This window comes from Kitasatospora sp. NPDC101447 (assembly GCF_044767225.1).
Lineage (GTDB): Bacteria > Actinomycetota > Actinomycetes > Streptomycetales > Streptomycetaceae > Kitasatospora.
Genome location: NZ_JBIWNL010000042.1, coordinates 1 through 55,721 on the forward strand (window position 1 = coordinate 1; position 55,721 = coordinate 55,721).

53 protein-coding genes and 2 pseudogenes (1 of these 55 running past the window's edge) are annotated in these 55,721 nt (G+C 73.2%); 27 read left to right on the forward strand and 28 right to left on the reverse strand.

Annotated features, from left to right (window positions below):
* Positions 1-188 precede the first annotated feature (188 nt).
* Entirely contained in the window at positions 189-395 is a 207-nt protein-coding gene (bldC, locus tag ACIRST_RS36190; RefSeq protein WP_014137253.1) for a developmental transcriptional regulator BldC, read from the reverse strand.
* 487 nt (positions 396-882) lie between these two features.
* Complete coding sequence (locus ACIRST_RS36195; RefSeq protein ID WP_402807905.1) at positions 883-1,827, reverse strand: hypothetical protein; 945 nt, start codon at positions 1,825-1,827, stop codon at positions 883-885.
* A 200-nt stretch (positions 1,828-2,027) separates the two neighbouring features.
* Here ACIRST_RS36195 and ACIRST_RS36200 point away from each other — a divergent pair, with 200 nt between their 5' ends.
* Together ACIRST_RS36200 and ACIRST_RS36205 are read left to right on the forward strand one after the other, a co-directional pair.
* Complete coding sequence (locus ACIRST_RS36200) at positions 2,028-3,185, forward strand: Glu/Leu/Phe/Val dehydrogenase dimerization domain-containing protein (RefSeq protein WP_396551191.1); 1,158 nt, start codon at positions 2,028-2,030, stop codon at positions 3,183-3,185.
* A gap of 384 nt (positions 3,186-3,569) precedes the next feature.
* On the forward strand, positions 3,570-3,827 hold the full coding sequence (locus ACIRST_RS36205; protein WP_350523757.1) for a DUF3073 domain-containing protein: 258 nt from the start codon (positions 3,570-3,572) through the stop codon (positions 3,825-3,827).
* 158 nt (positions 3,828-3,985) lie between these two features.
* Here ACIRST_RS36205 and purM read toward each other — a convergent pair whose 3' ends face one another.
* The 3 genes from purM to ACIRST_RS36220 all read right to left on the reverse strand — a co-directional run bounded on the left by purM (position 3,986) and on the right by ACIRST_RS36220 (position 7,842).
* Positions 3,986-5,074, reverse strand: a complete 1,089-nt coding sequence (purM, locus tag ACIRST_RS36210) for a phosphoribosylformylglycinamidine cyclo-ligase (RefSeq protein WP_402807908.1) — start codon at positions 5,072-5,074, stop codon at positions 3,986-3,988.
* 96 nt (positions 5,075-5,170) lie between these two features.
* Positions 5,171-6,754, reverse strand: coding sequence for an amidophosphoribosyltransferase (gene purF, locus ACIRST_RS36215; RefSeq protein WP_402807911.1), 1,584 nt, complete (start codon positions 6,752-6,754; stop codon positions 5,171-5,173).
* Between the two features lie 242 nt (positions 6,755-6,996).
* Complete coding sequence (locus ACIRST_RS36220) at positions 6,997-7,842, reverse strand: diacylglycerol kinase (protein WP_402807914.1); 846 nt, start codon at positions 7,840-7,842, stop codon at positions 6,997-6,999.
* A 126-nt stretch (positions 7,843-7,968) separates the two neighbouring features.
* Between ACIRST_RS36220 and ACIRST_RS36225 the strand changes: the two genes are divergently transcribed.
* Both ACIRST_RS36225 and ACIRST_RS36230 read left to right on the forward strand, forming a co-directional pair.
* Positions 7,969-9,252, forward strand: a complete 1,284-nt coding sequence (locus ACIRST_RS36225) for an adenylosuccinate synthase (protein WP_350523753.1) — start codon at positions 7,969-7,971, stop codon at positions 9,250-9,252.
* A gap of 149 nt (positions 9,253-9,401) precedes the next feature.
* Complete coding sequence (locus tag ACIRST_RS36230) at positions 9,402-10,004, forward strand: GNAT family protein (protein WP_350523752.1); 603 nt, start codon at positions 9,402-9,404, stop codon at positions 10,002-10,004.
* A gap of 107 nt (positions 10,005-10,111) precedes the next feature.
* Here the strand turns inward: ACIRST_RS36230 and ACIRST_RS36235 are convergent, their stop codons facing one another.
* Complete coding sequence (locus ACIRST_RS36235; protein WP_350523751.1) at positions 10,112-10,267, reverse strand: hypothetical protein; 156 nt, start codon at positions 10,265-10,267, stop codon at positions 10,112-10,114.
* Positions 10,268-10,592: 325 nt separating this feature from the next.
* On the opposite strand from ACIRST_RS36235, the gene ACIRST_RS36240 reads away from it, so the two are divergent.
* From ACIRST_RS36240 to metG, 3 genes are all read left to right on the forward strand, one after another.
* Entirely contained in the window at positions 10,593-11,441 is an 849-nt protein-coding gene (locus tag ACIRST_RS36240; protein WP_350523750.1) for a helix-turn-helix transcriptional regulator, read from the forward strand.
* Positions 11,438-11,638: a DUF397 domain-containing protein gene (locus ACIRST_RS36245; protein ID WP_350523749.1), complete on the forward strand. Its 201-nt coding sequence runs from the start codon at positions 11,438-11,440 to the stop codon at positions 11,636-11,638. The genes ACIRST_RS36240 and ACIRST_RS36245 overlap by 4 nt, the downstream gene beginning before the upstream one ends.
* A 139-nt stretch (positions 11,639-11,777) precedes the next feature.
* Positions 11,778-13,511: a methionine--tRNA ligase gene (gene metG / locus ACIRST_RS36250; protein WP_402807918.1), complete on the forward strand. Its 1,734-nt coding sequence runs from the start codon at positions 11,778-11,780 to the stop codon at positions 13,509-13,511.
* A 103-nt stretch (positions 13,512-13,614) separates the two neighbouring features.
* Here the strand turns inward: metG and ACIRST_RS36255 are convergent, their stop codons facing one another.
* Positions 13,615-15,666, reverse strand: a complete 2,052-nt coding sequence (locus ACIRST_RS36255; RefSeq protein ID WP_402807921.1) for a serine hydrolase domain-containing protein — start codon at positions 15,664-15,666, stop codon at positions 13,615-13,617.
* A 253-nt stretch (positions 15,667-15,919) separates the two neighbouring features.
* Here ACIRST_RS36255 and ACIRST_RS36260 point away from each other — a divergent pair, with 253 nt between their 5' ends.
* Both ACIRST_RS36260 and ACIRST_RS36265 read left to right on the forward strand, forming a co-directional pair.
* Entirely contained in the window at positions 15,920-17,263 is a 1,344-nt protein-coding gene (locus ACIRST_RS36260; protein WP_402807924.1) for a sensor histidine kinase, read from the forward strand.
* Positions 17,227-17,877 carry a response regulator transcription factor gene (locus ACIRST_RS36265; RefSeq protein ID WP_350523745.1) on the forward strand — a complete coding sequence of 217 codons (651 nt, stop codon included), beginning with the start codon at positions 17,227-17,229 and terminating at the stop codon, positions 17,875-17,877. The genes ACIRST_RS36260 and ACIRST_RS36265 overlap by 37 nt, the downstream gene beginning before the upstream one ends.
* Before the next feature lie 18 nt (positions 17,878-17,895).
* Here ACIRST_RS36265 and cutA read toward each other — a convergent pair whose 3' ends face one another.
* From cutA to ACIRST_RS36285, 4 genes and pseudogenes are all read right to left on the reverse strand, one after another.
* A complete protein-coding gene (gene cutA, locus ACIRST_RS36270) occupies positions 17,896-18,225 on the reverse strand; it encodes a divalent-cation tolerance protein CutA (RefSeq protein WP_350523744.1) in 330 nt (109 codons plus the stop codon).
* 114 nt (positions 18,226-18,339) lie between these two features.
* Positions 18,340-19,239 (reverse strand): class I SAM-dependent methyltransferase, encoded by a 900-nt coding sequence (locus ACIRST_RS36275; protein WP_350523743.1) that lies wholly within the window; start codon positions 19,237-19,239, stop codon positions 18,340-18,342.
* 275 nt (positions 19,240-19,514) lie between these two features.
* Positions 19,515-20,084: a GNAT family N-acetyltransferase gene (locus ACIRST_RS36280; RefSeq protein ID WP_402807927.1), complete on the reverse strand. Its 570-nt coding sequence runs from the start codon at positions 20,082-20,084 to the stop codon at positions 19,515-19,517.
* A gap of 23 nt (positions 20,085-20,107) precedes the next feature.
* Positions 20,108-20,518 (reverse strand): annotated as a pseudogene (locus ACIRST_RS36285) (NAD(P)-dependent oxidoreductase); the annotation flags it as partial.
* Between ACIRST_RS36285 and ACIRST_RS36290 the strand changes: the two are divergent.
* Positions 20,439-20,798 (forward strand): winged helix-turn-helix transcriptional regulator, encoded by a 360-nt coding sequence (locus ACIRST_RS36290; RefSeq protein WP_402807930.1) that lies wholly within the window; start codon positions 20,439-20,441, stop codon positions 20,796-20,798. The pseudogene ACIRST_RS36285 and the gene ACIRST_RS36290 overlap by 80 nt on opposite strands.
* Positions 20,799-20,849: 51 nt before the next feature.
* On the opposite strand, the gene ACIRST_RS36295 is transcribed toward ACIRST_RS36290, so the two are convergent.
* On the reverse strand, positions 20,850-21,272 hold the full coding sequence (locus ACIRST_RS36295) for a DUF350 domain-containing protein (RefSeq protein ID WP_350523740.1): 423 nt from the start codon (positions 21,270-21,272) through the stop codon (positions 20,850-20,852).
* A 139-nt stretch (positions 21,273-21,411) separates the two neighbouring features.
* Entirely contained in the window at positions 21,412-21,900 is a 489-nt protein-coding gene (locus ACIRST_RS36300; RefSeq protein ID WP_350523739.1) for an LURP-one-related family protein, read from the reverse strand.
* Positions 21,901-22,029: 129 nt separating this feature from the next.
* On the opposite strand from ACIRST_RS36300, the pseudogene ACIRST_RS36305 reads away from it, so the two are divergent.
* A pseudogene (locus ACIRST_RS36305) lies at positions 22,030-22,530 on the forward strand (GNAT family N-acetyltransferase); the annotation flags it as partial.
* Between the two features lie 307 nt (positions 22,531-22,837).
* Positions 22,838-24,658 (forward strand): NHL domain-containing thioredoxin family protein, encoded by a 1,821-nt coding sequence (locus ACIRST_RS36310; RefSeq protein WP_402807934.1) that lies wholly within the window; start codon positions 22,838-22,840, stop codon positions 24,656-24,658.
* Positions 24,659-24,733: 75 nt separating this feature from the next.
* On the opposite strand, the gene ACIRST_RS36315 is transcribed toward ACIRST_RS36310, so the two are convergent.
* Positions 24,734-26,041, reverse strand: a complete 1,308-nt coding sequence (locus tag ACIRST_RS36315) for a M18 family aminopeptidase (protein WP_350523737.1) — start codon at positions 26,039-26,041, stop codon at positions 24,734-24,736.
* A gap of 405 nt (positions 26,042-26,446) precedes the next feature.
* Complete coding sequence (locus ACIRST_RS36320; protein WP_350523736.1) at positions 26,447-28,276, reverse strand: acyl-CoA dehydrogenase; 1,830 nt, start codon at positions 28,274-28,276, stop codon at positions 26,447-26,449.
* A gap of 213 nt (positions 28,277-28,489) precedes the next feature.
* On the opposite strand from ACIRST_RS36320, the gene ACIRST_RS36325 reads away from it, so the two are divergent.
* Both ACIRST_RS36325 and ACIRST_RS36330 read left to right on the forward strand, forming a co-directional pair.
* The gene (locus ACIRST_RS36325; RefSeq protein ID WP_396551162.1) at positions 28,490-28,993 is read left to right on the forward strand and encodes an SseB family protein; all 504 of its coding nucleotides are present in this window, start codon (positions 28,490-28,492) and stop codon (positions 28,991-28,993) included.
* A gap of 213 nt (positions 28,994-29,206) precedes the next feature.
* Positions 29,207-30,166 carry a pirin family protein gene (locus ACIRST_RS36330; protein ID WP_396551161.1) on the forward strand — a complete coding sequence of 320 codons (960 nt, stop codon included), beginning with the start codon at positions 29,207-29,209 and terminating at the stop codon, positions 30,164-30,166.
* Positions 30,167-30,294: 128 nt separating this feature from the next.
* Here the strand turns inward: ACIRST_RS36330 and ACIRST_RS36335 are convergent, their stop codons facing one another.
* The 3 genes from ACIRST_RS36335 to ACIRST_RS36345 all read right to left on the reverse strand — a co-directional run bounded on the left by ACIRST_RS36335 (position 30,295) and on the right by ACIRST_RS36345 (position 32,956).
* Positions 30,295-31,116, reverse strand: a complete 822-nt coding sequence (locus ACIRST_RS36335) for an integrase (RefSeq protein WP_350523734.1) — start codon at positions 31,114-31,116, stop codon at positions 30,295-30,297.
* Between the two features lie 323 nt (positions 31,117-31,439).
* Complete coding sequence (locus ACIRST_RS36340; protein WP_350523733.1) at positions 31,440-32,057, reverse strand: TIGR03086 family metal-binding protein; 618 nt, start codon at positions 32,055-32,057, stop codon at positions 31,440-31,442.
* 14 nt (positions 32,058-32,071) lie between these two features.
* Positions 32,072-32,956, reverse strand: coding sequence for an alpha/beta hydrolase (locus tag ACIRST_RS36345; RefSeq protein ID WP_402807938.1), 885 nt, complete (start codon positions 32,954-32,956; stop codon positions 32,072-32,074).
* A gap of 175 nt (positions 32,957-33,131) precedes the next feature.
* On the opposite strand from ACIRST_RS36345, the gene ACIRST_RS36350 reads away from it, so the two are divergent.
* The gene (locus tag ACIRST_RS36350; protein WP_402807941.1) at positions 33,132-33,773 is read left to right on the forward strand and encodes a TetR/AcrR family transcriptional regulator; all 642 of its coding nucleotides are present in this window, start codon (positions 33,132-33,134) and stop codon (positions 33,771-33,773) included.
* Here the strand turns inward: ACIRST_RS36350 and ACIRST_RS36355 are convergent.
* From ACIRST_RS36355 to ACIRST_RS36365, 3 genes are all read right to left on the reverse strand, one after another.
* Positions 33,770-35,077, reverse strand: a complete 1,308-nt coding sequence (locus ACIRST_RS36355) for an amidase (RefSeq protein WP_402807944.1) — start codon at positions 35,075-35,077, stop codon at positions 33,770-33,772. The two genes, ACIRST_RS36350 and ACIRST_RS36355, sit on opposite strands and share 4 nt — an antisense overlap.
* Before the next feature lie 23 nt (positions 35,078-35,100).
* Entirely contained in the window at positions 35,101-35,331 is a 231-nt protein-coding gene (locus ACIRST_RS36360) for a hypothetical protein (RefSeq protein ID WP_350523729.1), read from the reverse strand.
* Between the two features lie 85 nt (positions 35,332-35,416).
* Positions 35,417-36,052 carry an ATP-binding protein gene (locus ACIRST_RS36365; RefSeq protein WP_396551150.1) on the reverse strand — a complete coding sequence of 212 codons (636 nt, stop codon included), beginning with the start codon at positions 36,050-36,052 and terminating at the stop codon, positions 35,417-35,419.
* Positions 36,053-36,282: 230 nt separating this feature from the next.
* Here ACIRST_RS36365 and ACIRST_RS36370 point away from each other — a divergent pair, with 230 nt between their 5' ends.
* From ACIRST_RS36370 to ACIRST_RS36420, 11 genes are all read left to right on the forward strand, one after another.
* The gene (locus ACIRST_RS36370; RefSeq protein ID WP_402807947.1) at positions 36,283-37,122 is read left to right on the forward strand and encodes a hypothetical protein; all 840 of its coding nucleotides are present in this window, start codon (positions 36,283-36,285) and stop codon (positions 37,120-37,122) included.
* A 200-nt stretch (positions 37,123-37,322) separates the two neighbouring features.
* Positions 37,323-38,078 (forward strand): YcnI family protein, encoded by a 756-nt coding sequence (locus tag ACIRST_RS36375; protein ID WP_350523726.1) that lies wholly within the window; start codon positions 37,323-37,325, stop codon positions 38,076-38,078.
* 77 nt (positions 38,079-38,155) lie between these two features.
* Positions 38,156-38,833 (forward strand): SCO family protein, encoded by a 678-nt coding sequence (locus ACIRST_RS36380; protein WP_396551147.1) that lies wholly within the window; start codon positions 38,156-38,158, stop codon positions 38,831-38,833.
* On the forward strand, positions 38,833-39,366 hold the full coding sequence (locus ACIRST_RS36385) for a copper chaperone PCu(A)C (RefSeq protein ID WP_402807950.1): 534 nt from the start codon (positions 38,833-38,835) through the stop codon (positions 39,364-39,366). Before ACIRST_RS36380 ends, ACIRST_RS36385 begins: the two co-directional genes overlap by 1 nt.
* 12 nt (positions 39,367-39,378) lie before the next feature.
* A complete protein-coding gene (locus ACIRST_RS36390; protein ID WP_402807952.1) occupies positions 39,379-41,403 on the forward strand; it encodes a FixH family protein in 2,025 nt (674 codons plus the stop codon).
* A gap of 14 nt (positions 41,404-41,417) precedes the next feature.
* The gene (gene efeB, locus ACIRST_RS36395) at positions 41,418-42,719 is read left to right on the forward strand and encodes an iron uptake transporter deferrochelatase/peroxidase subunit (RefSeq protein ID WP_402807955.1); all 1,302 of its coding nucleotides are present in this window, start codon (positions 41,418-41,420) and stop codon (positions 42,717-42,719) included.
* 135 nt (positions 42,720-42,854) lie between these two features.
* Positions 42,855-43,790: a prephenate dehydratase gene (gene pheA / locus ACIRST_RS36400; protein ID WP_350523721.1), complete on the forward strand. Its 936-nt coding sequence runs from the start codon at positions 42,855-42,857 to the stop codon at positions 43,788-43,790.
* A 517-nt stretch (positions 43,791-44,307) separates the two neighbouring features.
* Complete coding sequence (gene serS, locus ACIRST_RS36405; RefSeq protein WP_350627353.1) at positions 44,308-45,582, forward strand: serine--tRNA ligase; 1,275 nt, start codon at positions 44,308-44,310, stop codon at positions 45,580-45,582.
* 86 nt (positions 45,583-45,668) lie between these two features.
* Positions 45,669-46,526 (forward strand): HAD family hydrolase, encoded by an 858-nt coding sequence (locus tag ACIRST_RS36410; RefSeq protein ID WP_402807957.1) that lies wholly within the window; start codon positions 45,669-45,671, stop codon positions 46,524-46,526.
* A 313-nt stretch (positions 46,527-46,839) separates the two neighbouring features.
* Positions 46,840-47,571 (forward strand): FadR/GntR family transcriptional regulator, encoded by a 732-nt coding sequence (locus ACIRST_RS36415; protein WP_350523718.1) that lies wholly within the window; start codon positions 46,840-46,842, stop codon positions 47,569-47,571.
* 63 nt (positions 47,572-47,634) lie between these two features.
* A complete protein-coding gene (locus tag ACIRST_RS36420; RefSeq protein WP_350523717.1) occupies positions 47,635-48,873 on the forward strand; it encodes an MFS transporter in 1,239 nt (412 codons plus the stop codon).
* A gap of 167 nt (positions 48,874-49,040) precedes the next feature.
* Here the strand turns inward: ACIRST_RS36420 and ACIRST_RS36425 are convergent, their stop codons facing one another.
* The 7 genes from ACIRST_RS36425 to ACIRST_RS36455 form a co-directional block, all read right to left on the reverse strand.
* Positions 49,041-49,757 carry an ABC transporter permease subunit gene (locus tag ACIRST_RS36425; protein WP_350523716.1) on the reverse strand — a complete coding sequence of 239 codons (717 nt, stop codon included), beginning with the start codon at positions 49,755-49,757 and terminating at the stop codon, positions 49,041-49,043.
* Between the two features lie 43 nt (positions 49,758-49,800).
* Complete coding sequence (locus ACIRST_RS36430; protein WP_402807962.1) at positions 49,801-50,718, reverse strand: ABC transporter ATP-binding protein; 918 nt, start codon at positions 50,716-50,718, stop codon at positions 49,801-49,803.
* Positions 50,719-50,729: 11 nt separating this feature from the next.
* Complete coding sequence (locus ACIRST_RS36435) at positions 50,730-51,629, reverse strand: ABC transporter permease (protein ID WP_402807965.1); 900 nt, start codon at positions 51,627-51,629, stop codon at positions 50,730-50,732.
* Positions 51,613-52,659, reverse strand: coding sequence for an ABC transporter ATP-binding protein (locus ACIRST_RS36440; protein ID WP_402807968.1), 1,047 nt, complete (start codon positions 52,657-52,659; stop codon positions 51,613-51,615). The genes ACIRST_RS36435 and ACIRST_RS36440 overlap by 17 nt, the downstream gene beginning before the upstream one ends.
* 237 nt (positions 52,660-52,896) lie before the next feature.
* The gene (locus ACIRST_RS36445) at positions 52,897-53,538 is read right to left on the reverse strand and encodes a hypothetical protein (RefSeq protein WP_402807971.1); all 642 of its coding nucleotides are present in this window, start codon (positions 53,536-53,538) and stop codon (positions 52,897-52,899) included.
* A gap of 113 nt (positions 53,539-53,651) precedes the next feature.
* On the reverse strand, positions 53,652-54,539 hold the full coding sequence (locus ACIRST_RS36450) for an LLM class flavin-dependent oxidoreductase (protein WP_402807973.1): 888 nt from the start codon (positions 54,537-54,539) through the stop codon (positions 53,652-53,654).
* 90 nt (positions 54,540-54,629) lie between these two features.
* Entirely contained in the window at positions 54,630-55,541 is a 912-nt protein-coding gene (locus ACIRST_RS36455) for a serine/threonine-protein kinase (RefSeq protein WP_350523709.1), read from the reverse strand.
* Between the two features lie 116 nt (positions 55,542-55,657).
* Here ACIRST_RS36455 and ACIRST_RS36460 point away from each other — a divergent pair, with 116 nt between their 5' ends.
* Positions 55,658-55,721: the beginning of an RNA polymerase sigma factor gene (locus ACIRST_RS36460; RefSeq protein ID WP_350523708.1), read on the forward strand. It continues 452 nt past the right edge of the window; only the first 64 of its 516 coding nucleotides appear in the window; its start codon is at positions 55,658-55,660; its stop codon lies off the right edge, out of view.

A 55,721-nucleotide genomic window follows, 5' to 3' on the forward strand; every position in this document is an offset into this window, starting at 1 on the left:
CCCTTAATTTAATATGTAAAATTGCACTTCTATTCACTGTAAATCCCCCCCGCCCCTCATGCATCAAATCGTTATCCGGAGTTCAGCATTCCGACAGACCGGCGGGCACGCGTGGGTACGACAAAAGGGGCCGCTTACCGGACCCGGCGGAGTCCGGTAAGCGGCCCCTTTAAAGAGCCTTTGGCCTATCAGGCCTCAGTGCGCTGAGCCGGAATCCCGGCCAGCAGAGCGCGCACCTCCGCCTCACGGTAACGGCGGTGACCGCCGAGCGTGCGAATCGACGTCAGCTTGCCGGCCTTGGCCCAGCGGGTGACCGTCTTCGGGTCCACGCGGAACATGGTGGCAACCTCTGCCGGCGTCAGCAGCGGCTCAGCATCAGGGGTACGAGCGGTCATGAGCGGCCTCCTCGGGAGAACCGAACCAGGGCGGTTCTATCCTTCAAATTCTGCACCTTGGCCCGCGATGCCCGAAATGGCATAGACGGGCCGAGTCGGTTATAGGACGAACGGCTTGTCCTGGTGTCTACAACTACACCATCCGTCCAGCCCTATCGACCAAACCGCCAAAATTGACCCCTCACGGGTTCAAGGCCGACGGATGGCGATGGACCACCCCATAACGGACAGTCACGCGACGATGACGTCAGGTTACGAAGGGACCAGACCCTCCGTTTCCCCGCAAAGCACGCATCGACTCCAGAACCACCCAAAAGTGGGCACGCTCACGTGAAGTTGGGCTGGTTGTCCCATTTTTGCACATAGGGGTAAGTTCGCGTCAACGGTGAGTAGTGTCACGTTCGGCAGCTATTGACCCGAACCGGGACCTTGGTCATCGGCGCTGCGGTCCCTAGGACTCTTACAGTCATACACGGGCGGTCGGACGTCAGTTCGCGTACCGCAACGCCAGCACCCGCCGCCACCGCACCGTCAGTTCCTCGTGGACCCGCAGCGCCTCCGCGGTGTCCCCCGCCCGCAGTGCGCGCAGCCCCTCCTCCAGCTCCCCCGCCGAACGGTCCGCCAACAACCGCTCCGGCCCCAGCAGATGCACCAGCCCCCCGTAGTCCAGTTCCACCAGCGAGCGCGGATGGAACTCCTCCAGCCACCGCCCGACCCGCTCCGCCCCCCGTGCCAGCTCCCCCTCCGGCACCGCCTCGCGCAGCGCCCGGTAGGCCCGCGCCACCCGTCGGCGCGCCTGGGCCATCGGCACCAAGTAGAACAGTGCGGCCGGCCGGCCGCCCCGCTCCCCCTCCCCTCCCGGCACCTCACCACCCGGCACCCCACCGCCCGGCGCCGCCGCGCCGCCGGGAACGAAGCAGCGGTCCTCGTCCCCGAACGGCAGGAACCAGCGCACCGGCACCTCCCAGCGGCTGGTGAGGATCCACGGCCGGGCGTCCGGGTGCTCCGCCCGCCAGCGCTCCCGGTCCGCCTCCGCGGCCGCCCGGGTCGCGGGCGGCAGCGCGGTGTCCAGCAGCGCCACCGGCGCCCCGGCCCGCAGCTCCTCCAGCGCCTGCCAGCTGCGCAGCCTGGTCGCCCACGGGCAGACGTACAGCACGCCGTCCACCACCCGCAGGTACGCCCGCCCGCTCTCCCGCTCCGGCAGCGCCCGGGGCGTCCGCGCGACCAGCTCCGCGAGCGCCTCCCGCTGCTCCTCCAGCACCGCCGCCGCGACCGGCTGCGCCGCCTCCCCGGCGTCCGGCCCGCGCTCCGCCGCGTAGGCCTGCCAGCGCGCCCGCTCGGGCTCCGGGTAGGCGGCCAGCGGCTCGTAGACCCGCAGGTGGGCGGCGTAGGGCGGCTGTACGGCAGTACGCACGACGGTCACGTCCTGCATGGTCGCACGGGCCGCGCGGGCCCGGGAGGGCGCGACCCCGAACCGTTCGCACCCCGACCGTGCACCCCCCCTTTCGTCTCACCCCTCGGACAACCGGCACAAGCTCGGACAAGAGGGCGGATCCGAGACGCCCACCCGACTACGCTTCGCCTTAGGCGCCCGCACCACAGCAGCGGGCCTTCGATACTGGAGTCACCACAGTGACCGACGTACAGACCCCCGCCTCGCACCCCGCACCCGGCGTGCTCAGCAGGATCTTCCGTACCGAACAGGACGGCGCCCCCGGCGACGGCCACGAGCAGGTCGTCCTGTGCCACGACCGCAGCTCGGGCCTGAAGGCCATCATCGCCATCCACTCCACCGCCCTGGGCCCGGCCCTCGGCGGCACCCGCTTCTTCCCGTACGCCTCCGAGGAGGCGGCGCTGGAGGACGCGCTGAACCTCTCCCGCGGCATGTCCTACAAGAACGCGCTGGCCGGGCTGGACCTCGGCGGCGGCAAGGCCGTCATCATCGGCGACCCGAACAAGGACAAGAACGAGGCGATGCTCCGGGCCTACGGCCGCTTCGTCGAGTCCCTGCGCGGCCGCTACATCACCGCCTGCGACGTGGGCACCTACGTCCAGGACATGGACGTCATCGCGCGCGAGACCGAGTTCGTGACCGGCCGCTCGCCCGAGCACGGCGGCGCCGGCGACTCGTCCATCCTGACCGCCTTCGGCGTCTTCCAGGGCATGCGCGCCACCGCCCAGGCGCGCTGGGGCCAGCCGACGCTGCGCGGCAAGCGGGTCGGCGTCGCGGGCGTCGGCAAGGTCGGCCACTACCTGGTCGGCCACCTGGTCGCGGACGGCGCCACCGTCGTCGTCACCGACCCCTTCGAGGCCGCCGTCAACCGCGTGCGCGCGGCCCACCCGGACGTGGAGGTCGTCGCCGACACCGACGCCCTGCTCCAGGCCAAGCTGGACGTCTACGCCCCCTGCGCCCTCGGCGGTGCGCTGACCGACTCCGTCGTCGCCGCGCTGGGCGAGTTCGGCACCTCGATCGTCTGCGGCGCGGCCAACAACCAGCTGGCCCACCCCGGCGTCGAGAAGGACCTCGCCGACCGCGGCATCCTCTACGCCCCCGACTACCTGGTGAACTCGGGCGGCGTCATCCAGGTCGCCGACGAGATCGACGGCTTCAACTTCGAGCGCGCCAAGAACAAGGCCACCAAGATCTTCGACACCACCCTGGAGATCTTCACCCGGGCCGCCACCGACGGCATCCCGCCGGCGGTCGCCGCCGACCGCCTGGCCGAGAAGCGGATGCGCGAGATCAGCGCGCTGCGCACCGTCCTGCTCCCGGGTGCCCGCCGCGGCTGATCCCGCCGCCGCGACCGACCCCGGATGCGCGGGGGGCTGCCACCGCGGCCCCCCGCGCATCACGATGTGGAACCGGATTCTCACTTCTGCGCCCGATCGGGTGATCCGACGCCCCCTAAGGGGGGATAATCGGTCCTGGAACGACGGACCCAAGACACCTCTGGACAGCGCGCAAATCGCCGCAAAACCTCCCCTGACCTGGGAAGACCTGGTCTCGGGTGCGGTCGGTGCGCGCCACGTCACACCGACGACGTACCGTCCAGCGGCGGAAACAGGTACCGTTAATGCTCCAAGGGACGGTCCTCCCATTCGGGCAGGCCGGTCCTGATCATGAACACGTGTCAGACTCGGGGCCGTGAGCCCCATCGTTGAGGGGGTCGACCCATGGGGCGCGGCCGGGCCAAGGCCAAGCAGACGAAGGTCGCCCGCGAGCTGAAGTACAACAGCGGCGGGTTCGACGCTAACCGTCTGTCCAACGAGCTGGGCGTATCGCCGTCCACCGCTTCGATCGACCCTGAGCCGATCGAGGAGGAGGAGGACGACGACCCGTACGCGGAGTACGCCGCCCGCTACGCCGACCTCGACGACGAGGACGACAACGAGCCGGGCACCGGGGCCTCGCAGGCCTCCCGCCGCTCGTAACAACAGCTTCGCCGGACCGGTCCGGGCGCCTGGGCGCCGGGCCGGTCTTCGGCGTTCCCGCTGACGGGAGGGGCTCGCGCCGGCCGTCGGACGACCTCCACGGGATGCGAGAGGGCCCCTCCGGCGACCGGAGGGGCCCTCTCGTCGTCCGGTCCGGATCAGACCGTCCGGAAGCCCTCGTAGGCGTTGTAGAGGGCCGCGCCGCCCTCGTGCCCGTCGGTGCGCTCGACGATGTCGCCGAGCAGCCAGGCCTCGACGCCGCGGTCCTCCAGGATCGACAGCACGGCGTCCACCGAGTGCGGCGGGACGACCGCGACCATGCCGACGCCCATGTTGAGCGTCTTCTCGATCTCCAGGGTGGCCACGTTGCCGACCTCGGCGACGGTCCGGAAGACCGGCAGCGGGGTCCAGGTGCCGCGGTCCAGGCGGGCGTGCAGGCCGTCGGGGACGACCCGGGCCAGGTTGGCCGCCAGGCCGCCGCCGGTGACGTGCGAGAACGCGTGGACCTCGGTGGCGCGGGTGAGCGCCAGGCAGTCCAGCGAGTAGATCCGGGTCGGCTCCAGCAGCTCCTCGCCGAGGGTGCGGCCGAACTCCTCGACCTTGCGGTCCAGCTTCCAGCCGGCCTCGTTCAGCAGCACGTGGCGCACCAGCGAGTAGCCGTTGGAGTGCAGGCCGGAGGCCGCCATCGCGATGACCACGTCGCCGGCCCGGACCCGGTCCGCACCGAGCAGCGCGTCGGCCTCGACGACACCGGTGCCGGCGCCCGCCACGTCGTACTCGTCCGGGCCCAGCAGGCCGGGGTGCTCGGCGGTCTCGCCGCCGACCAGGGCGCAGCCGGCCAGCGCGCAGCCCTCGGCGATGCCCTTGACGATCGAGGCGACCCGCTCCGGGACGACCTTGCCGACGCAGATGTAGTCGGTCATGAACAGCGGCTCGGCGCCGCACACCACCAGGTCGTCGACGACCATGCCGACCAGGTCGTGGCCGATGGTGTCGTGCTTGTCCATGGCGGCCGCGATGGCCACCTTGGTCCCCACGCCGTCGGTGGCCGAGGCCAGCAGCGGGCGCTCGTAGTTCTTGAAGGCGGAGACGTCGAACAGGCCGGCGAAGCCGCCGAGACCGCCGACCACCTCGGGGCGGTTGGCCTTCTTCACCCACTGCTTCATGAGCTCGACGGCGCGGTCGCCCGCCTCGATGTCGACACCGGCGGCGGCGTAGGTGGCGCCGTTCTGGTTGGAGCTGGTCACTGCGGTGCGGCCCTTCCGGGTCAGGTGGGGGTGGTTCGGATCAGCGGGGGCTGGAACGACGGTGGGGCCCCGGGTTCCGGGACCCCACCTGAGGCACTACGGGCGGCGCAGCGCGTCGGCCGCGCCCGCCCCGCCGAGCAGCGACTGGACGCCGTCCAGGTCGCTGCCGCTGGTCGGCTTGCCGCGGACGGCCGGCTGCTGCTGGCCGCCCTTGATCTCGGCCTCCAGCAGGAGCTTGCCGAGCAGCGCCGGGTCCGGCAGCTCCATCGGGTACTCGCCGTCGAAGCAGGCCCGGCAGAGCCTGTCCTTGGGCTGCTTGGTGGCCTCGATCATGCCGTCGATCGAGATGTAGGAGAGCGAGTCGGCACCGAGGGTGCGACCGATCTCCTCGATGGTCATGCCGTTGGCGATCAGCTCCGCGCGGGTGGCGAAGTCGATGCCGAAGAAGCAGGGCCACTTCACCGGCGGCGAGGAGATCCGGATGTGCACCTCGGCGGCGCCGGCCTCGCGCAGCATCTTCACCAGCGCGCGCTGGGTGTTGCCGCGGACGATCGAGTCGTCCACGACCACCAGGCGCTTGCCCTGGATGACCTCGCGCAGCGGGTTGAGCTTGAGGCGGATGCCGAGCTGACGGATGGTCTGGCTGGGCTGGATGAAGGTGCGGCCCACGTAGGCGTTCTTCACCAGGCCGGAGCCGTACGGGATGCCGCTGGCCTCGGCGTAGCCGATCGCGGCGGGGGTGCCGGACTCGGGCGTCGCTATCACCAGGTCGGCCTCGACCGGGGCCTCCTTCGCCAGGCGGCGGCCCATCTCCACGCGGGAGAGGTGCACGTTGCGGCCGGCGATGGAGGTGTCGGGGCGGGCCAGGTAGACGTACTCGAACACGCAGCCCTTGGGCTTGGCCTCCGCGAAGCGGGAGGTGCGCATGCCGTTCTCGTCGATGGCGATGAGCTCGCCGGGCTCGACCTCGCGGATGAAGGAGGCGCCGCAGATGTCGAGCGCCGCCGTCTCGGAGGCGACCACCCAGCCGCGCTCCAGCCGGCCGAGCACCAGCGGGCGGATGCCCTGCGGGTCGCGGGCGGCGTAGAGGGTGTGCTCGTCCATGAAGACGAGCGAGAACGCGCCCTTGACCTTGGGCAGCACGACCTTGGCCGTCTCCTCGATGGAGAGGTCCGGGTGGCCGGCGAGCAGCGCCGTCACCAGGTCGGTGTCGTTGGTCGCCGCGGTCCGGCCGGAGCGCGAGACGTGCTCCTCGCCGGGCAGGTCGGCGACCATGGCCGCCAGTTCGGCGGTGTTCACCAGGTTTCCGTTGTGCCCGAGGGCCAGCGAACCGTGCACGGTCGCCCGGAAAGTCGGCTGGGCGTTCTCCCAGACCGAGGAACCGGTGGTCGAGTAGCGGGCGTGTCCGACGGCGATATGCCCGTGCAACGACCCCAGTGAGGCCTCGTCGAAGACCTGGGAGACGAGTCCCATGTCCTTGAAGACGAGAATCTGGGAGCCGTTGCTCACTGCGATGCCCGCGGATTCCTGACCGCGGTGCTGCAGGGCGTAAAGGCCGAAGAACGTGAGCTTGGCGACCTCCTCGCCGGGAGCCCAGACACCGAAGACGCCGCAAGCGTCCTGGGGGCCTTTCTCGCCGGGAAGAAGATCGTGGTTGAGTCTTCCGTCACCACGTGGCACGTCTTCGAGTCTAGGGCAGTCGGCACGGGCTTCCGGAACCCGGGATGCCGGGATTGTCGGGCGGTCGACGAGTAACGCGCGTAGACAAAACCCCTTACGGGGTGGGGATTTCGGCCCGGTGGAATTCCCGCGGGTGGCGGTTGGCCTTGTGGTTCGCGCCTGTTGGGGAGTTCCGTGTGCGGAGCGGCGGGTATCGGGGTGCAGCCGAACGTGAGCCTGCTCACCCGGCGTTCACCGCAGCTTCACGCGGCCGGGAGCAGCAGTCCCCAGGCGCCCGGGTGCACCGTCCAGGTCCGGGCGCGGACCGGGCCGACCGGGTGGCCGTCCGCCTCGTAGCCGAATCCGCGGCCGGCCACCGAGACGCTCGCCGCCCGGGCGCGCACCAGGGCACCGGAGACCCGGACCACGACCTCCATCTCGCCCGTGCCGTCCGAGGCGCCGGACGGCAGGGTGACCTGGACCAGTCGGACCGGGCGGTGGACGTCGGCGAGCAGCCGGCCGTCGGCCTCGACCCGGACCCGCGGGCTGCGGTCGGCGCTCTCCGGAGTGAGTGCGTTCGCCTGCTCGGCCGCAGCCAGTTTCGCCCATAGCGAACGCCAGCCACCCGTACGGCTCACCAGCCGGCGCGCGCCGCCGCCGGTGATCCGCACCCCGCCCAGCGCCACCCCGCCGCCGTCGTCCACCAGCAGGTCCAGCCGACGCGGCGCACCCGACAGCACCGCCCGCGCGGCCCGCACCGGCTCCCCCGGCACGCCGAGCGCGCGGGCCGCCGCCAGCTCCTCCGTGCGACCGACCGGAACCATCCCCACCGGTTCCGCGCCCAGCTCACGCTGCCGATGCAGCGCCTGCAGCACCCGCTGCAAGGCGAGGTCGGAACCGATCACCACCGGTCGCCGCCGACCCCGGTGCGAAAGCACCCGGTCGAGTTCGGAAGGGTTCTCCGGGTAGACCACCTTGACGTCCGCGCCCCCGCAGAGCACGTCCCTCGCGATCCGCACCGACTCGCCGTCGGTCTGCCGGGCCACCGGGTCGAGGAGCAGCAGGAGCGGCTCGGAGCCGCCGGTAGCAGGCGTGGACAGGGACGACACGACCGGTCCTTCCTCAGGTAATCTCTCGGTGCAAGAGCCCCTTGCGCCATTGCGCCAGGGGCTTCGTCTATCTCGGGGCAGACTGCGGCCTACGCAGGATGCCCCAACCGGAAGGGGTGTACGCCTGTGCCGGCACTCGTGCTCGTTGGCGCTCAGTGGGGGGACGAGGGCAAGGGGAAGGCCACCGACCTCCTCGGCGGCTCCGTCGACTACGTCGTCCGCTACCAGGGCGGCAACAACGCCGGACACACGGTGGTCATCGGCGACCAGAAGTACGCCCTGCACCTGCTCCCCTCCGGAATCCTCAGCCCGAACGTCACGCCGGTGATCGGCAACGGCGTCGTGATCGACCCGGCCGTGCTGCTCTCCGAGCTGGCCGGCCTCAACGAGCGCGGCATCGACACCTCCAAGCTGCTGGTCTCGGGCAACGCCCACCTGATCACGCCGTACCACCGGACCCTGGACAAGGTCACCGAGCGCTTCCTCGGCAAGCGCCGGATCGGCACCACCGGCCGCGGCATCGGCCCGACCTACGCGGACAAGATCAACCGCGTCGGCATCCGGGTCCAGGACCTGTTCGACGAGTCGATCCTGCGCCAGAAGATCGAGGCGGCGCTGCACGACAAGAACCAGATCCTGGTCAAGCTGTACAACCGCCGCACCATCCCGGCCGACCTGGTGGTCGAGGAGTACCTGGGCTACGCGGAGAAGATCAAGCCGTTCCTCGCCGACACCACCCTCGTCCTGGACGAGGCGCTGAAGGCGAACAAGGTCGTCCTGCTGGAGGGCGGCCAGGGCACCCTGCTCGACGTCGACCACGGCACGTACCCCTTCGTGACCTCGTCGAACCCGACCGCGGGCGGCGCCTGCACCGGCGCCGGCATCGGCCCCACCAAGATCGACCGGGTCATCGGCATCCTGAAGGCCTACACCACCCGCGTCGGCTCCGGCCCGTTCCCGACCGAGCTGTTCGACGCGGACGGCGAGGCGCTGCGCCGGATCGGCGGCGAGCGCGGTGTCACCACCGGCCGCGACCGCCGCTGCGGCTGGTTCGACGCCGTCATCGCGCGCTACGCGACCCGGGTCAACGGCCTCACCGACTTCTTCCTCACCAAGCTCGACGTGCTGACCGGCTGGGAGCAGATCCCGGTCTGCGTCGCGTACGAGATCGACGGCAAGCGGGTCGAGGAGCTCCCCTACAACCAGTCGGACTTCCACCACGCCAAGCCGATCTACGAGACGCTGCCGGGCTGGAGCGAGGACATCAGCAAGGCCAAGTCCTTCGCCGAGCTGCCGAAGAACGCCCAGGCGTACGTGAAGGCGCTGGAGGAGATGTCGGGCGCGCCGATCTCCGCCATCGGCGTCGGCCCGGGCCGGGACGAGACGATCCAGATCAACTCGTTCATCTGAGCCTGATCGCCCGAGCCTGATCGCCGCTCGACCACCGGAGGGCCCCGCGGGATTCGTCCCGCGGGGCCCTCTGTTTCGCCCACGCGCGGGCATTTGCACTAGTGCAGAAACCTATTGCATCTAGTGCAGAGCGGCGCTACGTTCGGATCATGACCGCGAAGCTGCCCACGCCCGTCACCCTCACCGGCCGCCACATCCGCCTGGAGCCGCTGGAGCGCCGCCACCTCGCCGACCTCTGGGCCACCGTCGGCTCCGACCCCGAGGTCTGGCGCTGGACCATGACCCTCCCGCCCGCCTCCGAGGAGGAGCTCGGCAGGATCCTCGACGCCCGCATCGCGGAAGCCGCCGCCGGCACGTCGGTGCACTTCACCGCCGTCGACCTCGCGAGCGGCACCGCCGTCGGCATCACCGGCTACCACGACTTCAGCGCCGCGGACGAGTCCGTCGAGATCGGCGGCACCCTCTACGCCCGCTCGGTGTGGCGCACCGCGGTCAACACCGAGGCCAAGCTGCTGCTGCTCACCCACGCCTTCGAGGACCTGGGCATGGGGCGCGTCTTCTGGAAGACCGACGCCCTCAACGAGCGCTCCCGCACGGCGATCCTGCGCCTCGGCGCACAGTTCGAGGGCGTCCTCCGCCGCCACCGCCTGCGCCCCACCGGCACCTGGCGGGACAGCGCCTACTTCTCGATGCTCGCCGACGAGTGGCCGCCCGCCAAGTCCCGCCTGGAGGACCGGCTTTCGCGGGGCTGACCGCTGGGCCGACGACGGGACCGACGGCAGGGCCGACGGCGGCTCAGGCCGCCGGCAGGCCGGTCGAGGTGCCGTCGTCGGCGGGGAACAGGGCGGCGGACCGGCCGCTATTTCCGCTCGCCGCCGACGGAATGGCCGGCCGCGATCCCGCGCTTCGCCGGGCGGGGTTCGCGGGGCTGGAGGGTGACCAGCCAGACCAGCCAGCCGACGAAAAGGACCGCGAGGAGGAGTACGGACAATGCGGCGACCAGGAGCGCATTCACGGGGATACGGAAATGCGGCGGGAAGGGTGGGGACGTCGGGGAAGACGGAGAGGCGAGGGAAGCGGCATGGCTGTCTCCGGTCGGTGATGTCGGGTGCCGTGACCATGCATCTGGTGTGTCATTACGGCTGATTGGCACTTGTTTAGACGGCAACAAGTCAGTGAGTGACACGGACGACCATAGGGTCAGGGTGCCAGAGTTGCTACCGAGCGGGAGAACGTTCACTCCATCGTGGGGTATCCCCCATTTCGGTAGCTAGGCCCCGGTATGCGCGGCACACTTCACCGGAAGCATCGACCGCAGCCGCGATCCGGAGAAGAGAGTCATGCCACCCCGCTTGTCGCCGACCGTGCGCCAGCAGCGCCTCGGGATCGAGTTGCGCAAGATGCGCGAACACGTGGGCGTGACGCCCAAGACCCTGGCCGCCACCATCGGCACCGACCTGCCCAAGATCTCCCAGATGGAGAACGGGAAGTCGGGCATCAGCGCCGAGCGCCTGCGGATCTGGGCCCACACCTGCGGCTGCGAGGAGGGCCCGTACCTCGACGCGCTGCTCGCGATGACGCAGGACCGGCGCAAGTACTGGTGGGACGGCTACCGCGGCCGGCTGCCCGGCGCGATCATCGACATCGCGGAGATGGAGCACCACGCGGCCTCCCTGTCCATCCTGAACAGCACCTTCATCCCCGGCCTGTTGCAGACCCCGGCGTACGCCGCCGCGGTGTTCGAGCGCCTCCCCCCGCAGTACCGGCAGGAGGCGGACGTCCGGAAGGCATTCCGGATTCGGCGCCAGCAGATCTTCGTCGACCACCCGAAGCCGTACAGCGCATTCCTGCACGAGTCCGCCCTGCGCATGCAGTTCGGCGGTCCGGAAGTGCTGCGCGAGCAGTTGCGCAGCCTGTCGGAGAATTCCGAGCGGCCCGGGGTGGAGATCCGGGTGATCCCGTTCAGCGTCCCCACCTACACGGGGTCCGGGGAGAGCCTCTACCTCGCCCGTGGGCCGGTCCCGGAGCTCGACACCGTCCAGATCGACCTCTCCCACGGTCCGAAGTTCGTGCACTCCGAAGCGGAATTGGACTCCTACCGCCGGATCAAGGAGAAGACCGCGGCGATCGCGCTCGGGCCGGACGAGTCCCGGGACTTCATCCGGACCTTACGGAAAGACTTCTCATGAGCATGTGGCGCAAGGCGTCGGCCAGCGGAGAGAGTACCGACTGCGTCGAGGTCAGGGCGGCGGGCGGGCTGGTGGAGATCCGCGAGTCGGACCGGCCCGAGGTGGTCGTGCGCACCACGCCGCGCAAGTGGGCCGCCTTCGTGCGCGGGGTGAAGGCCGGGGAGTTCGACCGGTACGGCGACCTCCCCCGGCCGTGACACCGGCCGTCGACCCGGACGTGACGGCGGCCGTCCGGACCCGCGGCGGCGGTAGGCTTGGCAGCCCACAGTGGACCCCTGCGCCTGGCACAGCACCCCGGGTGGGGTGCGCGTGCGGGAGAAATCGGAGCATCCGAGGATGGCTCGGCACCTGATCACCAGCGCCCTTCCCTACATCAACGGGATCAAGCACCTGGGCAACATGGTCGGGTCCATGCTCCCGGCGGACGTCTACTCCCGCTACCTGCGCCGGCGCGGCCACGACGTGCTGTTCATCTGCGCCACCGACGAGCACGGCACCCCCGCCGAGCTGGCCGCCAAGGACGCCGGGCTGCCGGTCGCCGAGTTCTGCGCCCGGGCGCACGACGCGCAGAAGGCGGTGTACGACGGCTTCGAGCTCTCCTTCGACCACTTCGGCCGCAGCTCCTCGCCGCAGAACCGGGAGATCACCCAGGAGATCGCCCGCGAGCTGCAGCGCAACGGCTTCATCGAGGAGCGCGCGATCCGCCAGGTGTACTCCAACGCCGACGGACGCTTCCTGCCGGACCGCTACATCGTCGGCACCTGCCCGCACTGCGGCTACGACAAGGCGCGCGGCGACCAGTGCGAGAACTGCACCCGGGTGCTCGACCCGACCGACCTGCTGGAGCCGCGCTCGGCGATCAGCGGCAGCTCCGACCTGGAGGTCCGGGAGACCAGGCACCTGTTCCTGCTCCAGTCGAAGCTGACCGAGGAGGTCGAGGCCTGGGTCGCCGCGCACGGCGACGAGTGGCCGGTGCTGGCCTCCTCGATCGCCCGCAAGTGGCTGACCGAGGGCCTGCAGGACCGCGCGATCACGCGCGACCTGGAGTGGGGCGTCCCGGTGCCCGCCGACGTGTGGCCCGAACTGGCCGCCGAGGGCAAGGTGTTCTACGTCTGGTTCGACGCCCCGATCGAGTACATCGGCGCCACCAAGGAGTGGGCGGACGCCGCCCCGGCCGGGCAGCTGCGGGACTGGAAGTCCTGGTGGTACGAGGCCGACGAGACCGTCCGCTACACCGAGTTCATGGGCAAGGACAACGTCCCGTTCCACACGGTGATGTTCCCGGCGACGATCCTCGGCTCGCGCCGCCCGTGGAAGACGGTCGACTACGTCAAGGCCTTCAACTGGCTGACGTACTACGGCGGGAAGTTCTCCACCAGCCAGAAGCGCGGCATCTTCAGCGACGTCGCGCTGGAACTGCTGCCCGCCGACTACTGGCGCTACTTCATGATGGCGCACGCGCCCGAGTCGGACGACTCCAGCTTCACCTGGGACCTCTTCGCCTCGGTGGTCAACAAGGACCTCGCCGACACCCTCGGCAACTTCGTCAACCGGGTGCTCACCTTCAGCCGCAAGCGCTTCGGCGACGACGTCCCCGGCGGCCACCCGGCCGGCGAGGCCGAGCAGCGCCTCGGTGAGCAGGTCGCCGGGCTGCTCGCCGAGTACGAGACGCAGCTGGACGCCCTCAACTTCCGCAAGGCGGCGCAGGCGCTGCGCGCGCTGTGGAGCGCCGGCAACGCCTACCTGGACGAGAAGGCGCCCTGGCTGCAGGTGAAGACCGACCCGGAGGCGGCGGCGCTCACCCTGCGCACGGCGATGAACCTGATCCACCTGTACGCGGTGGTGTCGGAGCCGTTCATCCCGGCCGCGGCGGCGGCCATGCGCGGGGCGTTCGCACTGCCCGCGGACTCCCCGGCGGCCACCCGCAGCTGGGTGGGCCGCGAGGAGGCGCGGGCACTGGACCTGGTGCCGGCCGGGACGGCGTTCACCGTGCCGCCGGTGCTGTTCGCCAAGATCACGGACGAGGACCTGGCGGCCTGGACGGCGCGCTTCGGCGGCTCGGAGAGCTGAGGACGGCACGACGCGGCAGGGCCCGGAGGATCACCTCCGGGCCCTGCCGCGGCCGGTACGGCCTCCACCCGGGTGCGGTCTCCTCCGGTGCGCGCCCGGCCGGTCAGCCGATCAGGTCCAGCGCGCCGGTCCCGGTGAGGTCGTACGCCCCGGCGAGGAGCAGGAAGAGCAGTGCCGCCAGCGTCAGCCCGGTGTAGTGCAGCCGGCCGAACAGGGTCCACCAGCGCCCGCGCCAGGCCAGCACCGCGCAGAGCGCCATCCCGAGGGCGAGCACCAGGGCGGACACGACCAGCACCGGGACCACGGTCAGCAGCGGCGAGTCGCCCAGGAACAGCGTCTGGTTGAGCGCGTTGGAGTCCGCCGTCAGCAGGGCGAAGCAGCCGGTGGCGGCGACCAGCAGCGCCCCGGTGGCCCAGCCGAGCAGCCGGACGGCGGGCCGGTCGGCGCGGCCCCTGCGCCGCACCAGGCGGACCGCCGCGGCCACCGGCCAGCCGATCAGGGTCAGCACGAGGACGGTCAGGCTGCCGACCGCGATCAGCCGGTGCAGACCGGGCGCCTGGTACCAGGAGAGCCGCTCGAAGGCGATGGTCGGGTCGGAGTCGGTGAGCAGGGAGACGATGTCGCCGTCGGAGCCCGCCCGGAAGGCGATCCGGGCCGTGCCGCCGACCTCCTGGAACAGGCCGGGCTCGATCTGCTCCCAGTGCGTCTCGCTCACCTGCGGGTCCCGGCCGACCGGGCCGGTGACGGTGAGCCGGCCGTGCTCCGCGGTGACGTGCAGGGAGGCCATCAGGGCGGCGGCCCTGGTCAGTTCGGAGTGGCTGGTGCGGGTGGAGCGGTAGTCGCCGGTGTAGGCGTCCAGCCCGCCGGTGACGGGCGCGGTCGCGGCGGCGGCCGGGGCGGCCGGGTAGAAGCGGTCGACGAAGGCGTTGAGCACCTGCTGGGTGGCCCAGCCGCCGGTCGAGTCGGTGCCGTCGCCGTTGAGCGTCACGTAGAGGCCGACGCCGCGCTGCGGCAGCAGCGCCAGGTTGCTGTGGAAGCCGGGCACGTCACCGTCCTTGACCAGCAGCTGCTCGCCGTTGCGGGTGCGCTGTTCGAGCAGGTAGGCCATGCCGGGCAGCCGCGGGTCCGGGCCGTAGTGGCGGGCGAGCAGCTGCGCGGCCATCGCCGGGTCGAGGATCCGCCGGCCGTCCGCACCGCCCTGCGGGAGCAGGGCGACCAGCAGCTTCGCCATGTCGGCGGCGGTGGTGACGGCGGCGGCGCCGGTCGGGGTCCACGGGCCGTAGAGCCCCTTGGTCTCGGTCTGGCCGTCGCCCTCGGGGCGGTGGCCGTGGGCGAGTTCGGCGTCGACGGCGGCCGGGTGGGGCTGGGTGAAGGTGGTGCGGTCCATGCCGAGGGGCTGCAGGACGTGCTGGGCGACGTACTCGTCGAAGGGCTGTCCGGAGACCACCTCGACCAGGTAACCGGCGAGCGCCACACCGTAGTTGTCGTACGCCGCGGCGGTGCCGGGGGGCCGGACCCGGTCGGGCTGGTGGGCGGCGAGCGAGGCGCCGAGGCTCCCGCCGTGCTCGGGGCCGGCCTCGGCGAGGCCCATGAAGGTGTCGTCGAAGCCGCCGGTGTGGGTGAGCAGGTTCTCCACGGTGACCGGCCGGCCGGGGTAGCCGTCCCTGATCCGGAAGCCGGTCAGGTAGCGGTTGACGTCGGCGTGCAGGTCCAACTTCCCTGCCCCGACCTGCTGGAGGACGGCGATCGCGGTGAAGACCTTGGCGTCGGAGCCCATGAAGAAGGCGGTCCGGGCCGGGTCGACCGGCTTGCCGGTCCGCACCTCCGCCACGCCGTACCCGCCGGAGAAGACCTCGCGACCGCCGGCCGCCACGGTCACCGCGGCGCCCGGGATCCGGTGGTCGGCGAGCAACTGCGGGACGAGCCGGTCGAAGAGGGCCCTGACCGCGGCGGTGTCCGGCGGTGCGGGCGCACCGGAGCCACCCGGCGCCGAACCGAAGCCACCCGCCGCCGAACCGAAGCCACCCGCCGCCGGCCCGGTGGCGGACCCGCCGGCCGCGTGGGCCGGGGTGAGGCCGTAGAGGAAGAGGCCGAGGGCGGCCAGGACCAGGATCAGACGGATCAGCGGACGACGGGCGGCGGGGCGCTTGGGCATGGCGAACTCCCTGGACGGAAGGCGTGGTTGTGGAAGCTCGGAGACCCCGTGGCGGGCCGCTTCCCGATGCCAGGACACTAGGCCGGGGGCCGGACGCCGTGGCATGGTCCCTGGGCGTCGATCGGGGGGTGTACCCAGGTACCCCCGACAGGGGTCCGGGGACCAGTGATCCCCCCGGGGGAGTACGGCAGTCTGGGTGACCGAAGGGCAGGGACGGCGGCCGCGAGGCCGGCACCGAGGGGGAGGCACGGTCATGGACGGCACCGACGGCACCACGGTCGGGAACGAGGAGCGCGACACCCGGAGGGACCCGATCGACTTCCTGCGCACGGGCGTACGGGACATGCTGCGCAGCGCGGCGCTGTCCTGGTTCGCGCTCCCGCAGCTGCTGCTGTCCGTCGCCGCCTCCGTCACCGCGAGCCTGCTGGGCCTCGGCGTGGGCGCGCTGCTGGTGGTGCCGACCGCGATGCTGGTCCGCCGGCTCGCCGGAATGCGGCGGGAGCTGGCCGAGCGGTGGTCCGGCGTGCGGATCCCCGACCCGTACCTGCCGCAGCCCGAGGCCGAACCGGGCTTCCGCGGCGACTGGAAGCGCTGCCTGGCGCTGCTGGCCGACCCGGCGACCTGGCGGGACCTCGCCTGGCTGGTGGTCGACCCGGCGATCGGCGCCGGACTGGCGCTGGTCCCGATCGGGCTGGTGCTCTGGGGCGCGTTCGGCCTGCTGCTGCCGTGGCTCTGGGAGCCGATCGTCTCGGCCGGCGGCAACACCTGGTACCTGTGGATCCACGTGACCGACGCCGCGAGCGGCCGGCTCTGCGCCGTGTTCGCCGTCCCGCTCGCGCTGGCCGGCCTGGCCGTCGCGCCCGCCGTGCTGCGCACCCACACCGCGCTCGCCAAGTCCCTGCTCGGTCCGAGCCCCCGTGCCGAGGCCCTGGCCGCCCAGCGCAAGGTCGCCCACCTGACCGAGACCCGGCGCGACGCGCTGACCACCCAGGCGGCCGAACTGCGCCGGATCGAACGGGACCTGCACGACGGCGCGCAGGCCCGGCTGGTGGCCATGGGGATGAACCTGGGCGTCGCCGAACGGCTGGTCGAGCGCGACCCGCAGGCCGCCAAGCAGCTGCTCGCCGAGACCAGGCAGGCCTCCGCCAGCGCCCTCGACGAACTGCGCGACCTGGTCCGCGGCATCCACCCGCCGGTCCTGGCCGATCGCGGACTCGCCGATGCCGTACGGGCGTTGGGCATGAACAGCCCGCTGAACGCGACGGTCTCCGCCGAACTGCCCGGCCGCGCCGAGCCGCCGGTCGAGTCGGCCGTCTACTTCGCCGTCTCCGAAGCGCTCACCAACGCCGCCAAGCACTCCGGCGCCGCCCGGGTCGACGTCCAACTCTGGTACGAGGACGGACTGCTGAAGGCCCAGGTGACCGACGACGGCGCCGGCGGCGCCGACCCCTCGCGCGGCACCGGCCTGCGCGGCATCGAACGGCGGCTTGCTACCTTCGACGGCGTCCTGGCCGTCCGCAGTCCGCTCGGCGGCCCCACGACCCTGACGATGGAGCTGCCGTGCGAGTTGTCCTCGCCGAGGACCTCTTCCTCCTGAGGGACGGTCTGGTCCGGCTGCTGCAGGCCTACGACTTCGAGGTCGTGGCCGCGGTGGACACCGGACCGGACCTCCTGCAGGCCCTCCTCACCGAGCGCCCGGACGTGGCCGTCGTCGACGTGCGGCTGCCCCCGACGTTCACCGACGAGGGCCTGCAGGCCGCCCTGGAGGCGCGGCGGCGGATCCCGGGGCTGCCGGTGCTCGTGCTCTCCCAGTACGTCGAGCAGCTCTACGCCAAGGAGTTGCTCGCCGACGGCAGCGGCGCGATCGGCTACCTGCTGAAGGACCGGGTCTTCGACCCCGACGAGTTCGTGGCGACGGTCCGGCGGGTGGCGGCCGGCGGCACCGCACTGGACCCGAAGGTGATCGCCATGCTGGTCAGCAACACCGAACGCACCAAGCCGCTGGACCGGCTGACGCCGCGCGAGCGCGAGGTGCTGGAGCTGATGGCCGAGGGCCGCTCGAACGGGGCGATCGCCGAGCGGATGGTGATCACCGAGCGGGCGGTGAAGAAGCACACTGCCAACATCTTCCTCAAGCTCGACCTGCCGCCCTCCGAGGAGGACCACCGGCGGGTGCTCGCGGTGCTGGCCTTCCTGGACGTCGCGCCCTGATCCGACACGTGAGCCGCGCTACCCGGCCGTCTCCGCGGCCAGCCAGTCCAGGTAGCCGGGACTGCCGGCCACCACCGGCACGGCGATCACCTCGGGCGTCGCGTACGAGTGCCGCCCGGCGACGAAGGCGCCGAGCCGGTCGGCCAGTTCGGCCCGGGTCTTGAGGTCGATCCGCCACTCCTCGGCGTCCTGCACCTCGCCCTCCCACCAGTACACCGACCGCACGGGGTACACCTGGGCGCAGGCCGCCAGCCGCTCCCGCACCACGGCGGACGCCAGGGCCCGGGCCTGCTCCTCGCTCTCGTGGGTGGTGGTCACCACGACGAAGCGCTGCTCGCTCGCTGTCATGCCCCGACGGTATCCCGGCCACCGCCGGCCGGACGGCCCGTGCGGAGCGTCCGTCCGGTGGTGGCGGCCCGGTGGCGGCTGCCCTTCGGGGCGGCCGTCACCGGGCGGCGGCGGTCAGGCCCGGCGGGCCGTGTGGACGGTCATGGCGGAGAGGTAGAAGGCGTCCGGACGGTGGAGGATGCCGGTGGGGGCCTCCTCGTCGAGGAGGGCTTCGAGGGTGTCGCGGTCCTCCGGGAGGAGGCTGTCGGCGAGCTGGTCGTGCAGGCGGCGGAGCTGGGTGTGCAGGTACTCCCGGGTGGGGCGGTCGAGCGGGGCGGGGCGGTCGACCAGGAAGGTGCGGGTGCCGCTCGGGGTCAGACCGGCGCGCTCCAGCATGGCCGGCCAGTCCTCGATCTCCGCGGTGCTGCCCGGCAGTTCAGCCCGCATGGTGCTGAAGCCGTCCTCGTGCGCCGCGTCCAGCCGGGCCTGGAACCCGGGCCGGCCGAGGCCGAAGTCCCGGGGCAGGAAACGCGCGGGCAGGCCGCGCTCGGCGACGGCGAGCAGTCCGCCCGGCCGCAGCACCCCGGCGAGGGAGGCGAGCCCGGCCTGCTGGTCGCCCAGGTGGTGGATCGCGTTGCCGGACCAGATCAGGTCGGCCTCGCCGAGCTTGTCGAACTCGGCGGGCAGATCGACCTGCCGGGTGCCCAGCCGGCCGCCGGAGCGGATCCGGGCGCGCTCCAGCAGGGCGGCCGACTGGTCGACGGCCACCACCTCGGCCGTGGTGAAGGTGTCCGCCAGGATGCCGGCGATCACCCCGGGCCCGCTGCCGACGTCGAGGATCCTCCGGACGGCGCCGGCCGTCCCGTCGCCGGCCAGGCCGGACAGCCACCGCGCGGCCTCGGTGACCGCGCCGGCGCGCAGGTCGGCCTCGTGCTCCAGGTGCGCGGCGAGCGCGTCCCAGTCGAAGTCGGCGGCGGGGACGTTCCCGTGGCCGTGGCCGTGCTGGTGCCCGTGCTGGTGGTGGTGCGAGGTCATGTCCGATCTCTCCGTTCGTGGGTGCCGAAGGCCTCCCCGCTCACGCGGGCACCGCGGCGCCGGACGCGCGGTGGGGGCGCGGTGCCCGTCCGCGGCCCTCCTCCGCCAGGCTGCGACCAGCCCCCGCCCGGCGGCAAGCTTTGTTGCCACCCCAGCAAATCGGCCCGTCCGCCGGACGGCCCGGCTCAGCCGCCGCCGGACCCCGCTCGGCCCCGGGCCGGAGCGGCCGGGCGGGTCGGCCGCGTCCGGGCGGGTCGGCCGCGTCCGGGCGGGTGCTACCCCCGTGGGGCGGCGAAGGAGTGGACGGTGACCGTGCGGCCGGAGGGCCACTGCTGCTCACCACTGCCGAGGTGGGTCCAGCCGAGGCGGCGGTAGAGGGCCACGGCCGCGGTGTCCGTGGCCAGGACGTCGAGGACGGGGTGCAGGCCGAGCGCCCGCGCGTGCGCCACGGCGCAGGCGAGCAGGCGGGCACCGATGTGGTGGCCGCGCGCCGCGGGGTCGACGTAGAGCCGGCCGATCACGGCGGCGAGTTCCGGACGGCCGCCGGTGCGGTGGCTCCACCGGGTGGGGGCGAGATCACCCGGGGCGCTGCGGGTGAGGCCGACGTGGCCGGCGAGCCGGCCGTCCGACTCGGCGATCCAGGCGGCCAGCAGGCCGTCCGGGGTGAGCCAGGCGGCGGGGCGGTCGGGCCAGTCGACGGGGTACCCGTCGGCGCGGTGGACGTCGTCCAGCACCCGGACGCAGGCGACGAGGTCGTCACCGCGGCGCGGTCTGACCAGCACTCCCGCCCCGGACTGCGGAGAGTCGGACGCGACGACACTGGCGCGTTCTTCGAGGTCTGTCATGCCGGTACGTTACCGGCCGCCCCTCACCGTCGCAGCAGGTCGACGACCCCGGTCAGGTCCTCCTCGCCGACGCCGACCGCCAACCGGCGCTCCATCAACCGGAAGTAGGGCTCCAGCAGTTCGGCGCTCACGCCCTGCTCCTCGGCGGTGCGCAGCAGCGTGCCCTTGCCGGCCACCTGCATCGCCAGGTCGGACACCACGTCCTTGGTGTAGTCGCCGCTCTCCAGCTGCTCCGCGGTCCTGGCCACCGAGCCGGACATCGCGGTGAGCCAGCTCGCCAGCAGCGGCGCGAGGTCGCCCGGTGCCACGGCCTCGCCGCGGACCAGCGCGAAGGCGTGCGCGATCCCGGCGAACATGCCGTACATCGCGCTGAGCAGCGCCACGTCGTGCAGGGCCGCGTGCCCGGCGTCCGCGCCGACGTACCGGGTGCCGGCGGCATGGAAGGTGTCGATCCTCTGGGCCCTGGGCGAGCGCCCGAGGTGCCGCTTCGGCGAGCTGCGCCGGCAATTGCCGGGCATCACCGAGAAGGTGCTGGCCGCGCACCTGCGCGAGATGGAGGCGCACGGCATCGTGCACCGGGAGGCGTACGACGAGGTGCCGCCCCGGGTCGAGTACGCGCTGACCGAGGCCGGTCAGCGCCTCAACACGGCGCTGGGGCCATTGGGGGGCTGGGGGCGGGAACACGTCCTGGGCGGGGCGCCCCACCCCTCGTAGCACGGCCGGGCACCCGTCGTGGCGCGGCCGGGCCCCGCCCGGCCGCAGCTGCTACGCGATCGCGGCCGACACCACCGCCGCCACCGCGATGTTGCAGCTCGCCGACACCCACACCGCCGGGTGCGGCTCCGGCTCGACCAGGATCGCGCCGAGCTTGCCGGGCGTCAGCAGGTCCACCAGCCAGAACGCGACGGCCATCAGCACCAGCCCGAGCACGCCGTAACAGGCCGTCGAGATCAGGCCCTTGGCGAAGTCGGCGTAGGTGTACATGATCGCGGTGAACACGATGCCGCCGATGCCGAGCAGCGCGGAGCTGAGCAGGACCGCGGCGTTGCGGTTGCGCTCGACCCAGATCTGGTGGCCGAGCCGGCCGGGTGTGAGCACGTCCACCAGGCCGACGCCGAGGAGTAGCAGCACCACCCCGAGGGCTCCGTAGGCCGCCGCCGCGCCCAGCCCGTGCAGGATGTCGTTCATCGTGGTTCCAGCCCCCGGTCCGCTCTCGCCGTGCGCCCTCGACCGGCGGTCAGGGCCCCTCGACCGGCCTGGTCAAGGGGTGGCAAAAGATACCCCACACGGGTGAGAGGCGGACCGGGATCCGGAAACCCGGGTCGGGTCAGTCCTCCTCGTGCGCCAGGTGGTCGACGCAGGCCGCGACGGCCAGCAGCAGCCCGGTGTCCGCGCCGTCCGCGATCTCCACCCCGTAGGTGTCCCGGATCCGGAACCACTTGCGGCTGATCCGGGCCAGCTCGTCGCCGTGGTCGTTCTCGATCCGGTAGTCCTTGTCGATCAGGTTGCCGTGGATCTTCAGCTCGCCGCCGGAGGCCAGGTCCACCAGGTACTTGTCGCGGAACGGCGTGAACAGCTTCTCCCGGACGGTCGCGATCACCTCGCCGTCGGCGTCCTCGATCTTCATCGCGTCGCGGACGGTGAGCATCTTCTCCTTGACCACCGCGACCACCCGGTCGTTCGCGTCCCTCAGCTCGAAGGTGTGCCGCAGCCGCAGCACCTTGCCGTCCACCAGGTACGCCTTGTGTCCCCGGTCGTCCTCGATCCAGTAGTCGTCGCCGACCGCGAACAGCTTCTCCCTGACCAGATACCGCACCGCAGGACCTCCTCCGTGTTGACGTCGGCCCCATTCGACCCCGATCCCCCGCCCGGCGAAAAGCACCGCCACGAAGCACCCGCCGAAAACCCCGTCGCACGGCGGCACCCGCTCGCGTTCAATACCGCCATGAGCCCCGATCCGACCACCGTCCCGCTGCACGGCGAGCGCCTCGACCTGCTGCCGATCGCCGCCGAGCACGCCGGGGAGCTGGCGGCCGCGCTCGCCGATCCGGCCCTGCACGCCTTCACCGGCGGCCGGCCGGCGACGGCGGAGGAGATGCGCGCCCGCTGTGCCCGGCTGGCCGCCGGCTCCCCCGATCCGGCCGAGCGCTGGGGCAACTGGGTCCTGCGGCTGCGCGCCGACGGCGCCCTCGTCGGCTACGTGCAGGCCACCGTCCGCCCCGAGGAGACCGAGGTCGCCTGGGTGGTCGGCACGCCGTGGCAGCGCCGCGGCCTGGCCACCGAGGCGGCCCGCACCCTGCTGGCCCACCTCACCGCCGCCGGCGTCACCACCGCCGTCGCGCACATCCACCCGGACCACCGCGGTTCCCGCCGGGTCGCCCACGCCGTCGGCCTGCGTCCGACCGCCCACGTCCAGGACGGCGAGACCCGCTGGCAGGCCGACCTCACCCGCCCCGACCTCTTCCCGGACGTCATCGGCATGACGTTCGAGCACGCCGCCCGGCTGACCGCCGTCGCCGAGGAGTGCCGCCCGGTGCTCGCCGGGCAGGGCATGGAGGCGGTCCAGCGGCTGCTCGTCGAGCGCGAGGTGAGCATGATCTCCGCGATCCTGGTCACCCGGGTCCTGCTCGGCCCGTCCGGGGTCTCGCTCCACACGGCCCGGGAGGCCGTGGAGCTGAGCGCCGCCCGTCAGCCGGACCTCTGAACCCGGTGGGCCCGGAATGCGGACCCGGGCCGTGCGGTTTCATTGGGGCATGGCATCTCGTGCACGTGTACGCGCCCCCGAGCTCGTCGGGGCAGGCGGTTGGCTGAACACCGGCGGCAAGGAGCTCACGCTCGCCGACTTCCGGGGCAAGATCACCGTCCTGGACTTCTGGACCTTCTGCTGCATCAACTGTCTGCACGTCCTGGACGAGTTGCGGGAGCTGGAGGAGAAGCACCGCGACACCGTGGTGATCGTCGGGGTGCACTCGCCGAAGTTCGTGCACGAGGCCGACCACCAGGCCGTGGTGGACGCCGTCGCGCGGTACGAGGTGCACCACCCGGTGCTGGACGACCCGGCGCTGGCCACCTGGAAGCAGTACGCCGTCCGCGCCTGGCCGACGCTGGTGGTGATCGACCCGGAGGGCTACGTCGTCGCCCAGCACGCCGGTGAGGGCCACGCCCACGCGATCGCCCGCCTGGTCGAGGAGCTGGAGGCCGAGCACGCCGCCAAGGGCACGCTGCGCCGCGGCGACGGCCCGTACGTGGCGCCGGAGGCGACCGCGGGGGACCTCAAGTTCCCCGGCAAGGCGGTCCGGCTGCCGGGCGGCCACTTCCTGGTCGCCGACTCCGGCCACCACTCGCTGGTCGAGCTGGCCGAGGACGGCGAGACGGTGGTGCGCCGGATCGGCGACGGGCAGCGCGGCCTGGTGGACGGCACCAGCCCCCGGTTCAGCGAGCCGCAGGGCCTCGCGCTGCTGCCGGAGGGCCACCCCCACGACTACGACGTGATCGTCGCCGACACCGTCAACCACGCCCTGCGCGGCCTGCGGCTCGCCGACGGCAGCGTGACCACCCTGGCCGGCACCGGCCGCCAGTGGTGGCAGGGCTCGGCGACCGCGGGCCCGGCCCGCGAGGTGGACCTCTCCTCGCCGTGGGACGTCGCCTGGTTCGACGGCCGGGTGTGGATCGCGATGGCGGGCGTGCACCAGCTCTGGGCGTACGACCCGGCCACCGGCGAGGTCGGGGTCGCGGCCGGCACGACCAACGAGGGCCTGGTGGACGGTCCGGCCGCCGAGGCCTGGTTCGCCCAGCCGTCCGGCCTCGCGGTCTCCGCCGACGGCGGGAAGCTCTGGGTCGCCGACTCCGAGACCTCCGCGCTGCGCTCGGTTTCACGTGAAACCGGGACGGTCGAGACCGCCGTCGGCACCGGCCTGTTCGACTTCGGCCACCGCGACGGCGCGGCCGACCAGGCTCTGCTCCAGCACCCGCTGGGCGTCACCGTGCTGCCGGACGGCTCGGTCGCCGTCAGCGACACCTACAACCACGCGCTGCGCCGCTACGACCCGGCGACCGGCGAGGTCAGCACGCTGGCCACCGACCTGCGCGAGCCCTCCGGCGCGGTGCTGGTGGACGACGACATCGTGGTGGTCGAGTCGGCCCGGCACCGGCTGACCAGGCTGCGGCTGCCGGAGGAGGCGGTGCGGGTCGAGTCGGTGGCGCACCGCACCCAGCGCGCGGCCACCGAGGTCGCGCCGGGCGCCCTCCGGCTGGACGTGGTCTTCTCGGCCCCGAGCGGGCAGAAGCTGGACGAGCGCTACGGCCCGTCCACCCGGCTGCTGGTCAGCGCGACCCCGCCCGAGCTGCTGGTCTCCGGCGCCGGCGCGGACAGCGACCTCTCCCGCGAGCTGGTGCTCTCCGACGAGGTCGCCGAGGGCGTGCTGCACGTCTCGGCGATGGCGGCCTCCTGCGACGACGACCCGGAGATCGAGTTCCCGGCCTGCCACGTGCACCAGCAGGACTGGGGCGTGCCGGTGAAGCTGGTCGCCGACGGCGCCCGCCGCCTCCCGCTGGTCCTCGCCGGGATGGAGTGACCCCGGCCCGCGACGACGACGGGGCCCGGCGGAGAGCGTTCCTCCGCCGGGCCCCGGTCGTACCGGAGGAGGGGCTCAGCCCTCCAGGAAGGCCTTGATCGCGCTCGCCAGCAGGTACGGGTCCTCCGCGCCGCACAGCTCGCGCGCCGAGTGCATGGAGAGCGCCGCGATGCCGCAGTCCACCGTCCTGATGCCCAGCCGCGCCGCCGTGATCGGGCCGATCGTCGTACCGCAGGGCATCGCGTTGTTGGACACGAAGCTCTGCCACGGCACGCCCGCCTTCTCGCAGGCGGCCACGAACACCGCCCGGCCGACGCCGTCGGTCGCGTAGCGGTTGTTGACGTTGACCTTGAGGATCGGCCCGCCGTTCGGCAGCGGGTGGTGGCCCGGCTCGTGCCGCTCGCTGTAGTTCGGGTGGACGGCGTGGCCCATGTCCGAGGAGAGGCAGACGGTGCCGGCCAGCGCCCGGGCGCGGTCCTCCAGGGAGCCGCCGCGGGCGTGGATCGTGCGGTCCAGGACGTTGCCGAGCAGCGGGCTCTGCGCGCCGGTGTCGGACTCGCTGCCGGTCTCCTCGTGGTCGAAGGCGGCCAGCACCGGGATGTACGGCAGCTCGGTGGCGTCGGCGGCGGTGGCGACGGCGGCGAGCGCCGCGGTGGCGGCGTGCACCGAGAGCAGGTTGTCCAGGCGCGGCCCGGCCAGCAGCTCGCGGTCCCGGCCGAGGTAGGAGGCGGGCTGGACGTCGTGCGTCATGAGGTCCCAGCCGACCACGTCGTCGACGGCCAGGCCGGCCCGCTCGGCGACGTAGGAGATCAGCGCGCCCTCGTCGACCGGGCCGAGGCCCCAGATCGGGGTGAGGTGGCGCTGGCGGTCCAGCTTCATGCCGTCGTTGACCTGGCGGTCCAGGTGGATGGCGAGCTGCGGCACGCGCAGCAGCGGCTCGTCCAGCTGGACGAGCCGCGCGGTGCCGTCCTTGAGCGCGAGTCTGCCGGAGATGCCGAGGTCGCGGTCCAGCCAGCTGTTCAGCGGCACGCCGCCGTAGATCTCCACCGCGACCTGCCGCCAGCCGGCCGAGCCGGTGTCCGGCAGCGGCTTGACCCGCAGGTTGGGCGAGTCGGTGTGGGTGCCGACGATCCGGAACGGGGTCTCGGGGCCCGCTCCCTCGGGGAGGTACCAGGCGATCAGCGCACCGCCGCGGATCAGGTAGCGCCCGCCGGCGGCGCCGTCCCAGGCGTCCGTCTCGGCGACCTGCCGGAAGCCCGCCTTCTCCAGCCGCTCCGCGGCGCTCGCGACCGCGTGGTACGGGGACGGCGAGGTACCGAGGAAGGCGATCAGATCGTCGCTGTGCGTCCGGTCGAAGAATGCCTGTCGGGCGGCGGTCGACATACTGCTCCTGGGTCGAGGGAGGGCCGAAGCCGGATGGGGAGTCGGCTTCGCACCTTGAGCATATGCCCGTACACGGACAGGGCATTCGGAAGCATCCCAACCGTTCTCGACCGCGAACCGGCCACAACACCCGGTGTCCGCACGGCGGATAGTCCCTGGTCGCGCACGGTCGTCGGAGCGCGTGCAGGGCGCCGGCAGGGCGTCGGCAGGGCGTCGGAAACGCGTCGGCGGGGTACCTCCGACGCGGCGGCCCGGCGCCGGCGGCACGGCGGCCGGGCGCGCACCGGGGCATGTGACGGTCCGGCGGAAGCGGCCGGGCGCAGCCCCCGGGCAACACCGAAGGGCCCGGTGGCAGCCGGGCCCTTCGGTGTGAGGGTGTGTCAGGCGGTCGGAAGGGTGGTGGCCTTAGAAGGCCTCCTCCGCCAGCTCCATGATCTCGTTGTCGATGCCCTCGGCGATCACGCGCTGCGGCGCGACGGTCGGCAGGACGTTCTTGGCGAAGAAGCGGGCGGCCGCGACCTTGCCCTGGTAGAACGGGACGTCCTTCTCCGAGGCGCCGGCCTCCAGCTTGGCCAGGGCCACCGCGGCCTGGCGCAGCAGCAGCCAGCCGACGACGACGTCGCCGGAGACCATCAGCAGGCGGGTGGTGTTGAGGCCCACCTTGTACATGTTCTTGACGTCCTGCTCGACCGAGGTCAGGTCGGCCAGCAGCTTGCCGACGATGGCCTCCAGGTCGCCCGCGGCCTTGGCGAGCAGCTCGCGCTCGGCGGCCAGGGCGTCGCCGCCGGCGGCGGAGCCGAGGAACTTCTGGATCTGCTCGGACAGCGCGGTGAGCGCCTGGCCGCCGTCCTTGACGATCTTGCGGAAGAAGAAGTCCTGGCCCTGGATGGCGGTGGTGCCCTCGTACAGGGTGTCGATCTTGGCGTCGCGGATGTACTGCTCGATCGGGTACTCCTGCAGGTAGCCGGAGCCACCGAAGGTCTGCAGGGACTGGGCGAGCTGCTCGTAGGACTTCTCCGAGCCGTAGCCCTTGACGATCGGCAGGAGCAGGTCGTTCAGGCGCTCGGAGGCCTCGTCGTGCTCGCCGCGCAGCTTGGCGGCCATCATGTCGTCCTGGGTGGACGCGGTGAACAGCACCAGCGCGCGCATGCCCTCGGCGTAGGCCTTCTGGGTCAGCAGCGAGCGGCGCACGTCCGGGTGGTGGGTGATGGTGACGCGCGGGGCGGTCTTGTCCAGGAACTGCGAGATGTCGGCACCCTGCACGCGCTCCTTGGCGTACTCCAGGGCGTTCAGGTAGCCGGTGGAGAGGGTGGCGATGGCCTTCGTGCCGACCATCATGCGGGCGAACTCGATGATCTTGAACATCTGGCGGATGCCGTCGACCTTCTCGCCGAGCAGCCAGCCCTTGGCCGGGTGCTTGGCACCGAAGGTCATCTCGCAGGTGTTCGAGGCCTTGAGGCCCATCTTGTGCTCGACGTTGGTGGCGTAGACGCCGTTGCGCTCGCCGAGCTCGCCGGTCTCCCAGTCGAAGTCGAACTTCGGGACGATGAAGAGGCCCAGGCCCTTGGTGCCCGGCTTGCCGCCCTCGGGGCGGGCCAGGACCATGTGGATGATGTTCTCGGACATGTCGTGCTCGCCCGAGGTGATGAAGCGCTTCACGCCCTCGATGTGCCAGGAGCCGTCCTCCTGCTGGATCGCCTTGGTGCGGCCGGCGCCCACGTCGGAGCCCGCGTCGGGCTCGGTGAGGACCATCGTGGAGCCCCACAGGCGGTCGGTCATCCGCTTGGCGACCTCCAGCTGCTCCGGGGTGCCCTCCTCGGCGATGACGCCGGCGAAGGCCGGGCCGGAGGAGTACATCCAGATGGCCGGGTTCGAGCCCAGGATCTGCTCGGCGAAGGCCCAGATCAGCGAGTTCGGGGTGACCTGGCCACCGATCGACTCCGGGATGCCCAGACGCCACCACTCGGCGTCCATGAAGGTCTGGTAGCTCTTCTTGAAGGTGGCCGGGATCGGGGCGGTGTTGGTCTCCGGGTCGAAGACCGGCGGGTTGCGGTCGGCGTCGACGAAGGACGCGGCGAGGTCGTTCTCGGCCAGGCGCGAGATCTCGCTCAGGATGTTCTTCGCGGTCTCGACGTCCATGTCCGCGAACGGTCCGGTGCCGTAGACCTGCTCGCGGCCGAACACCTCGAAGAGGTTGAACTCCACGTCCCGCAGGTTGGACTTGTAGTGACCCATGGCCGTTTTCTCCGGTTCGTCGCTTCCGGGAGACCGCCGCGTTCGGGCGTCCCGTACCCACCAGTAGGCATCATGATGCTACCCAGCGGTAACTTGGGCAAGCCCTCGACGGTGAATCCGCTATGAACGTGGTCACGTCCCACAGTCGGGGCGACCACTCCTTGTCAGGATCGGCGCCAGCGCGGGCGGGTGCGCTCCCGCTAGCCTGTCCGTGTGTACGGATATGACCAGAACGCATACCCGGGAGACCCCTACCAGCAGCAGGCGGGTCCGCAGCCGGGCATGAACGGCATGCCCGGACCCGACGCCTACGGCGCGCAGGCGCCGGGGTCGCAGCAGTCCCTCTACCCGGAACCCTCCCCGCCGTCGCTGGCGGACGCCGTCCGGGCCTTCACCACCGGCTCGATGGCGGTCGAGGACTTCCAGGCGATCTTCATCACCTCGAAGGTGCACTGCCCGCGCGGCGACCGCCCCGGCTTCCTCGCGCTGCACAACACCCCGACGCCGGTGATCCCGATGTTCAGCTCGCTGAAGGAGCTGCGCCGCTACGCCGGCAAGGACTCCAAGCACTTCACCGTCACCGGCGCCGAGGTCCTGGACCTGCTGCCGACCGGCTACGGCTTCGCGCTGGACATGGAGGGCGAGCACCGGATGGTGTTCGACGCCAAGGCCGTCGAGCAGATGGTCGACTTCACCATGCGCCGCATGTACGGCTGACGGCCGCCCCCGACGTACGGCCGCCCCCGACCGGCGACCACCCCGACGCACGGCCGCCCCGCGGTGCGCCGGACCCGCGCCCGACCCATCCTGGAGAAAGAGGAGCCGCGCTCCTCCGTCGACATATGGTTCAACTTTCAACTTGCTTGTTGTTGAGGATTGAACTAATCTCGTGGACGTAGGCCGCAGAACACCCCCTCGAAGGAGGCCGACATGCCCGCCGTGACCGTCGACAACCCGCTGACCCTCCCGCGCGTCACCACGCCGGACGCCGCCGTCACGAGCGCCCGCCCGGTCCGCACCGTGGTCACCGCCCCCGAGGGCTACGAGGGCGAGGGCTTCCCCGTCCGCCGCGCCTTCGCCAAGATCGACACCAAGTACCTCGACCCGTTCATCATGATGGACCAGATGGGTGAGGTGGACTACGCGGCCGGAGAGCCCAAGGGCACCCCCTGGCACCCGCACCGCGGCTTCGAGACCGTCACCTACATCATCGACGGCACCTTCGTGCACCAGGACTCGCACGGCGGCGGCGGCGTCATCACCGACGGCGACACCCAGTGGATGACGGCGGGCTCCGGCCTGCTGCACATCGAGACCCCGCCGGAGTCGCTGGTGATGTCCGGCGGCCTCTTCCACGGCCTCCAGCTGTGGGTGAACCTGCCCGCCTCGGACAAGATGATCGCCCCCAAGTACCAGGACATCCGCGGCGGCAGCGTCAAGCTCCTCAGCACCGAGGACGGCGGCGCCCTGCTGCGGGTGATCGCCGGCGAGCTCGACGGCCACCAGGGGCCCGGCGCCACCCACACGCCGATCACCATGATCCACGCCTCGGTCAGCCCCGGCGCCCAGATCACCCTGCCCTGGCGCTCCGACTTCAACGCCCTCGCCTACGGCCTGGCCGGCAAGGGCTCGGCCGGCGCCGAGCGCCGCCCGTTCGGCACGGGCCAGGCGGTCCTGTTCGGCGACGGCGACTCGATCACCATCCGCGCCGACGAGAGCCAGGACTCCCGGAACGCCAACTTCGAGGTCGTGCTGCTCGGCGGCCTGCCGATCCGCGAGCCGGTCGCCTGGTACGGGCCGTTCGTGATGAACAGCCACCGCGAACTGCAGCAGGCCATGGAGGACTTCCAGGCCGGCCGCCTCGGCACCGTCCCGGCCTCCGGGAAGTAGGCCCGACCGGTGGCTCCGGCCACCGGTACGGCGGGTCGGCCGAAGGTCCCGCCTTCGGCCGACCCGCCGTCGCTTTGCACGGACCCGCCGTCATACGGACCCGCCGTCGCGACGGCGGGTCCGGTCGTCTACAGCAGCGCGTACACGGCCGACGCGTCGTCGTGGGCCTTGCCGCGCGGCCAGCGCTCACAGGCGGCGTCCGCCCGTTCCACCGCGCGGACCTGGGCGATCAGCTCGCCCGGGCCCGACTCCGCGAGCAGCCGCAGCACATCGCCCCAACTGCCCAGCCCGAAGCGCTCGGTGAAGCGCGAGGCGCCGTCGGTGAGGGCGGCCAGCGCGTGCAGCCGGTCGAGCCGGACGAAGCCGGTCTCGGCGTGCTCGGCCGCGCGCGGGCTGGCGGCCGCGATCCACGGGCCCTTGCCCCGGTTGCGGGCGGCGCGGACGGCCAGCGCGTACTCCAGGTGCAGCGCCGCCCGCTCGGCCGAGCCGGGCACGGTCGCCCAGATCTGGCGGCGCAGCTCCTCCCCGCCGGGGAAGCGCTGGTTGTCCCCGATCACCTTCGGCGGGCCGTCCTTGAACTCCAGCACCAGCAGCGAGTCGCCGAGCACCAGGTACTCCAGCGCCTCGCCGTGCCGCCGGGCCGCGACCACCATCGCGGCGGGCGTGTTGGCGTGGGCCAGGTCGCAACGGCCGCCGTGCAGCGCGGCCGTCTCCGCGATGGCGTCGGCCAGGCACTCGGCGATCGAGCGGTCCGCCCGGTCGGTGAGCCGGGCGAGCAGGTGCACGCCCAGCCGGCGGACGTACCAGGCCGTCCCGTGCCGGCACCCGGACTCCAGGCCGGCCGGCGAACTCGCGCCGTCCAGCAGGACCAGCGCCTCCGGCGAGGCCGCCGCGAAGTCCTCGCTCTCCCGGTCGGGCCGCCGTGCTTCCCCTGCGAGCTGTAGCTGCATCCCGACAGTGTGGCCGCCGCCACCGGCCCGCGCCCAGACCCCTGCGCCGGTGGGCGCCGGGCCGGGGCCCGGCGCCCGGTGGCAGCCGGGGTGATTCGGCCATACCGTCGGAAAGTGACCGGACAATTCGGCCAATCGGGGCGGGTCGGGTTTGGGATCACCTTCGGGTGCCCGGGCGGCCCGTGACTGACGAGGAGCGGAAGATGTTCTGGCAGTTCATCGTGGTGGTGGCCGCCTCGCTCGGCTTTCCGACGGCCGCACTGCTGTACCTGATCGGCGGTCCGCGCTTCCCGGACGAGCAGCGCGACCAGAGCTGAGCTGACCTACCCCTTCCAGGCGGGATCGCGGCCGAGCAGCGCCAGCACCCGCTCGAACCGGCCCGTGCCGTCCCCGGGCCGCAGGCCGGGACGGAAGGCCCGGCCCGGCGCCCGCGCCTCCGGGGTGTCCGGGACGGCGTCCGTCACCGCTTCCAGGACCGACAGCAGTTCCCCGTCGCCCTCCACCCGCTCGACCAGCCGGTCCTGCGTGCCGAGCGCGGCGGCGAGGTCCCAGCCGTGCACCAGGGTGTCGAGCAGGTGGAAGCCCACCGCCCGGTCGAGCGGGAAGGGGCCGCCGTCGCGGATCTCGGGCAGCCAGAGCGCCCGGCCCGCCGCGGCCGCGTCCCGGAACGCGGCGGTGAGTTCGGTGCCCGTCCGACGCACCGTGCCCGCCGGGTCCGGTCCGACCGGGACGGGCGCGAAGAGCGCCGGATCCGGGCCTGCCCCGCGCGCGGCAGCCGCGAAGCCGTGGCGCTGCCCGATCTCGTGCGCCAGCAGGTGGCGCAGCGTCCAGCCGGCGCACGGGGTCGGCAGGTCCAGCTGCTCCGGCCGGACGCCGTCGACCACCTCGACGGCCAACTCCAGTGAGCGTGCGTGCAGTTCGACGAGCTCGACGATCTCCATGCGGTCGAGGGTACTCATCCGGCCGCGACCTCCAGGCCCGCGGCCAGGAATCCGGCCACCCGGTCGACGACGGTCGGCTCCGCGATGATCCGGCGGTGGCCGAGCCCCCGGGTGACCACCAGGTCGAGTCGCTCCCCGTACGCCCTCCGGAGCCGGTGCGCCTGGCCCAGCGGGACGACGTCGTCGTCCTCGTCGTGCACCACCAGGACCGGCAGGTCGACCTCCGCAGCCCGGCGGGCCGCGTCGTAGCGCTCCCAGCCACCGGCGTCCCCGCCGAACAGCTCGCGCTCGATCCGGGCCCGCAGCGCCCCCTCGACCTCGGCGTTCAGGCCGAGCCCGGCGCAGAACGCGGCCGGGAAGAAGCCGACCCGGGACACCCCGGCGACGGCCGCCAGCCGGCCCGCCCGCAGGCCGTCGGCCAGTGCCCCGAAGGCGGCGCAGACGCCCAGCGAGTGCGCGACGACGGCCTCGAACGGCCCGTACCGCTCCTGGAGCCGCAACGCCAGCTCGCGGAACTCCGGCACGCCGGTGGTCCGGCCGCCGGAGTCGCCGTGGCCCGGCGCGTCGAAAGAGACGGCGCTGAGGCCGAGCTCCTGCAGCCGGGGCACCAGGGGCGCGTACCGGGAGGCCCGGGAGCGCCAGCCGTGCAGCAGCAGGACCGGCCGCTCGCCGCTGCCCCAGCGGTAGCCCACCACCGGCTTGCCGTTCACGGTGAGCCGCTCGGTGACGGCCCGTCGGTGGACCTCCGCCTCCGAGGGTCGCACCCGGCTGCGCCGCAACGGGTGCACGAACAGCTGGTAGGCGGCCCGCCCGGCCGCGCCGGGGGCGATGCGGGCGGCGGGGTTGAGGACGGTGCGGATCAGTGCCTTCGGTGCCATCGGTGCCTGGGCCGGGGCCATCGGGTCTCCCTGTCGTACGGACGGGTGTTCCTGGCGGGGTGGGGCCGTGGTGCTCGCGCTCGCGGCGAGATATTAGCACGACCGTTCGTGCAGTTTTAGGGACAGTTCCACGGGCGCGGACCCGCCCACGCACTACCCTGGGCGACACGCACAGCGACGAGAACGGGGGCGGACGATGGCCCGAACGACCACGGACGGACGGGTCCTGCGCGGCGAGGAGACCCGCCGGGCGGTCCTGCACCGCGCCGTCGGCATCGCCTCCATCGAAGGCCTGGACGCGCTCTCCATCGGCCGGCTGGCCACCGACCTCGGACTCAGCAAGAGCGGCGTCTTCGCCGGCTTCGGTTCCAAGGAGGAGCTGCAGCTCGCCACCGTCCGCGCCGCCCGCCGGATCTTCGCCGACGCCGTCGTCGCCCCGGTCGCCGACACCCCGCCCGGCCTCCCCCGGGCCCGCGCCCTGTGCGAGGGCTGGCTCGGCTACTCGCGCGCCCGGGTCTTCCCGGGCGGCTGCTTCTTCCACGAGGTCACCGCCGAGTTCGACGCCCGCCCCGGCGCCGTCCGGGACGCCCTGGCCGACTGTGCCCGGGAGTGGTCCGACACGATCGTCGAGGCCCTCGCCGAAGCCCGCACCGCCGGCACCCTGCGCCCGGACACCGACCTCGGGGACCTCGCCTTCGCCCTGATCGCGGTCCTGGAGGCGGCCAACTCCCAGGCCGTGCTGCACGACGAGACCACCCCGTACGAACGGGCCGGCCGCCTCCTGCTGCGCCTGCTGCGCGCCGAGGCCGCCGACCCGGCCGACCCGGCGCTCGCCTAACGCTCTGCCAGCACCCGCTCCAGCTCCGCCGCCTGGGCCAGCAGGCGCTCGTCCCCGCCCTCCGCACCGACCACCTGGAGGCCCAGCGGCAGCCCGCCCGGCGTCCGCCCGGCCGGCAGGCTCAGCGCCGGCCGGCCCAGGAAGCTCCACGGCAGCGACATCACCGCGTCGCCGGTGCCGTGCAGGCCCTCCGGCGCCCCGCCGGTCGCCGAGGGCGCCAGCCACAGGTCCACCCCGGCCTCCGCACCCGCCCCGGCCACCCGCTCGCGCAGCCGCTCCCGGAACCGCAGCCCGGCCGCCCGGTCCTCGGGCGCGACGCCCCGGCCGACCCGGATGCCCGCCACCGTCTCCGGCCGGTAGAGGCCGCCGAACCGGGCGAACCAGTCGGCGTGGCTCCGGGCCATCTCGAAGCGGTTGACCGTCTGCAACCGCCGCCCGACCTCGTCGAAGTCGGGGAACAGCTCGACCCGGCGCACCGTCAGCCCGGCCCGCGCCAGCCGCTCCAGCTGCTCCTCGAAGGCGCGCAGCGCGGCCGGCTCGGCGTGCTCCAGGTACGTCCCGTCCGGCACCCCGAGCACGGGCACCGCACCGTCCGCCACCGGCCGCCAGTCGTCGCAGAGCAGCGGGGCCGCCAGCGCCGCGCCCGCCAGGTCGGCGGTGAACACCCCCAGGGTGTCGAGGCTCGGCGCGTTCGGGATCACGCCGTCGACCGGGATCCGCCCGTACGTCGGCCGGAAGCCCACCACGCCGCAGTACGCGGCCGGGCGGATCACCGAGCCGACGGTCTGGGTGCCGACCGCGAGCGGCACCAGCCCCGCCGCGACGGCCGCCGCCGAACCGCTGCTGGAGCCGCCCGGCGTGTGCCCCGGATGGTGCGGGTTGCGGGTCGGCCCGGGGGCGCTCGCCGCGAACTCGGCGGTCACCGTCTTGCCCGCGACCAGCGCCCCCGCCGCGCGCAGCCGGTCCACCACCGCGGCCTGCGGCCCGGCCAGCACCCCGGGCGGCAGCGCCGACCCGCCGTGCGTGGGCAGCCCGTCCACGTGCACGACGTCCTTGACCCCCACCGCCACGCCGTACAGCGGCGGCCGCCCGGCCGGGTCCGGGTACCGCGCGGCCAGCTCCCCCGCCTGCGCCCGCAGCCGGTCGTGGCGCCCGGGCTCCGGCACGAACGCGTGGATCAGCGGATCCACCCGCTCGACCAGCGCGCAGAAGCGGTCGACGTACTCGGGCAGTCCCGGGCGGCCCGCGCGCAGCCCGGCGGCGTCGCCGGCCAACGACCGCGGCCGGACGAGGGGCTCCTCCATGCCGGGCAACGCCGGACCGGCGGCTACGGGTGCTCGGCCGACAGGTACGGCGCCTCGCGCAGGAAGTACGCCCCGCAGGTGTGGCAGCACAGCTCCGGGGTCTTCCCCCAGTCCACCGCGTCCCGCACCGGCGCCTGCGGATCGAGCTCCCGGCCGCACATCGCCACGCTCTCCTCGCCCCGGACCACGTGCCACAGCCGTACCCCCTCGGCCGCACCGCCGGCGCCGTACTCGGCTCGCATCTGGTGCTTCATGCCCCCCATCGTCCGGCTCGCCCCCACCCCCGGCAACCCGGGAGGAGGACGCCCCGCCGACGCCCGCGAAGGCCCGCGAGCGCCCTCAGGACGCGGCCCGCAGCAGCGCGTCGTCCTGCCACTTGAGGATCTTGTCGAAGCTCACGATGGCCCCCCGCAGGGGGTGGTTGCGGAGCTGCACGTGGTCGGTGAGGGCGTGGATGAGGAAGAGGCCCCGGCCGGATTCGGCGGTGAGGTCGGGGAGGGTGTCGAGGTCGACCGGGCGGAGGGTGGGGGCCGTGGGGCGGCAGGGGAGGACGTGGGTGTCGTACGGGTGGTCGTCGCGGCGGGGGCGGTGGCCGGTGAGGACGCGGGCCGGGACGGTGGCGCGGCCGCGGCGGGAGCGGCCGGGCGCCCGGCCCGTCGCGGCCGGGCGGCTCGGGGCGGCGGCCGGGCGCCGGACCGGCGGGGCCGCGGGGGCGGGCAGGCCGGGCCCGGAGTCGGTGACCTCGATCCGCAGCCGGTCGCCGCTGATCGACGCGGTGACCTGGAAGCCGTCGTCGGGCCGCCCGGTGGCGCCGTGCTCGACCGCGTTGGCGCAGGCCTCGCTGAGGGCGACGCCGAGGTCGTCGGCGATCTGCGGGTCGACGCCCGCCGTCGCCATGGCACCGAGCAGGATGCGCCGGGCCAGCGGCACGCTGGCCGGATCGCGCTTGAGGTGCAGAGTCCACCAGATGTCCACGGGAGGTCCCTCCTGGCTGCGGCTCCACATACAACTAGGTATCTCCGGGCGATTCGGCGGTGAACCGTGCCCGGGGGCCGCTACCGCCCGTTCGGCGGATGGACTGGGGGACGGGGTCTGTGCCGAGCGGCGCACACCCCTTCCTGCACGCCGCCGCCGAAAGGGGCATTCGTAGGGATTTCCCACCCTGCCGGTGTCGGCGGCGTACGCAATGAGAGGATGGCCCGGCCATGACTGCCCTCGCCGCCGCCCCGTCCCCGGGCGCCCCCGGACCGGCCCAGCCGGCGGGGTCCGCCGCCTGGGACCTGCGGCTTGCCCGGGCCGTCCCGTTCGCGCTGGTCTGCACGCTGATAGCGGCCGCCGGACACGCCCTGGCCGGCGGCGGGAACGTACCGGTGACCGCGCTGGCGGCGGGTTTCGCCGCGGTGCTGGCGTTCGCCGCGGCCTGCGGCGGCCGGGAGCGTTCGCTGGCGGGCATCGCCGGGGCGCTGGGCGCGGGGCAGCTCGGTCTGCACGTCCTCTTCCACGGCTTCGGCGGCTTCGCCGGCCTCACGGGCTCCTCCGCGATGCCGGGCATGCACCACGGCGCCTCCGGTGCGATGACCGTTCCGCAGGTGGCCGGCCGGCTGATCTGCAACGAGGCCCGCCCGGGCACGCTGGTCGGCCTGCCCGGCAGCCCGACCCCGGAGCAGCTGGTCTCCTCGGCAGGCCTGGACCCGCACGCGTTCGCCGCCGCGCCGTGGTGGCAGACCGGCGTGTTCGGGATGACCCCGTCGATGCTGGCCGGGCACCTGGCCGCCGCGCTGGTGGCGGGCTGGTGGCTGCGGCGCGGCGAGGCGGCGCTGTGGCGCCTGCTGCGGGTGGCGGCGACGGCGGCCCGGGAGCACTGGGCGGCGCCGCTGCGGTCGGCGTTCGCGCTGGTGGCCGTGCTGCTGCGCGGTCTGTTCGGCGCGGCCGGTCCGGTCCGCCGGTTCGGGGCCCGGGGCGGCGAGAGCCCGCTCCCGGCGGGTGCCGTGCTGCGGCACAGCGTGGTGCGGCGCGGTCCGCCGTGCGGGGCCTTCGCGTACTGATCCGCGATCCCCGGTGGCCTGCGGGCCGTGCCGGGCGCGGGTGTGCGCACCGTCCGGGCCGTTTCCCGACCACCGGGTCCGGCCCGAGGCTCTGCCCCCCACACGTCCCCACGCGCGGCACCACGAGCGCGGCCGAGGCGCGGCCCGGTCCGTCGCCCGGCCCCGGCCTGCCGCCGAACTCCGATCGGAGACCCCGCATCATGCGTTCCCTTCCCGCCCGTCGTCTCGCCGCCGTCGCCCTGACCGCCGCCGCCTCCGTGGTGGCGCTGGCCGGCCCCGCGTTCGCGCACGTCACCGTGAACCCGGGTGCGGCCCCGCAGGGCGGCTACACGGCCGTGGACTTCCGGGTGCCGAACGAGAGCGACACCGCGAGCACGGTGAAGCTGGAGGTCAACCTCCCGCTGGACCACCCGCTGGCCTCGGTCCGTACCCTGCCGATGCCGGGCTGGACGGCCACGATCGAGAAGTCGAAGCTCGACAAGCCGATCAAGGTGCACGGCAACGACGTCAACGAGGCCGTCTCCAAGATCACCTGGACCGCGGACGCCGGCGTCAAGATCGCCCCCGGCCAGTTCCAGGAGTTCCGGGTCTCGCTCGGCCCGCTGCCGACCGACTCGGACAGCCTGGTCTTCAAGGCCCTGCAGAGCTACGACAACGGCGACGTCGTCCGCTGGATCGACGAGAGCAAGGACGGCCAGCCCGAGCCGGCCAAGCCCGCGCCCGTCCTGAAGCTCACCAAGGCCGCCGCCGGCGACGACGCCCACGGCGTCACCGCCTCCCCCGCCGCGGGCGCCCACGGGGACAGCTCGGACCACGCCGCCTCCTCGGACAGCGGCAGCAAGGCCAGTGACTCCACCGCCCGCACCCTCGGTGTGGTCGGCATCGTGGTCGGCGTGATCGGCACCGCCGTCGGCGTGCTCGGCCTGCGTCGCAAGAACGGCGGCTCCGCCTCCTGACCCCCGCGCCGGCGGGGCCGTACCCCCACCACGGGTACGGCCCCGCCGGCGGCCCACCGCGCACGATCGGAACCCGCATGTCCCGCACCGCCCGTCCCGCCCGCACCGCCCGCCTGGCCGGCGCGGCCGCCCTCGCGCTGACCGCCGCCCTGACCCTGTCCGCCTGCGGCTCCTCCGGCGGCGACTCCACCGCCGCGAAGGTCACCCAGCAGAAGGAGAACACCCCGTACCAGGGCACCAAGCTGGCGAAGAACTTCGAGAAGCCGGACCTCCAGCTGACCGACACCTCCGGGCAGCCCTTCGACCTGCGGCAGCAGACCAACGGCAAGGCCACCCTGCTGTTCTTCGGCTACACCAGCTGCCCGGACGTCTGCCCGACCACCATGGGCGACATCGGCGTCGCGATGAAGGCGCTCCCCGCGGAGGACCGGCAGAAGATCAACGTCGTGTTCGTCTCCACCGACCCGCAGCGCGACACCCCCAAGGTGCTGCGCACCTGGCTGGACTCGATGGGCAGCGACTTCATAGGCCTCACCGGTGACCTGGCCAAGGTGAAGACCGCCGCCAAGTCGCTCGGCATCATGATCGAGGACCCGGTGGTCAACGCGGACGGCACGGTCACCTCGACCCACGGCGCGCAGGTGCTGGCCTTCCTCCCCTCGGACGACAAGGCGCACGTGCTCTACATGAGCGGCACCGAGGAGAAGACCTACGAGCACGACCTGGCGCTGCTCGCCAAGGGGGTCGCGGCGTAATGGCGGGCAACGGAACGCACCGCTTCCGGCGGACCGCCCTCACGGGTGCGGTGCTGGCCACCGTCCTGGGCGGCGGCGCCATCCTGGCCGCCTGCGGAACGGGCGGCCAGGGCGGCCAGAACGGCCCGAGCGGCCCGAGCGGCCCGAGCGCTGCCGGCAGCGGGCCGGCCAGGCTCAGCGTCGCCGACTCCTACATCCCGCTGCCCCCGGCCGGCGGCATGGCCGCCGGCTACCTGACCGTCCGCAACGACGGCGGCCGGGACGAGCTGGTCAAGGTGACCAGCCCCGGCGCCGAGTCGGTCACCATGCACCGCTCGACCCCGTCGAGCATGGAGCAGGTCGACAGTCTGGACGTGCCCGCGCACGGCGCGCTGCAGTTCGCGCGCGGCGGCACCCACCTCATGATCATGGGCTGGCAGAAGGCCCCCGCACTCGGCGACGAGCTCGAACTGGACCTCACCTTCGCCAAGTCCGGCACCATCGCGGTCAAGGTGCCGGTCAAGGAGCTCACCTACCGCCCCGGCCAGAGTTAGGGGACCGTCACCATGCAGTCGGCCGGCCTGGAGAAGGCCTCGCACCGCCGGATCGCCGGGGTGCTCGGAATGCTCGGCGCGTTGCTCGCGCTGATGCTCGCGGGCGCCGGACCGGCCTCCGCGCACGCCACCCTGGATTCCACCGACCCCCGGCAGAACTCGGTGGTCGCCACCGCACCGGCCGAGGTCACGCTGACCTTCAGCGAGTCCGTGTCACTCTCCTCGGACTCCGTCCGGGTGCTCGACCCGGCCGGCAAGGCCGTGGACACCGGCAACCCCGCGCACGCCGACGGCAAGGGCAACACCGCCCGGGTCGGCCTGAAGGGCGGGCTCGCCAACGGCACGTACACCGTCGCCTGGCGGGCCGTCTCGGAGGACTCGCACCCCGTCGGCGGGGCGTTCACCTTCTCCATCGGCGCGCCCTCGGACACCTCGGTGTCGGCCACCGCACTGCAGGGCGCCAAGGCCGACGGCCTGGTCGCCGCCCTGTACGGCACCGGCCGCACCGTCGCCTACGCGGCGTTCGCGCTGCTGGCCGGCGTCGCCGCCTTCGTGCTGATCTGCTGGCCGGCCGGCACCGCCCGGCGCCCGGTGCAGCGGCTGCTGATGACCGGCTGGACGGCGCTGCTGGTCTCCACCGTCGCGGTGCTGATGCTGCGCGGGCCGTACGAGCGCGGCTCGGGGATCGGGCAGGCCTTCGACCTGTCGCTGGTGCGCGCCACCCTGGACGAGCGGATCGGCACCGCGCTGGCCGCCCGGCTGCTGCTGCTCGCGGCGGGCGGGGTGTTCCTGTCCCTGCTGGTCGGCCAGCTGGGGCAGCCGCCGCGGCCACTCCCCGCCGAGCCCGCCGAGGACCGGCGCGCCGACGGCGAGGGCGCCGAGGGCAGGGGCGAGGACGCCGAGGCCGCCGAGCTGCGCGAGCTGGAGCAGCGCGCCGCCGAGCGGCCGCAGCGGGAGGCCCGGCTCGGCCTCGGGGTGGCCGGGCTGGTGCTGGCGGTCGCCCTCGCGGCGACCTGGGTCGGCGCCGACCACGCCTCGGTGGGCATCCAGGTCTGGCTGGCGCTGCCGTTCGGCATCCTGCACCTGATCGCGATGGCGCTCTGGCTGGGCGGGCTGGCCGCACTCCTGGCCGCGCTGCGCGAGGGCGTGGGCGCCGACGTGGTGGACCGCTTCTCGAAGGTCGCCTTCGGCTCGGTGGCCGTGCTGGCCGTGACCGGGATCTACCAGTCCTGGCGGGGCCTGGGCAGCTGGGGCGCGCTGACCGGCACCGAGTACGGGCGGCTGCTGCTGGTGAAGAGCGGCTGCGTGGTCGTGATGCTCGGCGTCGCCTGGATCTCGCGCAGCCGGCTGGCCCGGCTGCGGTCGGCACCGGCCGAGGCGGCGGAGGTCGAACAGGCCGAGGTGCCGGAGCCGGTCGGCGTCGCGGCGCACAGCGAGGACCCGGTCCGCCGGGCGCAGCTGGACCGCCAGCGGGCCGCCCGGGAGAGCGCCGGGCGCGAGCGCGGGCTGACCCCGAACCGGGCCGGGCTGCGCCGCTCGGTGCTGGTCGAGGCCCTGGTCGCGGTGGCGGTGCTGGTGGTCACCACGATGCTGACCAACTCCCCGCCCGGCCGGGTGGCGGGCGAGATCACGGCCGGGGCCGCCGCTCCGGCCGGCGGCGGGGCCGCGGCCGCGCCGCAGACCGAGCCGGGCCGCACCGTCGAGCTCAAGCTCCCGTACGACACCAAGGGCCGGACGCCGAACGCCAAGGGCACCGCGACCGTCACCCTCAACCCGGCCCGGACCGGCCCGAACGAGGTGAAGCTCGCGCTGGACGGCGCGGACGGGCAGCCGGTGGACGTCCCCGAGGTGCAGCTGGCCTTCACCCTGCCGGACCGCGACCTCGGCCCGCTGCCGGTGGCGCTCACCCCGGAGGGCACCGGCCGCTGGAGCGGCACCGCGCAGCTGCCGCTGGCGGGCACCTGGGTGGTGTCGGTGCAGGTCCGCTCCTCGGAGATCGACCAGACCACCCCGACCCAGCAGTTCAAGATCGGCTGACGGCGGTGGACGACGTGACGACGACGGAACCGGCCGCGGCCGGGGAGGCCCCGGCCGGGCAGACCCCGGCGGACCGGGCGGGCTTCACCCGGCGTGCCCTGCTCGGCACCGCCGGCGCCGGGCTGCTGGTCGGCGCGGGGGCGGGCGTCGCCGGGGCGGTCGCCCTGGACCGGGCCGACCGCACCACCGGCGCGGCGACCCCGGGCGGGGTGCTCGGCGCCGCCCGGGTACCGTTCCGCGGCGAGCACCAGGCCGGGATCCTCGAACCGCAGCAGGCCCGGGTCCAGTTGGCCGCCTTCGACCTGGTCGAGGGGGCGGGCCGGGACGGGCTGCGCGCCCTGCTGCAGCGCTGGACGAAGGCCGCCGAGCGGCTGACCGCCGGGGAGCCGGCCGAGGAGTTCGACAACCAGGTCGCGCTGGACGCCGGCCCCTGCTCGCTCACCCTCACGGTCGGCTTCGGCGCCGGGCTCTTCGACAAGGCCGGGCTGGCCGACCGCCGCCCGCCCGGGCTCGAACCGCTGCCCGCCTTCCCCGGCGACGCGCTCGACCCGGCCCGCGGCGACGGCGACCTGTTCGTCCAGATCGGCGCCGACGACGCGCTGGTGGCGGTGCACGCCCTGCGGGTGCTGCAGCGGCTGGCGGCCGGGACGGCGGCGCTGCGCTGGCAGTCGGCCGGCTTCGCCCGCACCCCCGGGGCCGCCGCGCAGCCGGTGACCGGCCGCAACCTGATGGGCCAGGTCGACGGCACCAACAACCCGAAGCCCGGCGAGGACGGCTTCGCCGCCAAGGTGTTCTGCGCCGCCGGCGGCGACCAGCCGGGCTGGCTGGCCGGCGGCTCGTACCTGGTGTTCCGGCGGATCCGGATGCTGCTGGACCACTGGGAGGCGCTCCCGGTGGACCGGCAGGAGCGGGTGATCGGACGCCGCAAGGCGGACGGCGCCCCGCTCGGCACGCCCGCCGGGGCCGGCGAGCACGCCCCGGTCGACCTGTCCGCCCAGGGCCCGGACGGCGCGTTGGCGATCCCCTCCGACGCCCACATCCGGGTCGCCGCGCCGGCGGCCAACGGCGGGGCGGCCATGCTGCGGCGCGGCTTCTCGTACCACGACGGGCTGCTGCCGGACGGCTCGCCGGACGCCGGGCTGCTCTTCATGGCCTTCCAGGCCGATCCGCGCAAGGGCTTCACCCCGGTGCAGCGCAAGCTCTCCCGGGGCGACGGCCTCTCCCGCTTCCTGCGGCACGAGGCGAGCGGCGTGTACGCGGTGCCCCCGGCCGCGCCGGTCGGCGGCCACCTCGGCCAGCAGCTGCTCGACGGGTAGCGCCCGGCGGCCCCGCGGCCGCTACCACAGGTGGTCCCGGCCCGTGGAACGCTTTCCTGCCGGGGCCGCGGAATCGTTAGGGTGACTGTTTCGGCACCACCCGTCCAGGCAGCACCGAGTTCCCACGGAGGCGTCATGTCGGCCACCCGCTACACCTACCTCGGCCCGGCCGGCACCTTCACCGAGGCGGCCCTGCACACCCTGCCCGAGGCGGCGACCCGCGAGCTGGTGCCGCTGTCCTCGGTGGCGCTGGCGCTGGACGCGGTGCGCGGCGGAGACGCCGCCGGGGCGTTCGTGCCGATCGAGAACTCGGTGGAGGGCGCGGTCACCGCGACCAACGACGAACTGGCCTCCGGCGCGCCGCTGATGATCTACCGGGAGGTGCTGCTGCCGATCGCCTTCGCGCTGCTGGTCCGGCCGGGCACCGAGCTGTCCGGGATCAAGACGGTGACCAGCCACCCGGTGGCCCAGCCGCAGGTGCGCCGCTGGCTGGCGGCCAACCTGCCGGAGGCGACCTGGGAGTCGGCGGCCTCCAACGCGGACGGCGCCCGGCTGGTCGCCGAGGGCCGCTACGACGGGGCCTTCGCGGGCGAGTTCGCGGCGCCGATCTACGGGCTGGACCCGCTGGTCAAGGACATCGCGGACGCCAAGAGCGCCGCCACCCGGTTCGTCCTGGTCGGCCGCCCGGGCCGGGTCTCCTCACCGACCGGTGCGGACAAGACCTCGATGGTGGTCTGGCTGCCGGACGACCACCCGGGCGCGCTGCTGGAGCTGCTGCAGGAGTTCGCGGTGCGCGGGGTCAACCTGATGCGGATCGAGTCCCGGCCGACGGGTGAGGGCCTGGGCAACTACTGCTTCCTGATCGACTGCGAGGGCCACCTCTCGGAACGCCGGGTGGCCGAGGCGATGATGGGGCTCAAGCGGATCTGCCCCCAGGTGCGGTACCTGGGCTCCTATCCGCGCGCCGACCGGCAGGTGTCCACCCACCGGCGGCCGGGGACCTCGGACGAGGATTTCAGCTCGGCGGCGGACTGGCTCTCCCGCGCGCTCGACGGGCGCGGGGACATCTGAGTCACCCGAGCGACACCTTCCGTCTTTCTGACCTTTTCCGACCGTTTTGGATCGGTCCGATCAGGCGGGGCGGACGACCGCACCCGTCATCCACAGGCCGGTCCGGCGACGGCGGCCGCTGTCCACAGGCCTCCCCGCTGTCCACAGCCGGAAGTTATCCACAGGTCTGGGGACGAGTCGACAAACCGGTATAGCCATTACCCAGAACCGGTCGGACCATCGGTTTGCGCCGCAGAGATGACTAATCGGACCAGAGTCACCCGGTTGCCAGCAAATCACCCGTCTGAGTGCTTCAATTCCCTCACTCGGGAAGGTCCAATGAGGTTTGAAACCTCAATTCGCTGGTTCGATCGCGCGGAGGGTGACCCTCCCCTTCGATCCACAGCCCCTGCCCCCAGCCTGTGGATAACCCGCCCCGGGAGAGTTCCCCACAGAAGTTATCCACAGGTTCGGGGCGGTTATCCCCAGGGGAAAACCGGTACCGGTGGAGGAACGCCCGCCCGGTACGCTTGGGCCTGTGATTGACCTTCGCCTGCTCCGTGAGGACCCTGACCGAGTGCGCGCCTCGCAGCGCGTCCGTGGCGAGGACGTCGACCTGGTCGACGCCCTCCTCTCCGCCGACGAACGGCGCCGGTCCTCGGGCAGCCGCTTCGACGAACTGCGCAGCGAGCAGCGGGTGCTCGGCAAGCAGGTCGCCCAGGCCAAGGGCGACGAGAAGGCCGCCCTGCTCCAGCGCACCAAGGACCTGGCCGCCGAGGTCAAGGCCGCCGACGCCGAACAGGGCGCCGCCAAGGAGGAGGCCGACCGCCTGCTCCGCTCGCTGGCGAACCTCATCGACCCGGCCGCCCCGGTCGGCGGCGAGGAGGACTTCGTCACCCTCGAAGAGATCGGCACCCCGCGCGACTTCGCCGCCGAGGGCTTCGAGCCGCGCGACCACGTCGAGCTCGGCCAGATCCTCGGCGCGATCGACACCGAGCGCGGCGCCAAGGTCGCCGGTGCCCGCTCCTACTACCTGACCGGCGTCGGCGCGCTGCTGGAGCTCGCCCTGGTCAACATGGCGATCGCCCAGGCCACCGCGGCCGGCTTCACCCCGATGATCACCCCGACCCTGGTCCGCCCGGCCGCCATGGACGGCACCGGGTTCCTCGGCCAGGCCGCCGAGAACGTGTACCACCTCGCCGAGGACGACCGGTACCTGGTCGGCACCAGCGAGGTCCCGCTCGCGGCGTACCACATGGACGAGATCCTCGACGCCGACAAGCTGCCGCTGCGCTACGCCGGCTACTCGTCCTGCTTCCGCCGCGAAGCCGGCACCTACGGCAAGGACACCCGCGGCATCATCCGCGTCCACCAGTTCGAGAAGGTGGAGATGTTCGTCTACACCACGCCCGAGGACGCCGAGAACGAGCACCGCCGCCTCCTCCAGTGGGAGAAGGACTTCCTCAACGCGCTGGAGCTGCCGTACCGGGTCATCGACGTCGCCTCCGGCGACCTCGGTGCCTCGGCCGCGCGCAAGTTCGACATCGAGGCCTGGATCCCCACCCAGGGCAAGTACCGCGAGGTCACCTCGACCTCCAACACCACCGAGTACCAGGCCCGCCGCCTGTCGATCCGGATGCGCGAAGAGGGCAAGACCCGCCCGCTCGCCACCCTGAACGGCACCCTGGTCGCGATCCCGCGCACCATCGTGGCGATCCTGGAGAACCACCAGCAGGCCGACGGCTCCGTCGCCGTCCCCGAGGCACTGCGCCCGTTCCTCGGCGGACGGACCGTCCTCCAGCCGGTCAAGTAGGCCCGGCCCCGGGCTCCCCGCGCGGGGAGCCGCCGCACCACCCGCTCCACCCGCTCCACCCGCAACTCCCGGGAGACGACCGGCCCATGAGCACCACCAGCCCCAGCCCCGTCTCCCCGGAGGACACCCGCGACGGTGGCGGCCTGCCCTACCGGCTGGTCGCCACCGACCTCGACGGCACCCTGCTGACCAGCGAGGAGACCGTCTCCGAGCGCACCCGCGCCGCCCTGGCCACGGCCACCGACGCGGGCGCGCTGCACATCATCGTCACCGGCCGCTCGGCCGTCTGGGCCCGCCCGGTCTTCGACGAGATCGGCTACACCGGGATAGCCGTCTGCGGCCAGGGCGCCCAGGTCTACGACGCCGGCGCGCACAAGCTGCTCACCTCGCTCACCCTGGACCGCCGGCTCGCCGCGCTCGCCGTCGAGAAGATCGAGGCCGAGACCGGCCCGCTCGCCGTCGCCGCCAACCAGGACGGCCTCGACGGCCAGGTCCTGGCCGGCCCCGGCTACGAACTGCTCATCGGCTCCGACCTGCCCGTCGTCCGGGTCGACCGCGGCGGACTCCTCGCCTCCCCCGTCAGCAAGCTCTACATCCAGCACCACGCGCTGACCGACGACGCCCTCGCCGAAGCCGCGCGCCGCGCCGCCGGAGACCTCGTCGGCGTCGTGATGGCCGGGCCCGGAGTCGTCGAACTGCTCCCGCTCGGCCTCTCCAAGGCCACCGGGCTGGCCGTCGCCGCCCGCCGCCTCGGCCTGCGCGCCGCCGACACCATCGCCTTCGGCGACATGCCCAACGACGTCCCGATGTTCGGCTGGGCCGCCCACGGCGTCGCCATGGCCAACGCCCACGAGGAACTCCTCGCCGTCGCCGACACCGTGACCGCCGGCAACGACGAGGACGGCGTCGCGGTCGTCCTGGAGCGCCTCTACCCGCCCCGCTGACCGGGCCTGGCGGCCCGGGGAACCGGGGTGGGGAGCCGGGGTGGGGAACCGGGGCGTGAGGCACGTTCGCGTCGGTGGTCTTCCGCCGCGCGCAGTTCCCCGCGCCCCTTTCGGGGCGGGGAACTCGGGTTGGTCGCCGCGGGTGGGGTCGAGCGCGAGGTGGGCCCGGGCGCGCGGTCGGGCTTCGGGAGCAGGCAGCGGGTCGGTGGTCGGGCGTTCACGGAGTGTTCGTCGTCAGTTGTAGGATGACCGGGCAAGTGGTTGTAGGATGACCTACGACTGGTGTGGACGTGTGCGAGGGAGGGAGTCCGGAATGAGCGGCGAGGGCAACGGCCTGCAGGCGGCCGGGCGGCGATCCCTGGTGGACACCGCGATCGACCAGCTGCGGGAGCAGTTGGCCGGCGGGGTCTGGCCGGTGGGGTCGCGGATCCCCACCGAGCACGAGCTGGCCGAGCAGATGCAGGTCGGGCGGAACACCGTGCGGGAGGCGATCCGGGTGCTGGTGCACGCCGGGATGCTGGTCTCCCGCCAGGGCGAGGGGACGTTCGTCCGCTCGACCAGCGACCCGGCCTCCGTCCTGCGGGGCGTCCAGCGTTCGGGCATCCGGGACGTCCTGGAGGTCCGCGCGGCGCTGGAGACCGAGGGCGCCCGGCTGGCCGCGCTGCGGCACACCCCCGAGGACGTCCGGCGGATGCGCGCCGCGCTGGCCCGCGAGGCCGAGGTGTTCGCGGCGCACCCCGAGCGGGCGAGCCGCGAGGCCACCGTCGAGCACGACCTGGAGTTCCACACCGCGGTCGTCGAGGCCGCGCACAACCCCGCGCTGACCGAGGTCTACCGCTACTTCGGCGCCTCCGTCCGTGAGGCGATGACCTCCGCCTTCGGCGACCACGACATGCCCGAGGCGGTCGTGGCCACCCACGAGGCACTGGTCGACGCGATCGAGAGCGGTGACCCGGACCGGGCCGAGGCGGCGTGTCGTTCGCTGCTCGCCGGCCCGACCGCGGCCGTCGAGCAGCTGCTCGCGGCCATCGCGGCCCGGAAGTAGGACGGCGCGAGCCTCCGCCTTCCCGCCCGCATCCACGCACATTCAGGAAAGAACAGCACACCCATGGCCGTCACCCGTGCCCGGCAGCCGGTTGTCACCACCCCTGCCCCGCTCCCCGTCCGCTCCCGGCTGGCCCATCCGGTCCTGCTGCTGACCGGCATCCTGCTGGTCGCGCTGAACATGCGCGCCTGCCTGGCCGCGATCTCCCCGATGGTCAACGAGATCCAGCGGACCCTCGGACTCTCCGCGACCGCGAGCGGCCTGATCACGACCGTGCCGGTGCTGTTCCAGGGCGTCGGCGCCCCGCTCACCCCCCGGCTGACCCGCCGGTTCGGTGCCGAGCGGGTGGTGCTGGGCGCGGTGCTGGTGCTGGGCGCGGGCGTGCTGCTGCGGGTGCTGCCGTCGGTGGCGGCGCTGTACGCGGGCTGCGTGGTGATCGGCGTGGCCATCGCGGTGCTGAACGTGTCGATGCCGGGCCTGGTCAAGCGGGAGTTCCCGGACCGCGCGGCCACCATGACCGGCGTCTACTCGACCACCATGCTGGTCGGGGCGACTCTCGCCGCCGGCACCTCCGTCCCGCTGGAGCACGCGCTCGGCGGCGGCTGGCGGGCCTCGCTCGGCGCGTGGTCGCTGCTCGCGCTGGTCGCGGCGGTGGCGTGGCTGCCGCAGGTGCTGCGCAGCCGTCAGGAGCGGGGCTCGGCGGCTGCGCCGGCGGCGCCGAGCAAGCCGGTCGAGGGCATCTGGAAGTCCCCGCTGGCCTGGCAGATCAGCCTCTTCATGGGCATCTCCTCGCTGCTGGTCTACACCCTGGTGGCCTGGATGCCGACCATCCTGGCCGACCACGGCATGGACCGCGGCCAGGCCGGCCTGGTCTTCGCCTTCTCCAACCTGGTGCAGGTGGCCGGCGCCTTCCTGGTGCCGCTGATGGCCGGCCGGATGACCAGCCAGCGCGCCCTGGCGGTGACGATGGCGGCCCTGAACGGGCTGGGCATCGCGATGCTGCTGGTCGCACCGGTGTCCGCGGCGTGGGTGTCGGCGACCGTGCTCGGCGTGGCCCAGGGCGGCTCGCTGGGCCTGGGCCTGGCGTTCATCGTGCTGCGCACCGGCAGCGCGGCCGGGGCCGCCCAGCTGGGCGGGATGTCGCAGGCGATCGGTTACCTGGTCGCGGCGGCCGGCCCGGTCGGCGCCGGTGCGCTGCACCAGCTCACCGGCGGCTGGGAGACCACCCTGGTGCTGATGCTGGCGCTGGTCGTGGTGGTCGGCGCGGCCGGCTGGGGCGCGGGCCGCAACCGTACGCTCTGAGCCCCCGGGATCTCCGTACGGCGCTTCGACGGCGCTCCGGCCCGCAGTCCAGCGGGCCGGAGCGCCGTTCGGCTTCCTGCCGGACGCTCCGTCGGCGCGCGGCTCCGTCGGTGCGCGGCTCAGTAGGCGCGCGGCTCCGCCGGTGCGCGGCTCCGCCGGTGCGCGGCTCAGTCCTCGCCGGCCAGGGTCAGCCCGGCCAGCTTCACCGAGGCCAGCACCGTCGCCCCGACGGTGACCGCCAGCAGCAGCGGGACGGCGGCCCCGAGCGAGACGTCGGCGCCGATCGCGGTGTCCCCGGCGACGGCCTCGGCCACCGCCCGGCCCCACTGCTGGACGCTCAGCGTCCGGGCGCCCTCGACGAAGTTGCCGACCACCGACTCCCAGATCAGGGCGTAGCCGAGCCCGGCCACCACGGCGTGCCGGGTGACCACGCCGAGCAGCAGGAACAGCGCGCTGTACGCGGCCCCGGCGACCATGACCGCCACGGTGTAGCCGAGCACCGTGTTGTCCCGGTTGCCGTACAGGATCAGCCCGGACAGCATCGTCGGGACGACCGAGAACAGCCAGGTGACGCCGATCGCGACGGCCAGCTTGGTGGTGATGATCCGCCAGCGCGGGATCGGCTTGGCGAGCAGGTAGACGATCGAGCCGTCGTCGATCTCGGTGGCGATGGCGCCGGTGCCGACCACCAGGCCGAGGATCGGGACCAGGGTGCCGAGGCCGAGCTGGCCGAGGATCTTGACGGTCAGGCCGTGCGCGTCGGCGGTCGACCCGCTCGCGACGGCGGAGACGAGCAGCAGCAGCGCGGGGACCACCAGCAGCAGGAGGCCGCGGCGGCGGCCCAGCAGCCCGCGCAGGGTGAGCCTGGCGACGGTGGGGTTCATGGTCGGTCGGCCCCTTCCTGGGCAGCAACGGTCACGGCGGCGGTCATGCGGAGACCAGGTACGAGAAGACGCTCTCCAGCGACTCGTCGGCCGGGGAGACGGTGTACAGCCGGATGCCGGCTTCCCGGGCGACCTTGGGGAGCAGGGTGGTGAAGCCCTGGAAGTTGACCGCCTCGATCCGCAGCGCCCGCTCGCGCTCGTCCACCTCGATGCCGGTGGTGGAGCCGTCGGCGATCAGCGCGGCGGCGAGCCGGCGGTCGTCGCTGGAGCGGACCAGGTAGCGGTGGGGGCGGTCGGTCATCAGTCGGCGGATCTTGCGGAAGTCGCCCGAGGCCGCGTGCCGCCCGGCCACCACGACCTCGATGTGCCGGGCGAGTTGCTCGACCTCCTCCAGGATGTGCGAGGAGAACAGCACGGTGCGGCCGTCCGCGCCGAAGCGGCGCAGCAGCTCCATCAGCTGGAGCCGCTGGCGCGGGTCCATGCCGTTGAAGGGCTCGTCCAGCAGCAGCACGGACGGGTCGTGGACCAGCGCGGAGGCCATCTTGACCCGCTGCTTCATGCCCTTGGAGTACGTGCCGGTGCGGCGGTCCTTGGCGTGGGCCATCTCCACCAGGTCCAGGGCCCGGCGGGCGGCGGCGCCCGGCTGGGGCAGGCCGTGGAGTTCGGCGTTGGCGAGGACGAACTCCCAGCCGGTCAGGTAGTCGTACATCGACTCCCGTTCGGGGACCAGGCCGATCTGCCGGTACACCTGCTGGTTGCGCCAGATCGGTGTGCCGTCCAGGGTGGCCGAGCCGCTGGACGGGGAGAGGAAGCCGCTCATCATGTGGATGAGGGTGGACTTGCCCGCGCCGTTGGGGCCGAGCAGGCCGGTGATGCCGGGGCCGACGGCCATCGTGATGTCGTTGACCGCGACCACGTTCCCGAACCAGCGGGACACCTTGTCGATGCTGATGGTGGCCATGCCGCCCTCTCTCAAACCTTCTTGTAGCGGCTCAGCAGCAGCCGGTACGAGCCGACCACCAGGGCCGCGGCCACCAGTGCGAACACCGTCAGGCCGAGCCCGCCCGGGGCGTGCCGGCGGTCGAGGCCGGTGCCGAGGTCGAACAGCTCGTTGACCAGGGACTCCACCAGGTTGGTGGGCGAGATCAGCGACGTCCACTGCGCGCCGTCGGAGCCGGTGGTGCCCGGGTCGCTGATGCCGACCGCGATGCCGGCCACCGCGGCGCTGATCGCCAGGTAGCCCATGATGGCGGCGACCCCGAAGCCCCGGCGCGGGGTGGCGGCCGCGATCACCAGCGCCACCGAGGTCGGCACCAGGGCGTACAGCACGGCCGCGAACAGACCGTAGAGGAAGTGCCCGGTGTTGTACGAGAAGTCCATCCCGCCGAGCAGCGCACCGGCGTACAGCACCAGCAACGGGGCCGTCATCAGGAGCAGTTGGGCGCAGACCATGGCCGCGAACTTGGCCCGGACGTAGTCGGTGCGGGTGATCGGGCGGGAGAAGTAGAGCGGCACGGTCTGGTACCGCAGGTCCCGCGAGAGCAGCACCGGCGCCTGGGAGGCCAGGAAGACCGAGATCACCAGGTTGAGGCTGCCGAGGTAGCCCGCGTACTCGACGGGCAGTTCGTCGCGCTTCAGGGTGATCGCGATCGCCACGAAGATCATGGCGGGCACGGTGACCGCGCCCAGCACCAGCATCGGCAGCACCTTGGACTTGCCGGAGCGGCCGAGGCCGTACGCGGCGCGCAGGCTCTGGGTGAAGAGCGCGCGGGTGGCGTAGCCGCGGCCGAGCCGGGGGCCGGTGTAGCCGCGGTAGCCGATGTCATGGATGACGCCGATGTCGGCGGGCCTGGTCTCAGGAGGCAGCGACATCGTCCGAACCTCCCCTGCTGTCCTGGGCGTTCCGGCCGGCCGGGTCGTCACGGCCAGCCCGGTCGTCACGGTCGTCGCGGTCGTCGCGGTCGTCGCGGTTCTCGGTGAAGAGTTCGGCGACCCGGTGCCGGCGCTGTTCCAGCCGGACCAGGCCGAGGCCGAGTTCGGCGACGGTGTCACGGATGGTGTCGTACGTCGATTCGTCGGCCAGCCGGACCAGCACCAGGTGCGAGCCCTCGGACTGGACGTCGACGCCGGCCGCGGCGAGGCGTTCGCGCACCACCGCGGCGGGCTCGACCGCGTGGTCCTCCGGGTGGTCGGTGACCTCGACCGCGAGGACGGCCGTCGCCTCGGTGAAGGAGGCGGTGGAGGAGGAGCGCAGCAGCTTGCCGCCGTCGATGACGACCAGGTGGTCGCAGGTGCGCTCCAGCTCGCCGAGCAGGTGGGTGGTCACCAGCACCGAGATGCCGAAGTCGCTGTGCACGCGGCGGATCAGGCCCAGCATCTCGTCCCGGCCGGCCGGGTCGAGGCCGTTGGTCGGCTCGTCCAGCAGCACCAGCTTGGGGTCGTGCACCAGCGCCTGGGCGAGCTTGACCCGCTGCTTCATGCCCGTCGAGTACCCGCCCATCGGCCGGTACCGCTCCTCGTAGAGGCCGACGTGCCGCAGGGTGTCGGCGGTGCGCTCACGGGCGGCGGTGGCCGGCAGGCCCGCCATCCGGGCCATGTGGACGACGAACTCGGTGGCGGAGACGTCCGGCGGCAGGCAGTCGTGCTCGGGCATGTAGCCGACCCGCTCCCGGATCTCGGAGCCCCGGGTGGCGATGTCCAGGCCGAGGACCTCGCCGCGGCCGGACGTCGCCGGGGCGAGCCCGAGCAGGATCTTGATCAGTGTGGACTTGCCCGCACCGTTGGACCCGACCAGCCCGACCACCCCGGGCCGCACCTCGACGGTGAGCTGGTCGAGGGCGGTGACCCGGGGGAACCTCTTGGTGAGGCCGTCCGTCTTGATGACAGCTGTGGACACGCCCATCAACGTAACGGCCTTGCGCGGTACGGGTCATGAGCTGGAATGACGAGCCCCTCTGCTGCTGCGGTATGACGCCGGGGCCTCTCTCCCCTAGGGGTCGGCGGAAACCGGAGGCCGCCCACCACCGCGCCCGCCGCCGCGCCCGGCGCCACCCCGCCGCCGGGAAGCCGCTCGGGTGCGCGAACGGCGCCGGGCGGCTCGACCTGAGGTGAGCGGTCCCGGCGCCGTGTCCGACCCGGCTCAGGAGTGCGCGCGCTCCCACAGCTCGGTGACCTTGCCGGAGGCGTCGATCGCCACCTTGTAGTCGCCGCCCGAGCAGGGGTACGAGCCCTTCTGGTTGTCCGGGTTGGCGATGCACTCGTTGACGTGCTTCACCAGGTCGGCCAGGTTGACGTCCTTCGGCGCGGTCAGCACCGAGCTCAGGTGGCCCTTGGCGGTCGGCGCGAACGCGGCGGTCTTGTCGGCGCCCACCGGCTCGAAGACGACGTCGTTGACACCGCAGGCGTCCTTGGTCTCCTTGTAGACCAGGGTCGTCGTGGTGGTGCCCTTCGCCGGGTAGATCCACTTCTGGCCGGCCGGCAGCGGGCCGTGGGTGCAGAAGCCCTCGGGCTCGCCGGAGGCGCCGGGGGTGCCGGGGGTGCCGGGGGTGCCGGTCGGCGCGGCGGGCTTCCCGGTGCCGCCCGGGGCGGCGGTGGGCGACGCCGGGGCCGGGGCCGCGCCGGTCGGGGCGGCCGTCGCGGTGGTCGACCCGCCACCCGCGCCCTGGTCCGACGAGTCGTCCGGCCCACAGGCCGCGAGGCCGAACGCGGCGGTGGCGACCAGAGCGGTGGCGAGCAGTCTCCTGGAAACGGACATGGCGAAGGAACCCCCGTTGTCACGCATGATCAGATTGATGGTGCGGCGGACAGACTAGCGCCTCGCCCCGACGCCGACCCCGGGGATCACCGCACCGGCCGCCGGGGCGCCCGGCGGCACGGCGCCCCGGCGGAGCGGGATCAACCGAGCTGCGCCAGGCCCTCGGTGGCGATCCGCTCGAAGACGGCGAGGTCGTTCTCGAAGATCGAGTCCGGGACCGGCCAGTGGATCACCAGCTCGGTGACGCCCAGCTCCCGGTACGTGCCGGCCCAGTCGACGAAGGCGTCCAGCGACTGCAGCGGCTTCTCCGCGGTCGAGCCCTGGAGCAGCATCTTCTCCAGCGTGGCCACGTCCCGGCCCTTGGCCTCGCAGGCCGCCGCCAGCTTCTCGATCTGCTGCGCGATCACCCCGGGCGCCTGCTCGACCGGCACGTCCGCCGGGCCCTTCGGGTCCCCGTACGTCACCCAGCCCTGCCCGTACTCGGCCGCCAGCTTCAGTCCGCGCGGGCCGGTCGCGGCGACGTAGAACGGCACCCGCGGCGTCTGCACGCAGCCGGGGATGTTCCGCGCCTCGACCGCCGAGTAGTAGGTGCCCTCACGCGTCGTGGCGTCGGTGCGCAGCAACTCGTCCAGCAGCGGGAGGAACTCGCCGAACCGGTCCGCCCGCTCCTTCGGCGACCACGCCTCCTGCCCCATCGCCGTCGCGTCGTAGCCCGTCCCGCCGGCCCCGATCCCCAGCGTGACCCGGCCGCCGGACACGTCGTCCAGCGTGATCAGGTCCTTCGCCAGGGTCACCGGGTGCCGGAAGTTCGGCGAGGTGACCAGCGTGCCCAGCCGCAGCCGCTCGGTCGCCGTCGCGGCCGCGGTCAGGGTCGGCACCGACCCGAACCACGCCTCGTCCCGGAAGCTTCGCCAGGACAGGTGGTCGTACGTGTACGCAGCGTGGAAGCCGAGGTCCTCGGCCCGCCGCCAGATCTTCTGCCCCTCGCTCCACCGGTGGATGGGGAGGATCACCGTGCTCAGTCGCATGTGCTCGACCCTACGGTAGCCGTCAGCGGCCGGCGCCCCGTGACGTGACGACCTCCTTCCGCCCCGGAACGAAGCCGCGTCGACGCGGGTTCAACGCAACAGCCAGCCCAGCAGGGTCGTCGCCGTGAACACCGTGCCCGACGCCAGACAGACCGCGCGCGGGGTCAGCCACCCGGGGCCTTCCGGGGGCCGGGACTGCGGGGCCGGAGCCAGCAGCGCGTCCGCGAAGGCCTGGGCGGTCGGCGGTCGGTCCGCCGGCTCGACGGACATCGCGGTCCGCAGCAGCAGGGCGACGTTCGGCGGGAGCTCCGCTCCGGCCGGGAGCGCCGGCAGCGTCGAGGCGGCCGGCCAGTCGGTCATCAGGGCTGTGGCGCGCCCGCCCGGGCCGAACGGCTTCTGCCCGGTCAGCAGCTCGTAGGCCACCACGGCCAACGCGTACACGTCGGCCCTCCCGTCGAACCCGCCGGTCTGGAAGGCCTGTTCCGGTGCCATGTAGGCGGGCGTGCCCGTGGTCACGGTGAGCCCGGATGCGTCCGCCAGTTGCTTGGCGCTGCCCAGATCCGCCACCAGCACCGCGGCGGGCGCAGGGCCGGCGGCGAGCAGCAGGTTGGACGGCTTGACGTCGCGGTGCACCACGCCCGCCTCGTGCAGGACCTGGACCGCGTAGCCCGCCTCCGCGGCCAGCCGCAGCGCCTCCTGCGGGTCGCACTGCCCGACCCGGTCCGCCAGGGTGCCGCCGCGTACGTAGTCCATGACGAAGTAGGGCCGGTCCTCCTGCACCCCGACGTCGTGCACCCGGACCACCCGCGGGCTGGCGATCCGGCGCAGCAGCCTCGCCTCCGCCAGGAACCGCTCGCGCACATCCGCGTTGGCGGCCCAGTTCTCGGCCAGCACCTTCACCGCGACCTCGGTGTCGAGCTCCGGGTCGTAGGCCTTCCAGACCGTCGCGAAGGAGCCGGCTCCGAGCCGCTCCACGAGGAGGTAACGGCCGAGCTTGCGCATGTGGCAGCATTCTGCCGGAGTCGGGGGGCGTGCGGAACTCCCGCCCGACGGGCGGGCCGCAGGCGGGACGAAACGGGGGGATCCGGGTGTACGAGGACGGTGAGCTGGAGGGGCTCGTGACGGCCGCTCAGGCGGGTGACCCGGAGGCGCTGGAACACCTGCTGGCCAGGCTGCGACCGG

Bases quoted from the DNA above. Each gene is read 5' to 3' on its own strand.
- ACIRST_RS36445 (WP_402807971.1), bottom strand. From the start codon at position 53,538: ATGCGTGACAACGGGGGTTCCTTCGCCATGTCCGTTTCCAGGAGACTG.
- ACIRST_RS36240 (WP_350523750.1), top strand. From the start codon at position 10,593: ATGCCACCCCGCTTGTCGCCGACCGTGCGCCAGCAGCGCCTCGGGATC.
- ACIRST_RS36275 (WP_350523743.1), bottom strand. From the start codon at position 19,239: ATGACCTCGCACCACCACCAGCACGGGCACCAGCACGGCCACGGCCAC.
- ACIRST_RS36205 (WP_350523757.1), top strand. From the start codon at position 3,570: ATGGGGCGCGGCCGGGCCAAGGCCAAGCAGACGAAGGTCGCCCGCGAG.
- ACIRST_RS36350 (WP_402807941.1), top strand. From the start codon at position 33,132: ATGGCCCGAACGACCACGGACGGACGGGTCCTGCGCGGCGAGGAGACC.
- ACIRST_RS36355 (WP_402807944.1), bottom strand. From the start codon at position 35,077: ATGGAGGAGCCCCTCGTCCGGCCGCGGTCGTTGGCCGGCGACGCCGCC.
- ACIRST_RS36245 (WP_350523749.1), top strand. From the start codon at position 11,438: ATGAGCATGTGGCGCAAGGCGTCGGCCAGCGGAGAGAGTACCGACTGC.
- ACIRST_RS36440 (WP_402807968.1), bottom strand. From the start codon at position 52,659: ATGGGCGTGTCCACAGCTGTCATCAAGACGGACGGCCTCACCAAGAGG.
- ACIRST_RS36370 (WP_402807947.1), top strand. From the start codon at position 36,283: ATGACTGCCCTCGCCGCCGCCCCGTCCCCGGGCGCCCCCGGACCGGCC.
- ACIRST_RS36455 (WP_350523709.1), bottom strand. From the start codon at position 55,541: ATGCGCAAGCTCGGCCGTTACCTCCTCGTGGAGCGGCTCGGAGCCGGC.
- ACIRST_RS36410 (WP_402807957.1), top strand. From the start codon at position 45,669: ATGAGCACCACCAGCCCCAGCCCCGTCTCCCCGGAGGACACCCGCGAC.
- ACIRST_RS36330 (WP_396551161.1), top strand. From the start codon at position 29,207: ATGCCCGCCGTGACCGTCGACAACCCGCTGACCCTCCCGCGCGTCACC.
- ACIRST_RS36345 (WP_402807938.1), bottom strand. From the start codon at position 32,956: ATGGCCCCGGCCCAGGCACCGATGGCACCGAAGGCACTGATCCGCACC.
- pheA (WP_350523721.1), top strand. From the start codon at position 42,855: ATGTCGGCCACCCGCTACACCTACCTCGGCCCGGCCGGCACCTTCACC.
- metG (WP_402807918.1), top strand. From the start codon at position 11,778: ATGGCTCGGCACCTGATCACCAGCGCCCTTCCCTACATCAACGGGATC.
- ACIRST_RS36420 (WP_350523717.1), top strand. From the start codon at position 47,635: ATGGCCGTCACCCGTGCCCGGCAGCCGGTTGTCACCACCCCTGCCCCG.
- ACIRST_RS36360 (WP_350523729.1), bottom strand. From the start codon at position 35,331: ATGAAGCACCAGATGCGAGCCGAGTACGGCGCCGGCGGTGCGGCCGAG.
- ACIRST_RS36280 (WP_402807927.1), bottom strand. From the start codon at position 20,084: ATGACAGACCTCGAAGAACGCGCCAGTGTCGTCGCGTCCGACTCTCCG.
- ACIRST_RS36450 (WP_402807973.1), bottom strand. From the start codon at position 54,539: ATGCGACTGAGCACGGTGATCCTCCCCATCCACCGGTGGAGCGAGGGG.
- ACIRST_RS36340 (WP_350523733.1), bottom strand. From the start codon at position 32,057: ATGGAGATCGTCGAGCTCGTCGAACTGCACGCACGCTCACTGGAGTTG.
- ACIRST_RS36295 (WP_350523740.1), bottom strand. From the start codon at position 21,272: ATGAACGACATCCTGCACGGGCTGGGCGCGGCGGCGGCCTACGGAGCC.
- ACIRST_RS36310 (WP_402807934.1), top strand. From the start codon at position 22,838: ATGGCATCTCGTGCACGTGTACGCGCCCCCGAGCTCGTCGGGGCAGGC.
- ACIRST_RS36255 (WP_402807921.1), bottom strand. From the start codon at position 15,666: ATGCCCAAGCGCCCCGCCGCCCGTCGTCCGCTGATCCGTCTGATCCTG.
- ACIRST_RS36290 (WP_402807930.1), top strand. From the start codon at position 20,439: ATGCCGTACATCGCGCTGAGCAGCGCCACGTCGTGCAGGGCCGCGTGC.
- ACIRST_RS36260 (WP_402807924.1), top strand. From the start codon at position 15,920: ATGGACGGCACCGACGGCACCACGGTCGGGAACGAGGAGCGCGACACC.
- ACIRST_RS36230 (WP_350523752.1), top strand. From the start codon at position 9,402: ATGACCGCGAAGCTGCCCACGCCCGTCACCCTCACCGGCCGCCACATC.
- ACIRST_RS36320 (WP_350523736.1), bottom strand. From the start codon at position 28,276: ATGGGTCACTACAAGTCCAACCTGCGGGACGTGGAGTTCAACCTCTTC.
- ACIRST_RS36375 (WP_350523726.1), top strand. From the start codon at position 37,323: ATGCGTTCCCTTCCCGCCCGTCGTCTCGCCGCCGTCGCCCTGACCGCC.
- ACIRST_RS36195 (WP_402807905.1), bottom strand. From the start codon at position 1,827: ATGCAGGACGTGACCGTCGTGCGTACTGCCGTACAGCCGCCCTACGCC.
- ACIRST_RS36415 (WP_350523718.1), top strand. From the start codon at position 46,840: ATGAGCGGCGAGGGCAACGGCCTGCAGGCGGCCGGGCGGCGATCCCTG.
- ACIRST_RS36385 (WP_402807950.1), top strand. From the start codon at position 38,833: ATGGCGGGCAACGGAACGCACCGCTTCCGGCGGACCGCCCTCACGGGT.
- ACIRST_RS36380 (WP_396551147.1), top strand. From the start codon at position 38,156: ATGTCCCGCACCGCCCGTCCCGCCCGCACCGCCCGCCTGGCCGGCGCG.
- bldC (WP_014137253.1), bottom strand. From the start codon at position 395: ATGACCGCTCGTACCCCTGATGCTGAGCCGCTGCTGACGCCGGCAGAG.
- ACIRST_RS36390 (WP_402807952.1), top strand. From the start codon at position 39,379: ATGCAGTCGGCCGGCCTGGAGAAGGCCTCGCACCGCCGGATCGCCGGG.
- ACIRST_RS36335 (WP_350523734.1), bottom strand. From the start codon at position 31,116: ATGCAGCTACAGCTCGCAGGGGAAGCACGGCGGCCCGACCGGGAGAGC.
- ACIRST_RS36435 (WP_402807965.1), bottom strand. From the start codon at position 51,629: ATGTCGCTGCCTCCTGAGACCAGGCCCGCCGACATCGGCGTCATCCAT.
- ACIRST_RS36315 (WP_350523737.1), bottom strand. From the start codon at position 26,041: ATGTCGACCGCCGCCCGACAGGCATTCTTCGACCGGACGCACAGCGAC.
- ACIRST_RS36425 (WP_350523716.1), bottom strand. From the start codon at position 49,757: ATGAACCCCACCGTCGCCAGGCTCACCCTGCGCGGGCTGCTGGGCCGC.
- ACIRST_RS36430 (WP_402807962.1), bottom strand. From the start codon at position 50,718: ATGGCCACCATCAGCATCGACAAGGTGTCCCGCTGGTTCGGGAACGTG.
- cutA (WP_350523744.1), bottom strand. From the start codon at position 18,225: ATGACAGCGAGCGAGCAGCGCTTCGTCGTGGTGACCACCACCCACGAG.